Raw genomic sequence first — 56,904 nt, 5'->3', positions numbered from 1 at the left:
CCGACGGGCCGCCGGCGGAGTCCAGTGCCCGGCTGTAGGTGATCGCGGTGTCCGCGGCCTTGTCGAAGATCTTGCCCTTGCCGTCGGCCTGCGCCTTGGCCCGCGCCGAGTTGTACACCTTCTCGAAGACCCGGGGCACGCCCAGGATCATCGTTGGCCGGAAGGCGGCCAGCTCGTCGGTGAGGTGCTTGATGTCGCTGACGTGCCCGAGCTTGATCGGGGCCATCACGGCCGCCACCTCGACCAGCCGGCCGAAGACGTGCGCGAGCGGCAGGAACAGCAGCACCGAGGACTCGCCGGTCCTGAACAGCGGGGCGAGGCGTTCCACCACGTTGCCGCACTCGGCGAAGAAGGCCCGGTGGCTCAGCACACAGCCCTTGGGGCGGCCGGTGGTCCCGGAGGTGTACACGATCGTGGCGGGGGAGTCCGCGACGGCGGTCGCTCCCCGCTCGTCCACCACCTTCTCGGAGATGTTGGCTCCGACGCGCACCAGATGCTCCACCGCACCGGCGTCGATCCGCCAGATGTGCTTGAGGTCGGGGAGCCGGTCGTGCACCGAGGCGACGGCGTCCTCGTGGGTACCGGACTCGACGATGCAGGCGACCGCGCCCGAGTCACCGAGGATCCACTCGACCTGTTCGGCCGAGGACGTCTCGTACACGGGCACGGCGACCGCGCCGGCGCTCCAGATCGCGAAGTCCAGGAGTGTCCACTCGTACCGGGTGGGCGACATCAGGGCGACCCGGTCGCCAGGCCGCACGCCGGACGCGATCAGTCCCTTGGCGGCGGCTCTGACCTCGGAGAAGAAGTCGGTGGCGGTGACGTCCTGCCATTCGCCGCCCGCGTTCTTGCGGGCGATCACCGGAACAGCTGGGTGCTGAGCGGCGTTGCGGCGGATCAGATCCGTCAGGTTGCCGTCCGCGGGGACCTCGTAAAGGGCCGGAAGGCTGAACTCACGCAAGGCTGGTGCTCCTCATCGGCGCGACGGCGCACCCGGAGGGATAGTTGGACGGCCTGGACGTTACCCACCGGTAAAGCTTTCGCGATAGGGGTGCAGTACAGATGTTTTATGCATCACATACCCAGGAGTGCGGCTGAACCGCTCCGCGAACAGTAGTCCAGAGCACCGGTAACCCGCAGGTAACCGGCGATAGGCTGACGGCCATGCGGGTCCATGTAGTGAGCGATGTGCACGGTGCGGCGGAGGCTCTGGCCAGGGCGGGAGACGGTGCGGACGCCCTGATCTGCCTCGGGGACCTCGTCCTCTTCCTGGACTACGCCGATCACTCGCGGGGAATCTTCCCCGACCTCTTCGGCGCGGCGAACGCCTCACGGATGGTCGCGCTGCGGACCGCCAAGCGCTTCGAGGAGGCCCGCGCCCTCGACCGCGAGCTGTGGGAGGGCATCGACCGGCGCGGCGCCATCGAGACCGCCGTACGGAAGCAGTACGCCGAACTCTTCGCGGCCTTTCCCGCGCCGACCTACGCCACCTATGGCAACGTCGACATTCCGGCGCTGTGGTCCGAGTACGCCACCGAGGGCACCACCATCCTGGACGGCGCCACCGCCGAGATCGGCGGCCTGGTCTTCGGCTTCGTCGGCGGCGGTCTGCGGACGGCCATGCGCACCCCGTACGAGATCGACGAGGCCGAGTACGCCGAGAAGGTCGCCGCGCTCGGGCGGGTCGACGTGCTCTGCTCACACATCCCGCCCGCCGTTCCCGAGCTCTGCTACGACACGGTCGCCCGCCGCTTCGAACGCGGCAGCGAGGCGCTGCTCGACGCGATCCGCACCACCCGCCCCCGGTACGCCCTCTTCGGCCACGTCCACCAGCCGCTGGTCCCGCGGATGCGGATCGGCAGGACCGAGTGCGTCAACGTCGGGCACTTCAACGCCACCCGCAGGCCATGGGCCCTGGAGTGGTGAGTGCCGGGGTGACAGTTGTTCGACCGGCAGGCGGTAGCCTGCACCAGCAGACCCAGACATACGGCGCGAAGTCCCGGAGGGGCCACAGCGATGGCGGAACACACCAAGTCGAGCATCACCATCGAGGCGGCCCCGGCCGACGTCATGGGCGTCATCGCGGATTTCAACCGCTACCCCGAGTGGACCGGTGAGGTGAAGGAGGCGGAGATCCTCTCCGCCGACGCCCAGGGCCGCGCGGAGCGGGTCCGGCTGCTGCTGGACGCCGGTGCGATCAAGGACGACCACACGCTCGCCTACCGCTGGGTCGGCGACAGCGAGGTCCACTGGTCGCTGGTCAAGTCCCAGATGCTCCGCACCCTGGACGGCTCGTACGCGGTCGCCCCGCTGGACGGCGGCGCCCGCACCGAAGTCACGTACCAGCTGACGGTCGACGTCAAGATCCCGATGCTCGGCATGATCAAGCGCAAGGCCGAGAAGGTCATCATCGACCGCGCGCTGGCCGGCCTGAAGAAGCGCGTCGAATCCGGTCCGCCCGCCGGCACGCCCGACAGTCCGCCCGACAAGAGCTGAGCGCCGTGCGCACGGTCCTGGTCACCGGCCCCGGCGGAGCCGGCCGCACCACGGCGGCCGCCGCCACCGCGGTGAGCGCGGCCCGGCAGGGTGCCCGCACCCTGCTGCTGTCCACGGACCGCGGCGCCTCGCCGGCCGCCGTACTCGACGGGGACGGCACCGCCGTGCCCGGTCTGCGCGCCCACCGGATAGACACCCAGGCGACGTTCCGGGCCGACGCCCGGGACGTCCAGTCCCGGCTCGGCTCCCTCCTGGACCTGCTGGGCGCCGAACCGCTGGACCCCGAGGAACTCACCGAACTCCCCGGCGCCGACTCGCTGGCCCTGCTGCGCGCGCTGCGCGAATCGGCCGACGGATCCGCCGGCTGGGACGTGGTCGTCGTCGACCTGCCGGCCACCCCCGCGGCGCTCGCCGCCCTCGCCCTCCCCGAACAGCTGCGCCGCTACCTGCGACGGCTCGTCCCCGCCCAGCGCCAGGCGGCCAGGGCGCTGCGCCCGGTGCTCGCCCAGCTCGCGGGCGTGCCGATGCCGGCCCAGTGGGCGTACGAGGCCGCCGAGCGCATCGACCGCGAACTCGCCGCGGCCCAGGCCGTGATCGAGGCCGCCGGCACGACCGTACGGCTGGTCGTCGAGCCCGGCGCGGCCGGGGCCGAGGCGGTCAGGACCGCCAGGACCGGACTGGCGCTCTTCGGGCACCGGCTGGAGGCCGTGGTCGCCAACCGGCTGCTGCCGGACCACTCGCCCGACCCCTGGCTCGCCGAGCTGTCCGGCGTCCAGCACAAGGAACTCGCCGCGCTGCGCTCCGAATTGGCCGGAACCGGTACGGCCGTCCATGAACTGCCGCACCTGGGACGGGAACCGCGCGGCACCGACGACCTCAGCGCGCTCGGCGCCGTACCGCCGGATCCCGAGGCGGAGCCGGGCGGGCGCGCGGCCGAGCCGTGGAGCGTGACGGACCAGCCCGGCGCCGAGGACCGTTTCCGCTGGCGGCTGCCGCTGCCCGGGGCCACCCGTGAGGGTCTCGGACTGGTCCGCAGGGGTGACGAACTCGTGGTCGACGCGGAAGGTTTCCGCCGGATCCTCCCGCTGCCCTCCGCGCTGCGGCGCTGCACCGTCGACGGCGCCGCACTGCGCGACGGGGCCCTGGAGGTCCGGTTCGCACCGGATCCCGACCTCTGGCCGCGCTGAACGCAGTGCGTCCATTCGGGTACCTTCGGTAGAACAACCCCGGAGCGCCGCGAGGGAGACCGTCATGAGCGAGACCACCGACCGGCCCGACGCCGACGCGTGGGCCAAGGCCAGCGCGGAGGACACCGCCGCAGAGCACGCCCGGCGGCGTGAGCAGGCAGGACAGGGCGTCGGCAGCGCCACGGAAGAGCTGCGACGGCTCGCCGAGGCGGTCACCGAGAAGCTCGCCGAATTCCGCAGCCCGGCGGTGACACTCGCCGCCCAGACCGTGATCTCGCAGGTCAAGTCGGTCGTCGAGCCCATCCGCGAGCGCAACCCCGAGGTCTTCGAGCATCTGTCCTCGGCCGGCGTCGAGCTGCTCGCCGCCTACCGCTCGGTCGTCGCGGGACACGAAACCCGGTGGACCGCCAAGGACACCGCCGCCGGACACCGCGCTTCCGAGACACCGCCCGACTCATCCACCGGCTCATCCAGTGAGCACATCGACCTCGACTGACCTCCCCTCCGGTACGGTTGGCTGAAGCGGGGATCGACCGAAAACTGAGGGACACATGGGACTCACCATCGGCGTCGACATCGGCGGCACAAAGATCGCGGCCGGCGTAGTCGATGAGGACGGCTCGATTCTTGAGACGTGCAAGGTGCCGACCCCGGCGACCCCCGAGGCAGTCGTGGACGCCATCGCGGACGCGGTGCGCAAGGTCAGCACCGGCCATGAGGTCGACGCGGTCGGCATCGGCGCGGCCGGCTACGTGGACGACAAGCGTGCCACCGTGCTCTTCGCCCCGAACATCAACTGGCGGCACGAAGCGCTCAAGGACAAGGTCGAGCAGCGCGTCGGCCTCTCCGTCATCGTCGAGAACGACGCGAACGCGGCGGCGTGGGGCGAATACCGGTTCGGCGCGGGCCAGGGTCACGACGACGTCGTGTGCATCACCCTCGGCACCGGCCTCGGCGGCGGCATCATCATCGGCGGCAAGCTGCACCGCGGCCGGTTCGGTGTGGCGGGCGAGTTCGGCCACGTACGGATGGTGCCGGACGGACTGCTGTGCGGCTGCGGCAGCCAGGGCTGCTGGGAGCAGTACGCCTCCGGGCGCGCTCTCGTCCGCTACGCGAAGCAGCGCGCCGCGGCCACCCCGGAGAACGCGGAACTGCTGCTCTCCCTCGGCGACGGCGACCCCGACACCATCGAGGGCAAGCACGTCAGCGAGGCCGCGCGGGGCGGTGACCCGGTAGCGATCGACTCGTTCCGTGAGCTGGCCCGCTGGGCGGGCGCGGGCCTGGCCGACCTGGCCTCGCTCTTCGACCCGTCGGCGTTCATCGTCGGCGGCGGGGTCTCGGACGAGGGCGAGCTGGTGCTCGACCCGATCCGCAAGTCCTTCCGCCGCTGGCTGGTGGGCGGCCAGTACCGACCGCATGCCCAGGTGCTCGCCGCGCAGCTCGGCGGCAAGGCAGGACTGGTCGGCGCCGCCGACCTGGCCCGTCAGGGCTGACGACCGTGCTCGCGGACCTGCCGCCCTCGACCACCGAGCCGGGTGACTCGGCGGTGGTCCGCGTGCTCAGTTACAACATCCGCTCCATGCGGGACGACAGGGGGGCGCTCGCCCGGGTCATCCAGGCCTGCGCCCCCGACCTCGTCCTGCTCCAGGAAGCGCCGCGCTTCTTCCGCTGGCGCAAGGCCGCCGCCTGGCTCGCCCATGAGACCGGCCTGGTCACCGTCACCGGCGGCGCCACCGCCGCGGGGCCGATGATCCTCTCCTCGCTGCGCGCCCATGTCGAGCGCACCGAGGACATCCTGCTGCCGCGTACCCCCGGCCTGCACCAGCGCGGTTTCGCCACCGCCGTCGTACGGATCGGCGGCGCCCGGCTCTCCGTGCTCAGCTGCCATCTCAGCCTCAGCGCGGCGGAACGCGACGGACAGTCCGCGCTGCTGCTGGAACGGCTCGCCGGGATGGGCGAGCCGTATGCCGTGGCCGGCGGCGATCTCAACGACCATCCGGACGGCCGTGCGTTCGGCCGGCTGTCGGCGGAGCTCCAGGACGCCTGGGCCACCAAGCCGTGGGGCGGCGAGTTCACCTCGGTACCGGACCGCCCCTACCAGCGCATCGACGCGATCTTCGCGACGCAGGGCGTCGAGGTGCTGGGGTGCGGGGTGCCGCAGGGTCTTCCCGGTGTCGAACCGGCGGACCTGGTGGCCGCCACCGACCACCTGCCGCTGCTGGCCGCGTTCCGGATCCCGGCGTCGGCCCCTTCGGTCGTCCCCAGCGGCTGAACCGCGCGGGAAACGGCCCGGTCAGACGACCGCGCCGCCACCGGGCAGCTCGTCGTCGTCCTCGCCGGTGCGCAGCCGCGTGACGAGGGTGCAGAAACCGCCGACGAAGCCGCCGACGCCCAGCGTCATGACCCACCAGGTGATCTCCTGCTGGAGCAGGATGAACACGATCAGCAGCAGCGGCCCGCCCAGTACCGCGAGCCAGGCGAACTTGGTCGTGACATCGGCCTGCGGGAGCGGCGGGGGCTCCGGCGGTACGTAGTGGCCCTCGTCCTCGTCCTCATGGGCCGTGTAGTCGCGCGGGCCGTGGATCACCGGGTGGACGACGATGCTGCGGGTCGGCGGGCCGGACCCGTCGTCCGGGTCGCCGTCACCGGCACGGTCGTCGGGCCGGGCGGGCGAGAGGTTCTCGGCATCGGGCCAGGAGGCGGTGCCCGGCTCGGGCTCGTCGTCGAAGCCCGCGACCAGCTCGGCCCAGGCGGCGTCCTCGTCCAGCGGCGGAGGGGCCGCCCCGTCGGCGGTGTCCGCGACGGCCGGCTCGGAGGCGTCGGGAGCGGTCTCGTCGGGAACCTGGTCCTCCTCGCGCTCAGCCACTGGCCGTCACCTCCTTGTCCACCGCGGGCGCCAGGCGCCGGATGAATCCGTAGGACTCCTCGAAGATCTGTTCCGCGTCATGGTCCAGCGTCGCCACGTGGTAGCTCCGCTCCAGCACGATCTCGGTGACGTCGCTGGAGGAGACCTTGCTGAGGACGACCGCGGTGTTCGACGGGTGGACCACATGGTCCACCCGGCTGTGCAGCAGCAGCAACGGCTGCGTGACCTGCGGCAGCCCCGCTCTGACGAGCTTCCAGAAGCGGCTGAGGGAGTACACGGCGTGCAGCGGCGTCCGGTCGTAACCGACCTCCAGGCCGCCCTCCTTGGCGATGTCGCTGGTGATGCCCGGCACCGACGGCACCAGATGGCGCAGCACCGGAACCGCCTTGATCTGGTGGCTGTCGGCCTTGACCGAAGGATTCACCAGAACGATGCCGCTGATCGAGTGGCCGTGCAGCGCGGCGAGCCGCAGCGTCAGGGCGCCGCCCATCGACATGCCGCAGACGAAGACCTGCGAGCAGCGGGCCGTCAGCTCGCGCAGCGCGCGGTCGACCTCGGCGTACCAGTCCTGCCAGCCGGTCTGCTGCATGTCCTGCCAACGGGTGCCGTGGCCCGGCAGCAGCGGCACGGACACGGTCAGGCCGCGGGCAGCCAGATACTCGCCCCAGGGGCGCATGGACTGCGGTGTGCCGGTGAATCCGTGACAGAGCAGGACGCCGATCTCGCCACCGTCGTGGCTGTACGGCTCGGCTCCGGGCATGAGCGGCACCGTGGGACTCCTGTTCGCCGCGGGGAGGGTGGCAGGAGTTCAGCGTACGCGGCCCGCATACCCCCCGGTAAGCCCCGTCGCGTGGACGCGGGGAGTGCCGGGGGTCGAACTGGCGTTAAGGTCTTTGCGTCAGCTACAGGAGGTCCTCGGTTGTTCTACGGCGCGATGAAGCTCGCGATCGGTTCGCCGCTCAAGCTCGCCTTCCGCCCCTGGGTGGAAGGCATCGAGAACATCCCCAAGGAGGGGCCGGCGATCCTTGCCAGCAACCACCTCTCCTTCTCGGACTCCTTCTTCCTCCCCGCGATGCTCGACCGGCCGGTCACCTTCATCGCCAAGGCGGAGTACTTCACGTCCCCGGGCGTCAAGGGGAAGCTGACGGCCGCCTTCTTCAAGGGCGTCGGCCAGCTCCCGGTGGACCGTTCCGGCGCGCGCGGCGCCGGCGAGGCCGCGATCAACAGCGGGATCCAGGTGCTGGAGCGCGGTGAGCTGTTCGGCATCTACCCCGAGGGCACCCGCTCGCCCGACGGCCGGCTCTACCGGGGCAAGCCCGGCGGCCTGGCCCGGGTGGCGCTGGCCTCCGGAGCGCCGGTGATCCCCGTCGCGATGATCGACACCGAGAAGGTGCAGCCGCCCGGCAAGGTGCTGCCCAAGGTCTCGGTGCGTCCCGGCATCCGGATCGGCAAGCCGCTCGACTTCAGCCGCTACCACGGCATGGAGGGCGACCGCTTCATCCTGCGCTCGGTGACCGACGAGGTCATGTACGAGATCATGAAGCTGTCCGGCCAGGAGTACGTGGACATCTACGCCACCGCCGCGAAGCGCCAGATCGCGGAGGAGGCCAAGCGGCAGGCCGAGCTGGAGAAGTCCGAGAGGGCCGAGCGGGAAGCCGCCGAGAAGGCTCTGCAGGACAAGGGCGGGCCGGCCGGGTCCTAGGGCCGGCCGGACGGGCCCCGGGCGGGCCGTCGGGGGAGGGGGAGCGGTGGCGGCGAAGACGATCCGGATGTCCGTCGAGCAGCCGTTGTGGCGTGCGCTGACCGCGTACCGCGTGCTCACCCTCGGCTATGCGCTGGCCCTGTTCTGCGACGCCTACGGGGGGTACCGCCACCCGCTGGTCGGGGCCGGGTACATGGCGGTGCTGACCGTCTGGACGTTCCTCACCCTGGGCCGGGTGCGGTCCGCCGAACGGTGCACCAAGCGCTTCCTCTTCGCCGACCTCACCATCGCGCTGACCGGGATCCTGCTCACCCCGTCGTCGACACGCATCTGCGGATCGTCGAGGGCACCCCGACGCTGCCGTCCATCTGGACGGCGGGATCCGTCCTCGCCTTCGCGATCAAGGGCGGCTGGCGCTGGGCCGCGGTCGCCTCCACGCTCGTCGGCATCGCCAATGTCGTCCAGCGCGGCTTCTTGGCCCGCGACAGCCTGCACAGCGTTCTGCTGGTGTGGGTGGCGAGCATCGCCATCGGCTATGTCGTCGAGGTCGCCCGCGCCAGCGAGCGGACCCTCGCCCGCGCCCTGCAGATCGAGGCGGCCACCCGTGAGCGGGAGCGGCTCGCCCGGGACATCCACGACAACGTGCTCCAGGTGCTCGCCATGGTCCAGCGCCGGGGCAGTGAGGTGGGCGGCGAGGCCGCGGCGCTCGGCCGGATGGCCGGCGAGCAGGAGTCGGCGCTGCGGGCGCTGGTCTCCGACGGCTTCGTCCCCAACCCCCGCCACCCCGAGAACGCCGCCGCGGTCCGCCGCGGCCGGCTGCTCGCGGCGCTCCGCTCGCGCACCGGCGCCGCCGAGGCCGACCAGGAGGCAGCGGACGCGGCACTCGGTCCCTGCGACGTACGGGCGCTGCTCACGCCCTACGGCAGCTCGCAGGTGACGATCTCGGCGCCCGGCACCCCGGTGCTGGTCGACGCGTACGCCGCCGCCGAGCTCGCGGCGGCCGTCGGCGCCGCCCTCGACAACGTCCGCACGCACGCCGGGGAACAGGCCCACGCCTGGATCCTGCTGGAGGACGAGCCCGGCGAGATCCTCGTCAGCGTCCGCGACGACGGCCCCGGCATCCCGGAAGGCCGGCTCGCCGACGCCGAACAGGAGGGCCGGCTCGGCGTCGCCCAGTCCATCCGTGGCCGGCTCCGCGACCTCGGCGGCACCGCCACCCTGGTCACCACCCCCGGCCAGGGCGCCGAGGTCGAACTCCGGCTGCCCAAGAAGCGCCCCACGCCCTGAGCTCCGCATCCCGCCGCGTTTGTAGAGTTGCCCCGGCACGGAGATTCGGCCGGACGAGAGGCAGTCACATGGCGGGGGACACGCAACCCGAGCAGGACCACACCGTGAAGGTGATGGTGGTCGACGACCACCCGATGTGGCGGGACGCGGTCGCCCGGGACCTGTCCGAGGCCGGTTACCAGGTGGTGGCGACGGCAGGGGACGGGCCGGAGGCCGTGCGCCGGGCCAAGGCGGCGATGCCCGAGGTGATCGTGCTGGACCTCAACCTGCCGGGGATGTCCGGAGTGCAGGTGTGCAAGGACGTGGTCGCGGACAATCCCGCGCTGCGGGTGCTGGTGCTGTCGGCGAGCGGCGAGCACGAGGACGTGCTGGAGGCCGTGAAGTCCGGTGCCACCGGCTATCTGCTGAAGTCCGCCGGCCGCGACGAGCTCGTGGAGGCGGTCCGCAGGACGGCGATCGGCGATCCGGTCTTCACCCCGGGGCTGGCCGGGCTGGTCCTCGGCGAGTACCGCCGGCTGGCCTCCGACCCGGCCCCCGCGTCCTCGGACGAGCCCGAGGCGCCCCGGCTGACGGACCGTGAGACGGAGGTGCTGCGCCTGGTCGCGAAGGGCCTGAGCTACAAGCAGATCGCGGAACGGCTCGTCATCTCGCACCGCACCGTGCAGAACCACGTGCAGAACACCCTCGGCAAGCTGCAGCTCCACAACCGGGTGGAACTGGTGCGTTACGCGATCGAGCGCGGCCTCGACGGCGAATGACCCCGTTCGCCCCATCCCGCATGTGACCCAAGTCACGCTAGCGTTGCCCGAGTTGGTTCCCGGTAAGGCAATGCAACGCAGTGCTGGCGAAGGGAAGAGTCCATGCGGGTCGGAGTACTGACCGGTGGTGGTGACTGCCCCGGTCTCAACGCGGTCATCCGGGCGATCGTCCGCAAAGGTGTCCAGGAGTACGACTACGGCTTCCTCGGCTTCAGGGACGGCTGGCGGGGTCCCCTCGAAGGCGACACCGTGCCGCTCGACATCCCCGCCGTGCGGGGCATCCTGCCGCGCGGCGGCACCATCCTCGGTTCCTCGCGCACCAATCCGCTCAAGGTCGAGGACGGTATCCGCCGGGTCAGGGAGAACCTCGCCGACTTCGACGTCGACGCGCTCATCGTGATCGGCGGCGAGGACACCCTGGGGGTGGCCGCGACCCTCTCCGACGAGCACGGCATTCCGTGCGTCGGCGTTCCCAAGACCATCGACAACGACCTGTCCGCCACCGACTACACCTTCGGCTTCGACACGGCGGTCAACATCGCCACCGAGGCGATCGACCGGCTGCACACGACTGCCGAATCGCACATGCGTGTCCTCGTCGTCGAGGTGATGGGCCGGCACGCCGGCTGGATAGCCCTGCACTCGGGGCTGGCCGGCGGGGCCAACGTCATCCTCATTCCGGAACAGCGCTTCGACGTCGAGCAGGTCTGCGGCTGGGTGGAGAGCCGGTTCAAGATCCGTTACGCGCCCATAGTGGTCGTCGCGGAAGGCGCCATGCCCAAGGACGGGGACATGGTGCTGAAGGACGGCACCCTGGACTCGTTCGGCCATGTCCGGCTCTCCGGCGTGGGCGAATGGCTCGCCAAGGAGATCGAGAAGCGCACCGGCAAGGAGGCCCGCACCACGGTGCTCGGGCACGTCCAGCGCGGTGGAACGCCCAGTGCGTTCGACCGCTGGCTGGCCACCCGGTTCGGGCTGCACGCCATCGACGCGGTACGCGACGGGGACTTCGGGAAGATGGTCGCGCTGCGCGGTACGGACATCGTCCGGGTGCCGATCGCGGAGGCCACCGCCCGGATCAAGACCGTCGATCCGAAGCTCTACACGGAGGCCGGGGTCTTCTTTGGCTGAACCTTGAACATCGCGGAAACATTGCTGCTTGCAGCGGACGATCAGTGCGCCTTATTCTCCGTCCACCCGGCTTGTCCGGCCGCTTCGTTTTCCCCCTTTGAGCACATGAGGAGCGCCCGGTATGACGGGTGTGACGAACAGGTGGCGCACACCTGTACTGGCGGTCGCAGGCGGCACCGCATCGGGCAAGTCAACCCTTGCCGAGGCGCTGTCGCTGCACCATCACGAGACCATCGGTCTGATCCACCTCGATGACTTCTACGTGCCCGCGCACGACACCGTGCGCGGGGTGCGCACGGTCAGCGCGAGCGGGTCCGAGGTCCTGGACTGGAACCATCCCGGCTCGATCGACGAGCTCGCGGTGGTCGCGGCGATCGAGGCCGCGGCCACTTCGGGCCGGCACCGGCTGGTCGTCGTCGAGGGCCTGTTCGCCCTCACCCTGCCGTCGGTCGCCGGCCGGGCGACCTGGCGGGTGTACGTCGACACCCCCGACGACATCCGGCTGGCCCGCAAGATCCTCCGCAAGATCGACGTCCAGCGGCAGGACCCGCGGCTGTCGCTGCTGAACTACCTGGAGACCGGGAGGGAGCGGCATGCCGCGCATGTCGCCCCCTCCCGGGCCCTGGCCGACCTGGTGGTCGACGGCACCGCCGACGAGTTCCGGATGATCGCCGAGGTCATGATGCTGGTCGGCCCCGTCCTCGCCGACCCCGTGCTGGACGCCTCGGCGTTCAGCGAGACGGCGTGAGCACGGCCGCCAGCAGCTCCGCCGCGATCGCGGTGCCGTTCAGGGTGAGCACCGACTCGGGGTGGAACTGCACGCCCGCGAACCCCGGCCCGCGCATCGCGTGCACATCGCCGGTGACCGGGTCACGGCTCAGTTCCACCCGGTGGGTGGCGAGCTCCTCGGCGGTCGCGTCGTCGCAGCGCGCCGTGAAGGTGTTGTAGAACCCGACGGTCTCCGGCCGGCCGAAGAAGTCGATGTGCTCCTGGGCGCCCTGGAAGGGGACGTCCTTGCGCACGATGTCCAGCCCCAGCTCCGCCGCGAGCAGCTCCTGGCCCAGGCACACCCCGAGCAGCCCCTGCCGGTGGCCCTTGACCAGGTCGGCGGCGAGGGTGCGCAGGAAGCGCATCTTCGGGTCGGAGGCGTCGGCCGGATTGCCGGGGCCGGGACCGAGCACGACCGGACCGTCGTGGGACAGCGCCGCGTCCCGCAGGCCCGGCTCGTCGTAGCGCCGCACGGTGACGCCCAGTCCGGACGAGCGCAGCACATGCGCGAGCATCGCGGTGAAGGTGTCCTCCGCGTCGATCACCAGCGCGTGCGCCGACAGCGCGAGCCGGTCGGCCGGGGACGGCTCGACCTGCATCCGCAGCCAGAACGGCGCCAGATTCGCCCGCCGGGCGTCCAGCGCGGCCCGCACCCTGATGTCGTCGGCCAGCCGGTACGCGGGTTCGGGCGCGCGCTCCGGGGCCGGCCGCACACCGAGCGCGGTGAGGACCCCGGCCGCCTTGGCGTGCGTCTCGGCGACCTCGCCGCGCGGGTCGGAGTGCCGGACCAGCGTCGCGCCGACCGGCACCTTCAGCTGCCCGCCGGGGTCGATGTCCGCGGTCCTGATCAGGATCGGCGAGTCCAGCGTCCTGGTCCCGGCCGCGTCCCGCCCGATCAGGGCCAGCGCACCCGCGTAGTAGCCGCGCCCTCCCGCCCGTCGCCCACCACCACCCTTGTTCTGAAGCGCTTCGCGCCCACCCTCCTGATCTTCGTACCGCTCGATGACGCGGCAGGCGTTCTGCACCGGCGAGCCGGTGACGGTCGCGGCGAACATCGTCTCGCGCAGCACGTCCCGTACGTCCATCGTGGTGCGGCCGCGCAGCTCGTACTCGGTGTGCGCGAGGTGGGCCATCTCCTTGAGCCGCGGCCCGACCACCACACCGCCGAGGTCGCCGACGGTGCACATCATCTTCAGTTCCTCGTCGACCACCATCGTCAGCTCCTCCACCTCCTTGGGGTCGTGGAGGAAGGCGAGCAGCCCCTCGGGGTCCGGCCCCGTGACGGGATAGCGGTAGGTGCCGCTGATCGGGTTCATCACGACCGTGCCGCCCGCCATCCGCACATGCACCTCGGGGCTGGCGCCCACCAGCGTGCGGTCCGGGGTGTGCACGACATACGTCCAGTACGCGCCGCGCTCACCGCTGAGCAGCTTCCGGAACAGGGCGAGCGCGGAGCCCGGCCCGTAGCCCGCGATCTGCCCCCGGAACGTCCGCCGGATCACGAAGTTGGCGCCCTCGCCGCGGCCGATCTCGTCCTCGATCACCCGCTCCACGATCCCGGCGTAGGTGTCGTCGTCCACGTCGAACGCACCGTCGTCGACCGTCACCTCCTGGTCCGGGAGTGCGGCGAGGACGTCCGCCAACGGCAGCTCGTACGTCTCGTCGGGCCGCAGCACGGCCAGCGGCGTCCCGTCGTCCCGCACGTCGAAGCCGCGTTCGCGGATCTGCCGGAACGGCACCAGCGCGAGCGCGTCCAGCGCCGGGCCGGCACCCGGTGCACCGTCCGGCAGGGTGATGTCCCGCAGCCGGCCGGCCTCGGTGACCGGCCCGAGGAGCACTTCGACGAGGTCGGCGTCGCGGCCAGGGGTGCGGCGGCGGAGCAGGGCGAACGGTGGGCAGCCGGGGGAGAGCAGCCGCTCGACGAGGGCGGTGGCTGTGGTTTCGGTGCCGGGATGCACGGCGGGTCCTTCCGATGATCGGGACAACGGAGGGAGCGGCCGGGAAAACAGAAAAGGCCGCCCCTTGGGCGGCCTTCGCGGTGAGTCGTTACGTACGCGCGATGAGGTGGGCCGCCGGTTGAGCGGGCCACCACCAGTTGGTGTGCTGTTGCGCGAACATGGTCAGAACCCTAACGCACGGTGGACGGCGCCGTGGGGCTCGTCTCATCCAATGGGCGGCGTCGGATTCCGCGTGTCGTCACCCCGTAGTGTGGTCGTGTGACCGTGAACGCTAACCCCGCAGCCGGTGGAAACACCTGGCGATCCCTTCCCGCGGCGCAGCAGCCCGAGTACCCCGACTCCGAGGCGCTGCGCACTGTGCTCGCGGAGCTCGAGTCGTATCCGCCTCTCGTCTTCGCCGGCGAGTGCGATCAGCTGCGTACCCGCCTGGGGGCCGTCGCCCGCGGCGAGGCGTTCCTGCTGCAGGGCGGCGACTGCGCCGAGGCCTTCGACGCCGTGTCCGCGGACCAGATCCGCAACAAGCTCAAGACGCTCCTGCAGATGGGCGCGGTGCTGACGTACGCGGCCTCCGTGCCGGTCGTCAAGGTGGGCCGGATCGCCGGCCAGTACTCCAAGCCGCGCTCCAAGCCGACCGAGACCCGCGACGGCGTGACCCTGCCGACGTACCGCGGTGACTCGGTCAACGGCTTCGCCTTCACCGAGAAGGAGCGGGTCCCGGACCCCGAGCGGCTCAAGCGGATGTACAACGCGTCCGCCTCGACGCTCAACCTGGTGCGGGCCTTCACCACCGGTGGCTACGCGGACCTGCGCCAGGTGCACGCCTGGAACCAGGACTTCGTGAAGTCCTCGCCGTCCGGCCAGCGCTACGAGGCACTGGCCCGCGAGATCGACAACGCGCTGAACTTCATGGCGGCGTGCGGGACCGACCCCGCCGAGTTCCGGACCGTGGAGTTCTACGCGTCGCACGAGGCGCTGCTGCTGGACTACGAGTCGTCGCTGACCCGTGTCGACTCGCGGACCGGCTCGCTGTACGACACGTCGGGCCACATGGTGTGGATCGGCGAGCGCACCCGGCAGCTCGACGGGGCGCACATCGAGTTCGCCTCGAAGATCCGCAACCCGATCGGCATCAAGCTCGGCCCGACGACGACGCCCGAAGAGGCGCTGACGTACATCGACCGGCTGGACCCGGACCGTGAGCCGGGCCGGCTGACGTTCATCGTCCGCATGGGCGCGGACAAGGTCCGCGACAAGCTCCCGACGCTGGTCGAGAAGGTCACGGCCTCGGGCGCGCAGGTGGCGTGGGTGACCGACCCGATGCACGGCAACACCTACGAGGCGGCGTCCGGCCACAAGACGCGGCGCTTCGACGACGTGCTCGACGAGGTCAAGGGCTTCTTCGAGGTCCACAAGGGCCTCGGCACCCACCCGGGCGGCATCCACGTCGAGCTGACCGGTGACGATGTCACCGAGTGCGTGGGCGGCGGCGACGAGATCTTCGTCGACGACCTGCACCAGCGCTACGAGACGGCCTGCGACCCGCGGCTCAACCGCAGCCAGTCGCTGGACCTGGCGTTCCTGGTCGCGGAGATGTACCGGGGCCAGTAGTCCTGGCGGACGGCCGGCAGACGGCACAAGGGGCGCGGATCACACAGATCCGCGCCCCTTGCCGCTTTTCACCTACGGACGCGCCGGGTAAGGTAAGGGTAACCTCAGCCCAGGCGCCCGAGAGGGGTGAACCGCGTGTACGTGTGCTCTTGCTTCGGCATCACCGAGCAGCAGGTCAAGCAGCACGCGGATTCCGGCGCCTGCAGCCCCCGCAAACTCGCCTCGGCCTGCAAGGCCGGCACCGACTGCGGGTCGTGCGTCAAGCGCATCCAGGCACTGCTCGGCCGTACGGCGACGCCGGCGGCCCAGCCGGCTGCCGCGCAGCTGGCCGCAACCGAAGAGCCGATGGCCGAAGCGGCCTGAACTTTCGCCGGGACCGGGCGCCGGGCCCTTACGGCCCGCGTCAGCTCTCCGGTTGCTCGATGAGCTGGGCGATGTAGAGCGGCTCGCCCAGCTTCTCCACCAGTTCGAGCTGGGTGTCGAGGTAGTCGATGTGGTGTTCCTCGTCGGCGAGGATCGACTCGAAGATGTTCGCCGAGGTGATGTCGCCCTTGGTCCGCATGACCTCGATGCCGCGCTTGAGGCGGTCGATGGCCTCGACCTCGACCTGGCGGTCGGCCTGGAACATCTCGGTGACCGTCTGGCCCACCCGCACATGGAACAGCCGCTGGTAGTTCGGCAGGCCGTCGAGGAAGAGGATGCGGTCGGTCAGCAGTTCCGCGTGCTTCATCTCGTCGATGGATTCCGAGCGGGTGTATTTCGCGAGCTTCGTCCAGCCGAAGTTCTCCTGCATCTTCGCGTGCAGGAAGTACTGGTTGATCGCGGTCAGCTCTGCGGTCAGCTGTTCGTTGAGGAACTCGATGACCTCGGGGTCGCCCTGCATGGCAACGCCGTCCTTCCAAAGGGAATCGACAAGATGGCCGCATCTTTGCACTGCGGGCACGGCTGATCCAGTAAGTGCACGCTTACATCCGGTGGGGACCGGCGGTCCCGAATCGGGCGTAGCCCGGTCAGAAGCACTGGGTCCGGTCTGTCACCATGGAGTCATGGGTCAGTCCGAAAGCCGTGCGGGAGAGCTTCCCCCGGGGCAGCGGCTACAACGGGGCTGGCCGGTCACCCACTACGGTCCCGTGCCGCGTTTCAAGCCGGACCGGTGGGAGTTCCGGGTCTTCGGGAACACGGCCGACGGGGACAAACACTGCTGGAACCACGAGGAGTTCTCGGCGCTGCCGTACTCGATCGTGAAGGCCGACTTCCACTGCGTGACGAAGTTCAGCATGGTCGGCATGGAGTGGGGCGGGGTCTCCGCCGCGACGGTACTGCGGCTCGCGCCCCCGGCGCCCGGCGTCACGCACGTCATGGTGTGGGCGGAGTACGGCTTCAGCTCGAATCTCCGGATCGAGGACTTCTCCGACGACAAATCGATATTCGCCACCCACAAGGGCGGCGAACCGCTGACCGCGGAGCACGGTTTCCCGGCCCGGCTGGTGGTCCCGCACCTCTACGCCTGGAAGGGGCCCAAATGGGTCAGGGGCGTGGAGTACATGACCGCCGACCGCCGCGGCTTCTGGGAGGAGCGCGGCTATCACAACGTCGGCAGCCCCTGGTCGGAGCAGCGCTACTCCTACCAGGAGGAGCCGGGGGACGGCCCGGAGCTCTGACCGCCGGTCGCCCGTATACCCCTGTGGGGTACTCCCGTAAGGGGTTATCCGTCCTGCGGACCGTCCCTCAGCGCCTTCAGGAGCGCCACGTCCGCGGCATGGCCCTCGGGCCCGCCCGGTGTCTCGATGATCAGCGGGACCCCGGCGGTGGCGGGGTGGTGGAACAGCTCGCGGAACGGTTCGGCGCCGATGTGGCCGGCCCCGATGTTCTCGTGCCGGTCCTTGTGGGCGCCGCTCACGTCCTTGGAGTCGTTGGCGTGGATCAGCCGCAGCCGCCCCTCGCCGACGGTGTCCACCAGTTCGTCGAGCAGCAGCTTCATCCCGCCGGGCGCCGCCATGTCGTGCCCGGCCGCGAAGGCGTGGCAGGTGTCGAGGCAGACGCCCAGCTTCGGGTGCCGGTCCAGGGCGTCGGCGTACGGGCCCAGGTCCTCGATCAGCGAGCAGAGCGAGGCGCCCTGGCCCGCCGTCGGCTCCAGCAGCAGCCACGGGTCGTCGTCGTGCGTGAGCTCGTCCAGCAGCGGCAGCATGTGCTCCCGCACCTGTGCCAGAGCCGCCGAGCGGGGCCGCCCGCCCGTCGCTGACCCGGTGTGCACCACCACGCCCAGCGCGCCGATCTCCCGGCCCCTGCGCAGCGAGTGGCGCAGCGACTCCACCGACTTCTCGACCGTCGCCGCGGTGTCCGAGCCGAAGTTGATCAGGTACGGGGCGTGGACGTACGCGGGCACCGACCCGGCGGCGCGGCCCGCGCGGAACAGCTCGTCCTGCCGCGGATCGCCGGGCGGGGTGGCCCAGCCGCGCGGGTTGGCCACGAAGACCTGGACGGCCTCGGCCGTCAGCCGCTCGGCGTTGGCCAGCCCGACGGTCGCGAGGCCGCCCGCCACGTGCACATGGCCGCCGACGGGATTGCGGTTCACCGCACCCACACGGTGATCGTGGCGCCCTTGGGCGCCTGCCCGCCCCCCTCCGGCGACTGGCTGAACACGGTGTCGCCGAAGAACGCGTGCATCACCCGGATGTCGAAGCCGGCGTCCTTGAGGAGCTGCTTGGCCTCGCCCGCGCTCCTGCCCTTCACATCCGGCACCGGGAAGAGCTGCTGTCCCTGGGAGATCGTGATCGTGACGGTGTCGCCCTCGCCCGCCTGGGCGCCCTTGCCGGGGGTCTGGAGGGCCACCTTGTCCTTGTCGGCCACGTCCGAGAAGACCTTCTCCGGGGCGAGCACGACGGTGAGTCCGGCGTCCTGCAGCGCCTGCTGGGCGTCGGCGACCGAGTCCCCGATCACGTCGGGGACGTCCACCGCGGCGCCCTTGCTGACGACGATCGACACGACGGCGTCCGGCGAGCGCTTCGTACCGGCCGGCGGGTCCGTGGAGATCACGGCGCCCTTGGGCACGTCCTCCGTGAACTCCTGCGTCACCGTGCCCGGCGTCAGCGCCGCGCCCTTGATCTGCTCCTGCGCCACGGCCAGCGTCTTGCCGGTGACATCGGGAACGTGGACCTCCTGCGGCCCCTTGGACACCGTCAGCGTGACGTCGGCGTTGTTGCGGACGCGCCGGCCCGGTCCGGGATCGGTGGAGATCACCTGGCCGCGGGGGACGGTGAGGCTGAAGGACGTGGTGACCTTCGTGTGCAGCCCCGCGTGGTCGAGCCGCTGCTGGGCGTCCGCCTGCGGCAGCGCCAGGACGGCCGGGACCTTGGTGAACTGGCCGTCGCTGATGTACCAGACGCCGGCCCCGACCCCGAGGATCAGCAGCGCCGCCACGATCACCGCGAGCACACCGCGCCGCGGTCCGCGCCGGGGCGGACGGTGTCCCGCCGGTCCCGACGGTCCCGACGAGCCGGCCGGCACCGGCGGCAGCGGCGGCGGAAGCTGCAGAACGCTCGTGCGGTTGAGCTCCTCCTCGGCCGGCAGGACCGGCCGGGCGATGACGCTGGTCTGCTCCTCGTCGCCGCCCGGCGCGCCGTGCGAGTCCTTCTGCCAGCCGGTGCCCGGAACGGCGTCCTGCGGCTCCTGCGCGTCCCGCACCGCCCGCGGCGGCACCAGGTCCAGCTGCTCCTGGCTCAGCGCCTGACGGGTGGTGTGCAGCTGCGCGAGCAGCTCCACGGCGTCGGCGGGGCGCAGCTGCGGGTCACGCGCGGCGGCCCGGCCGACCAGCGCGTCCAGCACGGGCGCCAGCCCGGGGACGGCCTCGGACGGCGGGGCGATGTCCTCGTTCAGCACATGGAAGATCACCTGCATCGGCGTGCCGCCGGTGTGCGGCTTCCCGCCGGTCAGCATCTCGTACAGCAGCACGCCGCAGGCGTACACGTCGGTGCGCTGGTCTATGGTGCCGTGCTCGATCTGCTCCGGCGCGAGGTACGAGACCGTCCCCAGCACCGAGCCGGTCGTCACGCTGGTGTTGGTGTCGACCGCCCGGACCAGGCCGAAGTCCACGACCTTCACCCGGCCGTCGTCGCCGATCAGGACGTTCTCCGGCTTCACGTCCCGGTGGATGAGCCCGGCCCGGTGCGCGGCGCCGAGCGCGGCCAGCACCGGCTCCAGGATGTCCAGTGCGGCACGTGGCTGCAGGGCGCCGCGCTCGCGCAGTACGTCGCGCAGCGTGCAGCCCGCGATGTACTCCATGGCCAGGTACACGAACGTGCCGTCCGTGCCCTGGTCGTACACGCCGACGACATTCGGGTGCGCCAGCCGGGCCACCGCCTTGGCCTCACGGATGAAGCGGTCGACGAAACCGGCGTCGGCCGCCAGCCCGGGGTGCATCACCTTCAGCGCGAGCACACGGTCGAGGCGGGTGTCCACAGCCCGGTAGACCGTGGCCATACCGCCGACGGCGATGCGCGCCTCGACCCGGTAGCGGCCATCGAGCGTCTGCCCGACGAGGGGGTCCTGCAGGGTCGTATCCACGACACGGAAGTCTACGAGCCGTCGCCGACCCGTCTCGCCGAACACGGCCGTACTGTGTCCCGCCCGTAGCGATCCGGGACGCAACCGTGACCGTCTGCCCCGGTGGGAGCGCTCCAGGCGGCGGACCGGAACCCGGCACGGGACCCGGATCCGCCGGCTGGAGCGGGCCGGGGCTCAGGCCCCGCTGAAGGCGGGCCGCTCGGGATCGAACGCGGCGACGCCCTCGACGGGGGACGACGCGGCGGCGTAGTGCCGGCGGGGGATGCGTCCGGCCCGGAACGCGAGCCGCCCCGCCGCCACCCCGTGCCGCATGGCCCCCGCCATGAGAACCGGCTGCTGGGCGCGGGTCACCGCCGACGCCAGCATGACGGCGGCGCACCCCAGCTCCATGGCGAACGCCACGTCGGACGCGGTGCCGGCCCCGGCGTCGAGGATGACCGGGACGCCCGCCCGCTCGGTGATCAGCTGGAAGTTGTGCGGATTGCGGATGCCGAGCCCGGAGCCGATCGGCGACCCCAGCGGCATGATCGCCGCACAGCCGACGTCCTCCAGCTTGCGGGCCAGCACCGGATCGTCGTTGGTGTAGGGCAGGACGGTGAATCCGTCGTCGACCAGCGTCTCGGCGGCGTCCAGCAGCTCGACGGTGTCGGGCAGCAGGGTGCGCTCGTCGGCGATGACCTCCAGCTTGATCCAGTCGGTGCCCAGCGCCTCGCGGGCCAGCCGCGCGGTGAGGACGGCCTCGCCGGCGGTGAAGCAGCCCGCCGTGTTCGGCAGGACCCGGATGCCGTGCCTGCCCAGCACGGAGAGCACGGAGCCCTTCGTCGCCGGGTCGAGGCGGCGCATCGCCACCGTGGTGAGTTCGGTACCGGAGGCGAGCAGCGCCTGTTCGAGGATCTCCAGGCTGGGCGCACCGCCGGTGCCCATGATCAGCCGGGAGGTGAAGGGGACGCCGGCGATCCGCAGGGTGTCGTCGGCGGCACCGGCCGTGTGCGGGGGGTGCGGCACGGGATCAGCCTCCCTGGACGGCGGTGAGGACCTCGACGCGGTCGCCGTCGGCGAGTGCGGTGGTGGTCCAGCGGCTGCGGGGGACGACGGTCTCGTTGAGAGCGGCGGCGACGCCCGAGGGGGCGGCGGTCAGGGAGGCGACGAGCCGGTCGAGGGTCAGGCCCTCGGTGATCTCGCGGGCCTCACCGTTGACGGAGACGGTCATGCGGGCTGCTCCTGAAGCGTGAAGCGTGCGGGGGAGAAGGGCCGGGCCGACTCGGGCACCGAACCCGTCGTGAGCAGCTCGGCCATGATGTCGCCGGTCACCGGGGTCAGCAGCACACCGTTGCGGTGGTGGCCGGTGGCCAGCAGCAGACCGGGCAGCGCGCTGCGGCCGAGCAGCGGGGCGTTGTCGGGGGAGCCGGGGCGCAGCCCCGCGAGGGTCTCGACCAGCGGCAGTTCGGTGAGCCCCGGCACCAGCTCGTGGGCGTCGCGCAGCAGTTCGTAGACGCCGCCCGCGGTGACCGTGGTGTCCCAGCCGAGTTCCTCGCTGGTCGCGCCCACGACGAGCTCGCCGTTCTCGCGCGGCACGAGATAGACATGGCCGCCGCGCACCACGGCCCGCACCGTGCGGGAGAGGAACGGCGCGTAGCCGGGCGGGATGCGCAGCCGCAGGATCTGCCCCTTGACCGGGCGGACCGGCGGCAGGGCGTGCTCGGGGATGCCCGGCAGAACGCCGCTGCGGCTGCCCGCCGCGAGCACGGTCTGCTCGGCGGCGAGCACGGTGCCGTCGTCCAGCACCGCGCCGGTGGCGTGGTCCCTGACGGTCTCGATCCGGGTCACGGAGTTCCGGTGCAGTGCCACACCCGCGAGTTCGGCCGCGCGCAGCAGCGCGGCGGCCAGCCGGCGCGGATCGACCTGGTGGTCGCCGTCGACGCGCAGGCCGCCCCGCACACCGGGCGCCAGCATCGGCTCCAGCCGGCGGCACTCCCGGCCGGACAGCCACTCGGACCGCAGCCCCAGCGACGTCTGGAAGGTGTGCAGTTCACGCAGGTCGGCGCGGTCGTCGGCGTCCAGGGCGACGGCGAGCGTGCCGCACCGCCGGTAGCCGAGGCCCAGCCCGGTGGCGTCCTCCAGCTCGGCGGCGAAGGACGGATAGCGGCGGGCCGACGCGAGGTTGAGGTCGAGCAGCGTCTGCTCGCCGTACTGCAGCTCGGTGACGGCCGCCAGCATGCCGGCCGCGACGTGTGCGGCGCCGCCGCCCGGCGCCGGGTCGGCGACCGCGGTGCGCAGCCCGCGCTGCGCGGCGCGCCAGGCCGTGACGAGTCCGATGATTCCGCCGCCCACGACCAGGACGTCGTAGCGGTGGCGAGATGGATGCATGAGTGTCCCGCTCCTCCCTTCGCCGGCATGACCCGGATCAGGTTCGTACGGTCGGCGGCCGGTCAGCCGCCCTCTCAGCCCGGTACGTCCGGGCTCCCGCGAGTGCGTTAGCCCCGCCACCCTAGTACGCGGGCCCGAGCAGCGGTAAGGGAGCACGGGGTGGGCGAGAGGGGAGCGCGAGACAGGGGGATCGGATTTCGCACTGGTGGCCTGCCGGTAATCATCGGGGCGTTACGGTGATCGTGTGAGCCAGCCAAGCGCCGAGCGCGCAGTGATCGTCGGGGCCGGGATGGCCGGAGTGCAGACCGCTGTGTCGTTGCGGGAACAGGGGTGGCGCGGCGACATCACGCTGCTCGGCGCCGAACCGCACGCACCGTACGACCGCCCGCCGCTGTCCAAGTCCGTACTCCTCGGCACGGCCGAGGGCTCGCCCTTCGACGTGGACTTCAACGGCCTCGGCGTCGAGTTGCTGCTCGGCCGGCACGTGAGCGCGCTGCGCCCCGAGGAACGGCACGTGGTCACCGACGAGGGAACGGTCCGGTACGACCGGCTGGTGCTCGCCACCGGCGCCCATCCGGTGGCACTGCCCGGCAGCGAGGGCATCCCGGGCGTCTTCATGCTGCGCACCCTGGACGACGCCGCCGAGCTGCGGCCGGTGCTCGACGAGAAGCGCGATGTCGTCGTGGTCGGGGCGGGCTGGATCGGCGCCGAGTTCGCCACGGCGGCCCGCCAGGCGGGCTGCGCGGTGACCGTCGTCGAGGCGGCCGACCGGCCGCTGGCCGGAGTCCTGCCGGGCTCGGTCACCGACCACATGCGCGGCTGGTACGCGGACGCGGGCGCCGAACTGATCACCGGGACCGCGGTCGCGGCCGTCGAACCCGGCGCGGTGCTGCTCGCCGACGGGAGGCGGCTGCGGGCCGGGGCCGTCGTCGTCGGCATCGGCGCCCGGCCGGCCACCGGCTGGCTGGCGGGCTCCGGCGTCGCGCTGGGACCCGACCGCTCGGTGCTGGCGGACGACCGGCTGCGGACCTCCGTCGCCGATGTCTTCGCGGTGGGGGACTGCGCGTCCTTCCCGTCCGGGCGCTTCGGCGAGCGGCTGCTCGTCCACCACTGGGACAACGCGGTCCAGGGGCCGCGCGCCGCCGCCGCCAACGTGCTGGGCGGCGACGAGGTGTACGACCCGGTCCCGTACTTCTGGTCCGAGCAGTTCGGCCGTTTCGTGCAGTACGCGGGGCACCACTCCGCCACCGACACCATGCTGCTGCGCGGCGACCTGACGGGGCCCGCCTGGTCCGTCTGCTGGCTGCGGGACGGGGTGCTCGCGGCGCTGCTCGCCGTCGGCCGCCCGCGCGACCTCGCGCAGGGCCGCAAACTCATCGAACGCGGCGCCCACCTCGACCCGGGCCTCGTCGCCGACCCCGCGGTCCCGCTCAAGACCGCGGTACAGCCCACTCCGGGCAACAGCCCCGCCGGCGTGTAGCGGCCAAAAGCGGGTCTGCGCGGCAATTGTGGTCAAACCGTCAGGCCCGGCGGCGGCGAACCGGTACGCGGGTGCCCGTCGGGGATGGCACGCTTGTCCCGTGACCGAGATCGACGCAAAGATTGATGCCCTCGTACCTTCCTGGCTGAACCTCCCCGAGGTCGCCGAGCGACTGGGTGTGCCCATCACCCGGGTCCGCCCGATGATCAAGGAGAAGCTGTTCCTGGCGATCCGCCGCGGTGAGAACCGGGTCCTGATGGTCCCCGCCGACTTCATCGGCGAGGGAAGCATCGTCAAGGGCCTGCCCGGCCTGCTGACGGTCCTCAAGGACAACGGCTTCAGCGACGAAGAGGCGCTGGAGTGGCTGTTCGCCGCGGACCCGACGCTGCCCGGCACGCCCATCCAGGCGCTGAAGGAGAACCGCGGGACCGAGGTGAAGCGCCGCGCCCAGGCGCTCGCCCTGTAGAGCCGTCCGCCCGGGCCCGTGAGGGCAGCAGGACCCGCCGTACCGAGGGGGAGCGCACCATGACCACGCCGAACACCGTCCGTGGGCGGTTCGCCGACGCCCGGCTGTACCTGTGCACCGACGCCAGGACCGGCCCGGGCGACCTCGCCGCGTTCGCGGACGCGGTGCTGGGCTCGGACGTCGACGTCATCCAGCTGCGCGCCAAGGGGATCGAGGCCCGCGACGAGCTGGACGCGCTCGCGGTCCTGGCCGACGCGTGCCGCCGGCACGGAAAGCTGCTCGCGGTGAACGACCGGGCGGATGTCGCCCACGCGTCGGGCGCGGACGTGCTGCACCTGGGCCAGGGCGACCTGCCGGTATCCGCCGCCCGGGCGATCCTCGGCGAGGACGTGGTCATCGGACGGTCCTGCCACGCGGAGTCCGAGGCGGCGGCCGCCGCCGTGGAGCCCGGCGCGGACTACTTCTGCACCGGACCGGTCTGGCCCACCCCGACCAAGCCCGGCCGGCACGCGCCCGGCCTGGACCTGGTGCGGTACGCGGCCTCGCTGGAGGCAGCCCGGCCCTGGTTCGCGATCGGCGGGATCGACCTGACCAACGTCGAGCAGGTGCTGGAGGCCGGGGCCCGGCGGATCGTCGTCGTCCGGGCGATCACCGAGGCCGACGACCCGGCCGCGGCGGCGGCCGCACTGGCGAAGATCGTCACCTCGTACGACGGCTGAGCGGTCCCCCCGCTGCGCGCCCGCGACCGCCCGGTCACGCTCTGACCGATCGTGATCGGCCACCGGGTGTCCGACAGGCGTCCACCCCGTACCCCGCGCGTCACCAGCGCGTGTCCAAAGGATGGACGAGGGTGGGGCGCAAGCGGATAAATCGCCCGTCCTGGTTACGGGCGGTCGCGAGGCGCGGATACCCTTCGGGTATGGCCCTTGGGACAGCTTCCACCCGGACCGATCACGCGGTCACCATTCGTGAACTTCTCGCGTCCGGCGAGCGGTCGTATTCGTTCGAGTTCGCCGCGCCGAAGACCGAGAAGGGCGAGCGGACGCTCTGGAACGCCATCCGCCGCATCGAGGCGGTAGGGCCGACCTTCGTGTCCGTGACCTATGGGGCCGGCGGATCGTCCCGCGAGGGCACCGTCCGCGCCACCGACCGGATCGTCTCCGACACCACCCTGACCCCGGTCGCGCACCTGACGGCGGTCAACCACTCGATCGCCGAGCTGCGCAACATCATCGGGCAGTACGCCGACGCCGGGATCCGGAACATCCTCGCGGTGCGCGGTGACCCGCCCGGCGACCCGCTCGGCGAATGGGTCAAGCACCCCGAGGGCCTGCTGTACGCCGCCGACCTGGTCCGGCTGATCAAGGAGTCCGGCGACTTCTGCGTCGGCGTCGCGGCGTTCACCGAGATGCACCCGCGCTCCACCGACTGGGAGTCCGACACCCGGAACTTCGTCGACAAGTGCCGCGCCGGGGCCGACTTCGCGATCACCCAGATGTTCTTCGACGCGGACGACTACTTCCGGCTGCGTGACCGGGTGGCCGCCGCAGGCTGCACGACCCCGATCATTCCCGAGGTCATGCCGGTCACCAATGTGCGGCAGATCGAGCGCTTCGCTCAGCTGGGCAACGCGCCTTTCCCGCCGGAGCTGGCGGACCGTATCCTCGCGGTGAAGGACGATCCGGCGGCGGTGCGGGCGATCGGCATCGAGTTCACGACCGAGATGTGCCGGCGCCTGATGGCCGAGGACATCCCCGGACTCCACTTCATTACTCTTAACCACTCCACGGCGTCGCTGGAAATCTACGAGAATCTCGGTCTGCACCAGAGGTCGTGACCGCTCGTAAGGTGAGGAAGTGCGGACATGGGCTACACGCTGCTCTACATCGCGTTCGGCGTGGTCGCGCTGTGGCTGCTCGGTGAGGTGCTGCTGCAGTACAAGGCGCGGCTGCGCTGGCGGCTGCTCGCGTTCGCGGGTTTCCTGGGTGTGGTCGGCGGGGTCTCGCTCCGCAACGCGATCGTCATCGCGGTCGGCGCGATCGCGTTCGGCACCGGCCAGACGTTCGTGACGATGTCCTACCGGCAGGGCTTCTCCACCGGCTGGGCGCTCGGCGGCAGCCCCGGCTCCAGCCGCCGCCGCAAGGGCACCCGCGGTGCGGGCGCCGGGGCGGGCGAACCCGTCCTCGAGGTCAGCCCGGTCGAAGAGGTGGCCGAGGGACCCGAGTTGGCGACGGTCTACCAGGCGATGCCGGTGCTCGACGATACCGGCGAGTACGGGATCTACGACGGCCAGTCGTCCTACACCCCCGACCCGTACACCAGCGGTGGCTACGAGGGCTACGGCGCCCAGGGCTACGAGGGCTGGGGCGGTGGCGGCGAGCAGCAGCCGCAGCCCGCGGCGGCGGACGCCTACGCGTGGGGCGGCCAGCAGGACTACGACCCCGCCTACGCGGCTCCGTACCAGGACCCGGGCCAGCAGCAGTACACCCCGCAGTACGACCACGAGTTCGGCTACGAAACGCCGCCCGGCGGTGTCTGGGTCCCGCAGCAGCAGTCCGCCGAGCCGCAGTACGACCCGCAGCAGCAGGCGTACATCCCGCAGCAGCCCCAGCAACCGCAGTACGAGCAGTCGCAGTACGCGGATCCGTACGACCCCTACCGCTACTAGGACCGCTGTGAGGTCGTGACCGGACCTGGGGCGGGCTAGGGTCTGACAAATGGCGGCGTCCGCCCGGAGGGCGGGGCCCGGGGCGTCTGGTGCGTGTGATCGCAAGGCGGAGGGTCGTCCTCGTACCGGGGTACGTGGATGAGCCCGACAACTGGGGGCACCTCCCAGCGGTAGCTGGGGGAGGGATTTGTCAGACACGGCCTAGCGGCTGCCGCCCGGGCCGCCCGCGATCAGGTCGGCGACGATCGCGCCCGACATGCCGGCGTGCGCCAGGCCGCCGCCGGGGTGGGACCAGCCGCCCACGGAGTACAGCCCGGGGACGGCGGAGCGGTTGGCCGGGTGGAGGTGCAGACCGCCCGCGCCCGCCAGGGCGGGGCCGGGCACCGCGCCGCCCGGGGCGCCGGTCTCCCGCTCGGTGTCGGCGGGGGTGCGCACCGCCCGCCACAACTCCCGCTCGCGCAGACCGGGAACGGCCGCCTCGGCGGCCTTCACCACACGCTCGGCGAAGTCCGCGGCGGCGCCCGGCGCCGTCCAGTCCATCCCGCCGGCCGTCGTCGCCACGGTGACCTGGAGGGTCACCGCCTCGTGCGACGCGTCGGGGACCGTCGACGGGTCGTCGGGACGCAGCACCGTCACGGTCGGGGAGTCGCAGGGCCCGGCGCCGGAGAAGACGGACTCCCACTCCGCGCGGCCGTCCGCCGCGTGCACCACGGTGCGGTGCGCGGTGCCCGCCGGCCGGGATCCGCGCAGCGCCAGGCACACCACGAACCTGCCGGGCATGCTTCCCGCCGCCCGGGGGCCGGACTCGCCGGGCGTGGGCAGCGGTGCCCCCGAGACCACCGTGTCGGCGTCGATCCGCTGCCCGTCGGCGAGGTCGAGACCGCAGGCCCGGCCGTCCGCCGCGGTCCTGACACCGACGACCCCGGCGCCGAAGTGGAACTCGACCTTGCGCGCCAGACACCGCTCGTACACCGCGTCGGCGAGGGCCCGCATACCGCCGCTCACGTACCAGGCGCCGAAGGTCTGCTCCATGTACGGCAGCACGGTGGCGCTCGCCGGGACGGTGCGCGGGTCGAAGCCGTACGCGACGGCGTAGCTCGTCAGCAGGGCGGCCGCCCGCGGGTCGGCCAGCTCGCGTTCCGCGACGGAGGCGAGGGTCGGGGCGCCGCGGCGGAACAGCCCGCGCCGCACGGCGGGGTACGGGTCGCGGCCCAGCGGGGTGGTGTCGGCCGCCAGGGCGTCCTCCAGGAGCGGGCGGCGGGTGGCCTCCCAGACCTCGCGGGCCCGGCCGGTCACCTCGCTCCAGCGCTCGCCGGCGCCCGCGCCGAACGCGCCGTCCAGCGCGCTGATGACGCCGGCGCGGGTGGCGTTGGGCAGCGACACGTCCGTGCCGTCCGGGAAGAGATGGCGGCTCGCCGGATCGACCTGCGTCAGGCCGACGCGGCTCTCCAGCGGCTCCTTGCCGGTCTTGACGAACAGATCGCGGTAGACGGCGGGCAGTTGGAGCAGACCGGGGCCGGTGTCGAAGGTGAAGCCGTCCCTGGCGAACCTTCCGACGGCTCCGCCGTACGTCGCCGAGCGCTCGTAGACCGCCACCCGGTGGCCGCCGACGGCCAGCCGGGCCGCCGTCGCCATTGCCCCCATACCCGCGCCGATTACCGCGATCCGTGCCATGTCAGGGACTGTATCGGGCGGCACCGACAGCGCCGTCCCGCAGGTCGTCTCAGGTCGGCGCGGCCAGCCGCTTCTCCGCGCGCCGGGCCTTCCAGCGGCGCAGGAAGCGGCGGATCCGGGAGAACAGGAAGACGACCGTGATGATGCCGAGCACCAGTAGCGTGCCCGCGATGATCGCGGCGGCGAGCGGGTGGAAGAGCGCGAAGACGATGATCGCGGAGACGCCGAGGTCCTCGGCGAGGCTGAGGACGATGTTGCTGGCCGGTTCCGGCGAGGTGTTGACCGCTATCCGCGTACCGGCCTTGACGAGATGGCTGGCGAGCGCCGTGGAGCCGCCCACCGCGGCGGCGGCCAGCTCCGGCAGCGAGCCGTTCTGCCCGGCGAGCAGCGCCGCGACCACCGCGCCGGCGACCGGGCGGATGACGGTGTGCACCACGTCCCACGCCGAGTCCACGAACGGGATCTTGTCGGCGACCGCCTCGCACAGGAACAGCACCCCGGCCACGATCAGCACATCGGGCCGCTCCAGGGACGCGGGTACCTCGTCGGTGACCCCGGTCGCCCCCATCAGGCCGAGCAGGAACACCACGGCGTAGGCGTTGATCCCGCTCGCCCAGCCGCTGGTGAACACGAGCGGAAGTACCGACATGATCCGGATCGTAGCGAACCGTCCACAGGGGGCGGGGGCGAAACCACGCAGTTATGAGTACCGGTACCTAGACGAAGACTTGAGTAGGAGCGCGGATGGGCGGCGGCCCCCGTTCGGGGGAAGGTAGGGGCAGGGACGGGCGCGGCGCCGGTACCGCCGACACGGGGCGGCGGAGCAGGGGCGGCCCGGACGTAACGGGGGTGTACGGGTAGCGCTGTTCTGGCACGGTCCGAAGGGGGATCGGGACGTGCCAGAACAGCGCTCACTCAGGTCCGCTCAGCCATCCCGATCCCGTCATGTCCGCCGGGAGTCGCCGCTGACCCGGCCCTGCAGCAGCCGGGACAGGGCGGAGTGCACGTCGTCGATGCTGCGGTGCGACTGGAACGCCTGCCAGTCCAGGGCGGCGACCAGCACCATCCCGAAGAGCGCGGACGCGGTGAGCGGGACGTCGATCTCGTCGCTGAGCTCCCCGTTGTCCACCGCCTCGCGCAGCACCTTCTCCACCACCGCGACCGCCTCCCGGCGGACCATCATCAGCGTGTCCTGCCAGGCGCGGTTGGTCCGCCACAACTCGGCGACGTACAGCTGGGTGAAGGACGGGTAGCGGGCGATGAACGCCAGCCCGGCCCGGATCTGCGCGTCCAGCGCGTCGACCCGGGTGCCGCCGCGCGCGGCCACCTCGTCCGCCGCGTCCCGCAGCGAGACGGTGAGCAGCCCGACACCGTGCTGGAGCAGCTGCTCGAACAACTCGTTCTTGCTGGCGAAGTTGTAGTAGACGGTGCCCTTGGCGACGCCGGCCCGCTCGGCGATCTCCTCCACCGTGGTGGCGGAGAAGCCCTGCTCGGCGATGAGTGTGACGGCGGCCTCGTAGAGCTTCTGCCGCGTGGCCTGACGACGTGCGGTGGTCATGGCGTCGATTGTCCCTGCCCGGGGCGGCCCCGTCTCACAGGGTCAGCTCCGGGTGCAGCCGGTCCACGGTCCACACCTGCTTGGCGCGGGCCGTCAGGGTGGTGAGCGCCAGCGCGGCGCCGGTGAAGGCCAGGAGCACCAGGCAGGCCCGCCAGACCGGCCAGAGCCCGCCGCCGGTGATCAGGTGGCGGAGCCCCTCGACGACGTAGCTCATGGGCAGGAACGGGTGGATGGCACCGAAGAAGCCGGGGCTGGTCTGCACCGGATAGGTGCCGCCCGCCGAGGTCAGCTGCAGCATCAGCATCGCCAGGGTGAGCACCCGTCCCGCCGGGCCGAACCGGGCGCCCAGGAACTGGATGATGGCGGCGAAGCAGGCCGCGGCCAGCAGCAGGAAGCCGATCGTGCCGGCGGCGCGGGCCATCTGCAGCCCGACCACCCAGTGCAGCACCGACATCAGCGCCAGCACCTGTGCCACCCCGACCGCGGCCACCGGCAGCCAGCCGGCCAGCGCTATCCGCCAGGACGCGGCCCCGGCGGCGAGCGCCCGGCGGTTCATCGGCTGGAAGAGCATGTAGCCGACCATCGCGCCGACCCACAGGGAGAGCGGGATGAAGTACGGGGCGAGCCCCTCCCCGTAGTTGGACGCCTGGTGCAGGGACTGCGAGGCGAGCTGTACGGGGTCGGCCATCACCGCGGTGCGCGCGTCGCGCTCCTGGGCGTCGTAGTCCGGGATCTTGTCGACGCCCTCGTGCAGACCGGTGGCGAGCTGCCCGCTGCCGGTGGTGAGCTGCGTCAGACCGGTGGTGAGCCGGTTGCTGCCGGTGGCGAGCTGGTACATGCCGCCGCTGAGGGTGTCGGCGCCCTGGGAGAGGGTGCCGATGCCCTTGTCGAGGGTGCGGGCGCCGCCGGCCGCCGTGTGGGCGCCGGAGGCGACCTGGTGGGCCCCGGTGTTGAGCCGGTCGATGTCCTTCACGGCACCGTTGATGTCCGAGGACAGATGCGGTGCGGCGCTGGCGAGTTCCTGGGCGTAGTCGTGCAGCTTGCCGAGGTCGGTGGCGAGCTGGTCGAACGACGCGGGCCCGCTGACCTGCGCGTTGAGCCGCTCGGCCAGTGTCGCGGCCTCGGCCGCCTTGTCGGCGGCGCGCTTCAGCGCGACGCAGTCTCCGGTGGCCGGGGCGGCGGCGCACTGCTTCGTGTACTGCTGCCGTACGAGGTCGGCGGCGGTCCTGGACGCCTTGGCGGCGTCCGGCGCCAGCACGGCGATCGTGTCCAGATGGTCCTTGATCGCCTGCGATCCGTCGGCGACGATCCGGGAGGCCTCGCCGATCTCCCGGGTGTGGGCCTTCACGAACGCGATCTTGTCGGAGGCGCCGTTCACCGCGTCCACGAGCCGCTGGGTACCGGACGCGACCTGGCCCGCGCCGGAGTCGAGCGTGGTGAGACCGGTGGCCAGCTCGCCGCTGCCCTTCCTGGCGTCCTTGAGACCCGCGGCGAGCCGGCCCGCGCCCTGCTCGGCCTTGCGGATGCCGGAGCCGAGCTCCTTGGAGCCCTGCTCGGCGCTGCCGGCGCCGCCGGCCACGTCGGACGCGCCCTGGGCGGCCTGCTGCGTCTTGTCGTGCAGATCGGCGAACGACACGAAGATCCGGTCGTAGAAGCCGCGTGACGCACCGGCCGAGGTGGCGGCCCTGACCTGCGAGAACACACTGCGGGAGATCTGTCCGACGATGTAGTTGTTGGAGTCGTTGGTGCGCACCTGCAGGGCGCCGGTCTCCGGGTGGCTGCCCGAGCTGGACGCGATCCGCTCGCTGAAGTCGGCGGGGATGGTGAGCGTCAGGTAGTACGAGCCGTTCTCCAGGCCCTTCGTGGCGTCGGCGGAGTCCGTCTCCTGCCAGTCGAAGGTGGCCGTGTCGTGCAGCTTGGCGGCGAGTTCGTCGCCCGCCGCGATCTTCTTGCCGCCGGCGGTCGCGCCGCGGTCGGCGTTCACCAGGGCGACGGGGATCTTGTCGAGCCGCCCGTACGGGTCCCAGAAGGACCATAGGTACAGGGCGCCGTAGAGCAGCGGCAGCAGCAGGAGGGCGGCCATGGCCGCCCTCGGCAGCCGGCCCCGGCCGAACTTCTTCAGCTCAAGCGCGGCGAGCTTCGGTGTACGCATCGACGGCCCCCTCTTCGGTCTCTTCGGTCGCATCGGCGGTCAGGTCGGCGGTCGCGTCGGCGGTGGTGCCCTGCGCGGCGGTGCTGGCGGCCCGGGTGGGGACCACGAGCGCGTCCTCCGGCGCCCTGGTGCAGACGCCGAGGACGGTGGTGCCCGCGTCGGCCACCGAGCGCAGCATCGACCAGGCCAGCTCGCGGTCGGTGTCGCCGAGCTTGTGGTCGACGTCGTCGATCCCCAGCACCCGCGGCCGCGGCAGCAGTGCGAGGGCGACGCCCAGCCGCAGTGCCTCCAGCCGTTCCAGATCGCGTACGGCCGTCCGCTCGCCCTTGACCAGCGAGTCCAGCTCGAGTCCCGCGGCCTTCAGAGCCGCCGCCACATCGGCGCGGTCGCGTGCGGCGCGGGAGGCGAACCTGCGCTGCAGCAGCACCCTCTCGCGCAGGTGCTCGGCGACGGTGAGGGCCGGTTCGAGGGCGGAGATGCCGTCGACGGGACCGAGAGCACTGATCCGGCGCACGGCGGGCATGCGCTGGGGGAGCGGGTGTCCGTGGACCTCCGCGTGCCCTTCGGTGGCCTTCATGCGTCCGGTGAGCGCCAGCATCAGGCAGGTGCGGCCGGTGCCCGACGGGCCCTCGACGGCGATCAGCGTGCCGGCGGGCGCGCTGAACGACACATCCCCGAACACCCGCCCACGCGGGCCGCGCAGCCCGTACCCCTCCGCGGTGATCACGAGTCACTCTCCTCTTTTGAACTGACTGGTCAGTACAAAAGATAAGTATGCAGCATCGCGGGGAGGGACCCGCCGTGGGGGGTGGCGAACACCTGTGCTAGGGGCATATCCGCAGGTCAAGGCCGATTGTCAGTGGTGTGCCCCACTATGTGTCGTACGAAGACAGGAGGCTCGTCATGGCTGCTCACGTAAGCGACATCCATCCCGTGCTGCGCCGTGCGGCGGCTCCGCCCGCCGCGCTCGACCTGCTCACCCAGGCCCACCTCGGACTCGACGAGGCGGCCGTCCTGGAAACCCCCAACGAGCGCTACGCCACCGCCCACCTCGCCGCCCTGCGGACCGCGGCGGCGGTGCTGGCCGTGCGGGGCCGTCCCGAGCCGGGCCCCAGACGGCGACAGCGGATACGCAGCGCCTGGGAGGTGCTGCCCGAAGTCGCGCCGGAGCTCAGCGAGTGGAGCGCCATGTTCGAGTACGGCGCCCGCCGCCGGGCCCGCGCAGAAGCCGGCATAGAAGGCGCCGCCACCTGGCGGGACGCGGACGATCTGCTGCGCGCCGCCGGGATGTTCCTGCGCCTGGTGGAACGGATGCTGGTGCTCCAGCCCACCCTGCCCGCGGAACTGCGCGACGGCCTGCCCCCGACCCGGCCCCCGAACCTGCCCCCGGCCCTGCCGCAGCAGAAGGCCAATTGACCGGCCGCCGGGTACCGCACGGATAGAGTGGGGGCGCTCGTTCAAGCCTGTCGTCCGCGAGGAGCCGCCCGCCATGTCCCGTGAAGGAGTGGTGGATCCGATCCGCCCCCGAGCGTCCCTTCGTACCGCTGTGGTCTGGGAGGTCCTGCGCGACGCACTGGAGCGGCAGGCCAAGGCAGGCGGCCGCGACGCCGAAGAGCCGCTGGACGTGCTCGACACCGGGGGCGGCACCGGAAACTTCGCGGTGCCCGTGGCGCGCCTCGGCCACCGGGTCACCGTCGTGGACCCGAGCCCGGACGCGCTCTTCGCGCTGGAGCGCCGGGCCGCCGAGGCCGGGGTGACCGACCGGGTCCGCGGCGTCCAGGGCGACACCCACGGCCTGCTCGACGTCGTCGAGCCCGGCAGCTATGACGTCGTGCTGTGCCACGGCGTCCTGGAGTACGTCGACGACCCGGGCGAGGGCGTGCGCAACGCCGTCGGCGCGCTCCGCCCGGCCGGGGCCCTGAGCCTGCTGGCGGCCGGCCGCGGTGGCGCCGTGCTGGCCCGTGCCATCGCCGGCCACTTCACCGAAGCCCAGCACGCCATAGGGGACCCGGACGGCCGCTGGGGCGACGGGGACTCGCTCCCGCGCCGCTTCACCGCCGAGCAGCTCACCCACCTGGTCTCCGACGCGGGCCTGCGGGTCGGCGCGGTGCACGGCGTCCGGGTCTTCGCCGACCTGGTCCCGGGAGTGCTGGTGGACACCGAGCCGGGCGCCCTGGAAGCGCTGCTCAAGCTGGAACTGGCCGCCGCGGAGCAGCCCGCGTTCCACTCGATCGCCACTCAACTGCACGTGCTCGCCGACCGCGGCTGACCCGGCCACCGGCCACAGCACCAGGAGTAGTCGGTCACAGGCCGCCCGGTCAGCCGTTCAGGACCGTATGCTGGCATGACGTAACGGCGGACGGGGAATGAAGCCCCCGTCGGATTGGCGTAGTGGGGCGGGTTTCACGGGGGCGAATCCCTGCCTATCCTTGAATAAGGGTCGGACCGGTCGCCCCCGCGACCGACGAGTAGGAGGACTCCGTGCCGCTCTCGGAGCACGAGCAGCGCATGCTCGAGCAGATGGAGCGAGCGCTGTACGCCGAAGATCCCAAGTTCGCGTCGGCGCTTGAGGGAAGCGGGCTGCGCACCTATACCCGGCGGCGCGTCTACCAAGCGGTAGCGGGCTTCCTGGTGGGTATCGCGCTGCTGATGGCTGGAATGATCAAGCAGCAGCCCTGGATCAGTGTGGTCGGTTTCCTCGTCATGCTGGCTTGTGCCGTGCTCGCGGTCACGGGCTGGCGGAAGGCCGGCAAACCCGGTGAGCAGCAGCCCGCCGCAACCACCGGCCGAGGCCACCCCCGTCGCAGGGGCAAGGTCATGGACCGGATCGAAGAACGCTGGCAGCGCCGCAGGGACGGGCAGGACAGCTAGGGCCTGCCCGGCCGCCGCCCAGGCAGAGGGTTCTCAACAGTTTCCCGACGTACGACGAGGGGCGCGGAACCGGAAACCGGATCCGCGCCCCTCGTCATGCCCCGTCTAGGACGCCTGCCGTGAAGGGCGCCGGACCGCGTCGGCGGCCCGCCGGACGGCCGCGGACCAGCGCCGCGTCAGCACCGACCACTGCTCCGACAGCCGCCAGATCACCCGTGCGGCCGAACGCGGCAGGAGAACCGCGCGCAGCCGTCCACGCCGCCCGGCCGTCCGGTGCAGCCCGGCCCGTACCTGGTGCACATCCGCCGCGAGCCCGGCCACCGGCCGTGGCCTGGGCGAGTACAGCACCTGCTCCACGGCCGCCGCGACCTGTCCGGCGGCCCGCGCCGCCGCCTCGTCGAGCTCACCCTCCCGCACCAGCCGGGCGGTGGCCCGGCGCGGTGTCTCGGAGTCGTCGGGCAGGATCCCGTAGTCCCACGCGGTGTCGACGAGCTCCCGCCAGGCCGCGAGCGTCCTGGCGCCCTCCGCCAGGCCGTGACCGCCGCCGAGCCGCCGGGACCGCTCACGGCGGCGCCACAGCAGCGGCAGCAGGGGCACACCGAGCACCACCAGCGCCAGCAGGGCGAGGCCCGCCAGCCGGCCGGCGCTGATCCCGGTGTCGGTCGGTCCGCTGCCCGTGTCCTGGCCGACCGGGGTGCAGTCGCCCAGCGCCTTGTCCTTGACCGAGCAGCTCGCCGAGGCCGAGGCGCCGACGCTCGGTGCCGCCGATTTGCCGGGCTCCGGGACGACCGGACCGCCGCCGGGGCTCGTCGGCTGGTCCACCGTGTAGCTGGGGGCGGTGCCGCGGGACGGCGTGGGCTCGAAACGGGTCCAGCCGACACCCTCGAAGTACAGCTCGGGCCAGGCGTGCGCGTCCTGCAGTCCGACCGACACGCTGCCGTCGGACCGCGGCCCGTTGCCCGGCGCGAAGCCGACCGCGACCCGGGCCGGGATGTGCAGGGTGCGGGCCATCGCCGCCATGGTGAAGGCGAAGTGGACGCAGAACCCCTGCTTGTCCCGGAGGAAGTTGGCGATCGCGTCGACCCCGGTGCCCGACCGGACCTGCGTGCTGTACCGGAAGTCCCCGGAGTGGAAGTACTTCTGCAGGGCCACGGCCTGCTCGTACGGGTTCGCCGCACCGCGCGTCACCTCCAGCGCGGTCCTGCTCACCACCTCCGGCAGGGTGTCCGGGATCTGGGTGTACTCCTGCTTGAACGCGGCCGCCGGATCGGGTGCCGTGGCCAGCTGCGCCGCCGTCGGCTGCACCAGCAGGCTTTTGACCTTGTACTTCACGCCCTTGGTCGTCTGCTTGCGGTCACCGACGACCGTGCGCCCCTCCTTGTCGAACCGCCAGCGACCGTCGACCGTCAGCTTCTCGACGGGATAGGGGAGCGGCAGCCAGCTCTGCGCGTAGTCACCGTCGGCGGCGACCGAGGTGACGACCTCGGTGGTCTTCACCTCGGGGCCCAGCCCGGCCGGCGCCGGGAACACCTCGGGGATCGCGGTCACCGGGCGTTCCGAGGAACGCCACTGCGTGCCGTCGAACTTGTCGAGCGCGACGATGCGCAGATACATGTCCGTCGTGCTGGGCGCGTTCGTGCGATACGTCAGGACCTCGCGGTTGGTCGGCTGGTTGAGGCTGTCCTGCAGCGCCACCACCGGGTTGACCGACGAGGAGTTGGCACCGCCGAAGCCGGGGCCCGTGCCGGTGCCCGACGGGTCGAGCAGCCCGCTGCCCAGCGAGGGCAGCACGGCGGGGGCGATCAGCGCGATGCCCAGGGCCATCGCCCCGATCCGGCGGCCGGTGCGGACCGGTGCCACGACCGAGCCCTCGGACCGGGTCCCCGAAGCACCCGCCCAGCCGGTGGACGGCGGGCCGCCGCCGAAGACCCGGCCCCAGCGCGACAGCCGGTCCCGGCCCTCGGCGAGGAGCAGCAGCAGATAGCCGGCCGCCGCGATCAGGAACCACAGCCAGCGGCTGCCGCTGCCCGCGAGACCGGAGGCGACGGAGTACAGCGCGAGCAGCGGCAGCCCGGCGGGGGCGGCGCTGCCGTACGTCACCGCCAGCGCGTCCACGGCCAGCGCGATCACCAGCACACCGGCGACCAGCAGCAGCCGGATGCCGGGGGTCACGGGCGCGGGGATGGCGAACTGGCTGACGTCCCGCAGGCCGTCGCTGAGCCGGTCGCCGAGCCCCACGAACGCCTTGGGGCCGGGCAGGATGCCGCCCACGGCCTGCTTCGAGACGAACATCATGGTCAGTATCAGCAGGCTGACCAGGGCCTGCGCCAGGACGGTCAGCGGCCTGGCCAGCGGTACCCGCCGGGCCAGCGCGCCGACGCAGGACTGGAGCGTGACGAGGAAGGCCGCCTGGAGGATCCAGCCGGTCGGGGTGGCCAGCGGCAGCAGGGAGCAGGCCGCCATGATCGACGCCGCCGCGGCGCAGACCGTCAGCCGTGCGCGTCCGCTCATGAGCTCGCTCCCGCCTCTTCACGCGAGCGGTACCGGTCCGCCAGCTGCCACAGCGAGGGCAGTCCCTCGCCCGGCGGCACCGGCAGGACCGTCCAGCCGGCCTCGCGCAGCATCCGTACGGCCCGCCGGGCACCGGCGTCCACAGCCGTGCCCGGACCGTCCTCGCCGTCGGCGGCGGAGGCGGTGGGGCCGGCTCCGGGCGGCGGTGTGTCGGGGTACGGGTCCACGGCGTCGCGGGACGCCCATGCCGAACTGTCCAGGACGAACGCCACCGCGCCGCCGGCCCGCTGGCGCATCCGTCCCACGATCGTCGCCTGCTCCTCGTCGAGGTCCCCGAGGAAGGCCACCAGCAGTCCCTCGCTGCCGGCCCGCAGCACGTCGTGGGCCCGGGAGAAGCCGCCGCCGTCCGAGTGCTCGACCACCGCGAGGGTGTCGAGCAGCACTCCGGCGGTGTCGGAGGAGTCGCCGCCGAAGCCGCCCTCGGGACCCGGGACGCTGCTGCCGGTGTCGGTCAGCAGCCGCACCGAGTAGCCGCGCTCCAGCATGTGCGTCGAGACCGAGGCCGCTCCGGACACCGCCCATTCGAAGGCGGAGTCGGGTCCCGCGCCGTAGAAGGCGAGCCGCCGGGTGTCCACCAGCACGGTGCAGCGCGCCTTGTGCGGCTGCTCCTCGCGGCGCACCATCAGCTCGCCGTACTTCGCGGTGGAGCGCCAGTGCACCCGCCGCAGATCGTCGCCGTGCCGGTAGCCGCGCGGGATCGCGTCGTCCTCGCCGGCCAGCGACAGCGAGCGGGTGCGGCTGTCGCCGTAGCCGGACGCCTCGCCCGCGAGCCGGACCGCGGGCAGCGGCTCCACCCGGGGCACCACGGTCAGGGTGTCGAACGCGCTGAACGACCGGGTCAGCTCGCACATGCCGAAGGGGTCCGTCAGCCGCAGCTGCAGCGGCCCCAGCGGATAGCGCCCGCGCAGGTCGGAGCGGACCCGGTAGGAGACCTCGCGGTGACCGCCCGGCTCCACCCGGTCCAGCACGAAGCGCGGCCGCGGCCCGAGCACGTACGGCACCCGGTCCTGCAGCATCAGCAGCCCGGTGGGGATGCGGGAGACGTTGTCGACCCGCAGGTGCACCCGCGCCTCGGACATCGCGGGCACCCGCGACGGCGCGAGCCGCCGGCTGCCCGCCACCCGGTAGCGGGTGCGGTACAGGACCGCGACGCAGACCAGCGGCAGCACCGCCAGCAGCAGCCCGACCCGCAGCAGGTCCGGCTGCCCCAGCACATACGCGCAGACGGCCGCCGCGACCCCGGCCGCGAAGAAGGACCGTCCGCGCGTGGTCAGCCCCGACAGCGCCGTACGGAAACCTCCCGCGGCCTGCGGGTCGGCGGACATCACAAGCCCCGGACGCCGGGCGGCTGGGCGCTCTGCGCCTGACGCCATTGCTGTGCGGACGCCGCCGTGGCCGGGGAGGCGGACGGGTCCGGGACGGGTGTGCGCTGCAGGATCTCCGCGACGACCTGCTCGGGCGTCCGCCGGTTCAGCTGGGCCTGCGCGGTCGGCAGCAGCCGGTGCGCCAGGACCGCGGGGGCGAGCGTCTGCACGTCGTCCGGCAGGACGAAGTCCCGGCCGTCCAGCGCCGCCGAGGCGCGGGCCGCCCGCACCAGGTGCAGGGTCGCGCGCGGCGAGGCGCCGAGCCGCAGGTCGGGGTGGTGGCGGGTGGCACCGACCAGGGCGACGGCGTAGCGCCGCACGGGGTCCGACACATGCACCGTCCGCACCGCTTCGATCAGCTTCACGATCTCCTGGGCGTGCGCCACCGGCTGCAGATCGTCCAGCGGCGGCGTACCGCCGTGCACGTCGAGCATCTGCAGTTCGGCCTCCGGGCTCGGGTAGCCGATCGACACCCGGGCCATGAAGCGGTCGCGCTGCGCCTCGGGCAGCGGATAGGTGCCCTCCATCTCCACCGGGTTCTGGGTGGCGATGACCATGAACGGGTTGGGCAGCTCGTACGTGGTGCCGTCGACGGTGACCTGCCGCTCCTCCATCGACTCCAGCAGCGCCGACTGGGTCTTCGGCGAGGCCCGGTTGATCTCGTCCCCCACCACGATCTGCGCGAAGATCGCCCCCGGCTTGAACTCGAAGTCCCGCCGCTGCTGGTCGAAGACGCTCACTCCGGTGATGTCGGAGGGCAGCAGGTCGGGCGTGAACTGGATCCGCCGCACCGAGCAGTCGATGGACCGCGCGAGCGCCTTGGCCAGCATCGTCTTCCCGACCCCCGGCACATCCTCGATCAGGAGGTGCCCCTCGGCCAGCATCACGGTCAGCGAAAGCCGTACGACCTCGGGCTTGCCCTCGATCACGTTCTCCACCGACCGGCGCACCCGCTCCGCCGTCGTGGTCAGATCGCTGAGGCTGGCTCGCGCGTCATAGGTCGTCACCCGGTTCTCCTCGGCCTGTTCATTGGGGCGCGGCCATCCACGGACCGGCCCCTCCCCGAATGCGGTGCACCACGCGCCCCTGACGGGCGAGGGGGTGCCGCACGATGCATTGTTCCCTTGAACAGCGCCCCGCGTCACTCGCCTGCCGTTACTTGGCCGTGATTTCCCGCATCAGACCGGTGTGGACGTCGAACACAAAACCGCGTACATCGTCCGTGTACGCCAGGAACGGGGACGTTCGCACCCGCGCCATCGACTGGCGTACGTCCTGGTCGATGTCGGTGAACGCCTCGACCGACCAGGTCGGACGCTGGCCGACCTCGTGCTCCAGTTCGGTCCTGAAGTCCTCGGTGATGCTCTGCAGGCCGCAGCCGGTGTGGTGGATCAGGACCACCGAGCGGGTGCCGAGAGCCCGCTGGCTGATGGTCAGCGAGCGGATGGTGTCATCGGTGACCACACCGCCCGCGTTGCGGATGGTGTGGCAGTCGCCGAGGTCGAGGCCGAGTGCGGCGTGCAGGTCGAGGCGGGCGTCCATGCACGCGACGACGGCGACGCCCAGGACCGGCCGGGCGTCCATGCCGGGGTCGTGGAAGGCGACGGCGTAGCGCTCGTTGGCACCCACGAGCCGGTCGATGACGGAGGCGGGCTCGGCGATGGGCTCGGAGCCGGGTCCGGATGGCTGCGCTGCGGATATCGACATGTGAATGACGTTAGAGGGCGCGGACCGGTCCCACCTGCTGTAGGGGCGGGAAAAAGTCGGTCAATTGCCCGCTGTGTGAGGTAACCCACAGGCGCCGGGGCCCTCACCCCTGGGGGTGAGGCGCGCGGGCCGTGGCGTGCGTTGACCGTGGGGCTTAGTGGAGTAAAGTGGCGCGAAATGGGGTCCCGCCGCAGGTAGGGGCAGGTCCCGTTCTTGACAGGGGTCCCGGTTGCCGGACGGGGATCCCGTCCGGATACCGACAGGGCCCCGGCGGGGCCCGGCTGCGGGAGGTGTGGTGTTCCTCGGAACGTACGCGCCGCGACTCGACGACAAGAGCCGCCTCGTCCTGCCCGCGAAGTTCCGGGAGCAGCTCGCCCAGGGCCTGGTGATCACCAAGGGCCAGGAGCGCTGCCTGTACGTATGGCCGCTGCGCGGATTCCAGGCCGTCACCGAGGAACTGCGCCGGGCGCCCCTGACGTCCAAGCCCGCGAGGGACTACATGCGGGTGCTGTTCGCCGGAGCCACCGACGAGGTGCCCGACAAGCAGGGCCGGATCACCGTCCCGCAGCCGCTGCGGGAGTACGCCGGGCTGGACCGCGACTGTGCGGTCATCGGCGCCAACACCCGGGTCGAGGTGTGGTCCGCCCAGGCCTGGGACCGCTACCTGGCGGCGCAGGAAGACACCTTTTCGGCCCTGTCCGAGGAGGTTCCGACCGGATTACTGTGACCCCGGCCCCTCCTCGCGGCGTCACCACGGTGTACGTATGGCCCGGCCTCCTCCCGCTCTCCGGCTCCACTGGCACTACTTCCCCGGCGCCAGAGGGCCACTTCCCTCCCGAGCGGGCGGGGACCAGGCCATATGTCGAAGCAGTCGAAGAAGTCGCAGTCGAAGAAGTCGAAGAACCGAGAAGGGTCCCATGAGCGCCGTCCCCGCCCCGCAGTCCGAGCCGCATGGCGCCCCCGCGGACCCCACCACCGAGCCCGCCGCCACCACGGAGGGTGCTGAGCCCACCGGGGCCGCCCCCGCGAAGCACGTGCCGGTGATGCTGCGCCGCTGCCTGGACCTGCTGGCTCCCGCGCTGGCCGAACCGGGCGCCGTGGTCGTGGACGCGACGCTGGGACTCGGCGGCCACAGCGAGGCGCTGCTGACCACGTTCCCGTCGGCCCGGCTGGTCGCCATCGACCGCGACCCCGCCGCGCTCAAGCTCTCCGCCGAGCGCCTGGCGCCGTTCGGCGACCGGGCCACGCTGGTGCACGCGGTCTACGACGAGCTGGCGGACGTCCTGGCCCGGCTCGGCATCCCCAGGGTCCAGGGCGTGCTGTTCGACCTCGGCGTCTCGTCCATGCAGCTGGACGAGGCGGACCGCGGCTTCGCCTACGCGCAGGACGCCCCGCTCGACATGCGGATGGACCAGACGACCGGCATCGGTGCCGCCGAGGTGCTCAACACCTATCCGCCGGGCGACCTGGTGCGGATCCTGCGCACCTACGGCGAGGAGAAGTACGCCCGCAAGATCGTCGACGCGGTCGTCAAGCAGCGGGTGAAGGAACCGTTCACCAACAGCGCGCGGCTGGTCGACCTCATCCGCGAGGTGCTCCCGCAGGCGGCCAAGCGCACCGGCGGCAACCCCGCCAAGCGCACCTTCCAGGCGCTGCGCATCGAGGTCAACGCCGAGCTCGCGGCGGTCGAGGGCGCGATCCCCGCGGCGATCGGCGCCCTCGCGGTCGGCGGCCGGATCGCCGTGCTGTCGTACCAGTCGCTGGAGGACCGCATCGTCAAGCAGGCGTTCGCGGCGGGCGCGGCCAACACCGCGCCGCCCGGCCTGCCCGTGGTGCCCGAGCAGTACCAGCCCCGGCTGAAGCTGCTCACCCGCGGCGCGGAACTGCCGACCGAGGAGGAGATCGCGGAGAACAAGCGCGCCGCCCCGGCCCGGCTGCGCGGCGCGGAACGGATCCGCGAGGAGGCCCTGTGAGGGCGGCCCGGTCGGCCACGGCGGCCCGCGCGCCGTTCGTGCTGCTGGTGGTGGCGCTGCTGGCCGGCGGCCTCATCTCGCTGCTCCTGCTGAACGGGGCCGTGAACCAGGACTCCTTCGAGCTGAACCGGCTGCAGAGGGACACCACCACGTACACCGACGAGGAGCAGGCGCTCCAGCAGGACGTGGACCGGTACAAGGCGCCCGACGCGCTCGACCGCCGCGCCCGTGAGCTGGGCATGGTGCCCGGCGGCAACCCCGCCTTCCTGAACCCGGACGGCACGGTGCGCGGCGACCCCACCGAGGCCGAGGCCGCGCCGACCGCGGCACCCGTCCGCACCCAGGCGCCGCCGACCACGGCCCCCACGACGAACGCCCCCACCACGAACGCCCCCACCACGAACGGCACCTCCACCACGAAGCCGTCCGGCGGCGGGTCCCCGCGGACCCCCCACGGCTCCCAGACTTCCCAGACCACGGGCAGGTGACCTCGTGACCAGTCCCCGCATCCTGCGCACCGCTCCGGGGGACGGTGCGCATGAGTGAGCCGAGGCGCCCGCAGCGCGGGCGGCTGCCGGGCCCCGGCGGGCCCCGGAAGGCCGGGGCGCCGGGCGCGGCCGGACAGGGCTCACAGCGGTCGCAGGACGCCAGGAGGCCGGGCCGTCCCGCCCCGGGCGCCGCCCGCCGGCCCGCCGCCCGCCGCCCGCGCCCGCCCCGCCCGCCGGCCCCGCTGCGGCTGGGCCGCCCCAAGCCCCGGCTGCGGCTCGTCAGCGTCGCGCTGACGCTGGTGATGCTCGCGTTCGTCGTCCGGCTGCTGCAGGTGCAGGCCGTCGACGCGCCCGCGTACGCGGCCAAGGCCGCCGTCAACCGCTGGGTCTCGCACACCGTCGCCGCCGACCGGGGGACCATCACCGACCGGTCGGGCACCGACCTGGCGACGACCGTCGACGCGTACGACATCACCGCGGACCCGTTCCTGTTCACCTCCGCCCAGACGAAGACCACGGACGCGCCCGCGCAGGCGGCCGAGCTCCTCGCGCCGATCGTCGGCGGCGACGCCAGGACCATCGCCAGGAAGCTCGCCACCCCGAACTCCCGCTACCAGGTCATCGCCAGACAGCAGTCCCCGCAGGTCTGGAACCAGATCAAGGACCTCAAGCGGGCGCTGAACGACAAGGCCGCCAAGACCAAGGGCGGCGTCAACGTACTGGCCGGGGTCTTCAGCGATCCGCACACCAAGCGGGTCTATCCCGGCGGCGACCTCGCGGCCGGAGTGATCGGCTTCGTCAACGGCGAGGGCGCCGGCGGCGGCGGTCTCGAGGCGATGCTCAACCAGGAGCTCGCGGGCGAGGCCGGCAGGATCCGCTACGCCCAGTCCAGCGGCCGCCAGGTGCCGACCGCCGGAGTCCAGGAGCACCCCGCCGTGCCCGGCTCCGACGTGCAGCTGACCATCGACCGCGACATCCAGTGGGCGGCGCAGAGCGCCATCACCGCACAGGTGCAGAAATCCCGGGCGGACCGCGGCTACGTCATCGTCCAGGACACCCGCACCGGCGAGATCCTCGCGATGGCCAACGCCCCCGGCTACGACCCGAACGACCTCACGCACGCCAGCGCCAACGCGCTCGGCAACGCGGCCGTCCAGGACGCCTACGAGCCCGGCAGCGTCAGCAAGCTGATGTCGATGGCCGCGGTCCTGGACCAGGGCGTCGCGACCCCGGAGACCCACGTCACGGTCCCCGGCACCCTGCCGCGCGCCGACCGGATCTTCCACGACGACGTGGACCACGGCACCTGGTCGCTGACCCTCAACGGGGTGCTCGCCAAGTCCAGCAACATCGGCACGATCCTGGCGACCGGCCAGCTCGGCAAGACCCAGGCGCAGGCGAACGCGGTGCTCTACTCGTATCTGAAGAAGTTCGGGATCGGCGATCCCACCGGGCTCGGCTTCCCCGGCGAGACCCGCGGGATCCTGGCCAAGCCGCAGAACTGGAACGCCTCCCAGCAGTACACGATCCCGTTCGGCCAGGGACTGTCGCTCAACGCCCTGCAGGCCACCTCGGTCTACTCGACGGTCGCCAACGGCGGCGTCCGCGTGGAGCCCACCCTGATCCGCGGCATCACCGGTCCCGACGGCCGCTTCGTACCGTCCGAGGCGCCCAAGACGTCCCGGGTGGTCAGCGAGAAGACCGCCAAGACGCTGGCGACCATGCTGGAGTCCGTGGTCGGCGACGAACAGGGCACCGGGAACAAGGCGCAGATCGCCGGATACCGGGTCGCGGGCAAGACCGGCACGGCCAACCGGGTGGACCCGGTCACCGGCCGGTACAAGGGGTACACGGCCTCGTTCCTGGGTTTCGCACCCGCCGACAACCCCCGGGTCACCGTCTCCTGCGTCATCCAGAACCCGACCAGCGGCAGCTACTTCGGCGGCCAGATCTGCGGCCCGGTCTTCAAGCAGGTCATGGAATTCGCCCTCAAATCCCTGCAGGCCGCGCCCTCCGGCACGGAGGCACCGCACCTGCCCGTCGAGTTCGACCCATCGAAGAGGTGACAACGATCACATCCGACGGCGACCGACCCGGCCGGGACCGGGGGTCTTTTGGCCCCGACCGGGGCCAGCCCGGTAACCTCACCGCCGTGCCAAAAGCTGATCAGTCCCCCCTCAAGCAGCCGGGCGCGCCCCGCCCGTCCGCAGTCCGACCCAAAGCGCTGGCGGAGCTGGCCGCGCGGCTCGGTGCGGAGCCGCCCGCGGACGGCGCCCCCGCCACCGGCATCACCCACGACTCCCGGGCGGTCCGCCCCGGCGACGTCTACGCGGCGCTGCCCGGCGCCCGCTTCCACGGCGCCGACTTCGCCGCCCAGGCGGCGGACCTGGGCGCCGTCGCGATCCTCACCGACCCGGCGGGCACCGAGCGCGCGGCGGCCACCGGTCTGCCGGTCCTGACCGTCGACGACCCACGCGCCCGGATGGGCGCGCTGGCCGCCTGGATCTACGACGAACCGGGCGAGGACCTGCTGCAGATCGGCATCACCGGAACGTCGGGCAAGACCACCACCGCCTATCTCGTCGAGGGCGGCCTGCGGGCCGTGCACGGCAGGAGCACCGGCCTCATCGGCACCGTCGAGTCGCGGATCGGCGACGAGCGGATCAAGAGCGAGCGCACCACTCCCGAGGCCACCGACCTCCAGGCGCTGTTCGCCGTCATGCACGAGCGGGGCGTCCGGTCGGTCGTCATGGAGGTCTCCAGCCACGCGCTGGTGCTCGGCCGGGTGGACGGCGCCGTCTTCGACGTGGCGGTCTTCAACAACCTCAGTCCCGAGCACATGGAATTCCACACGGACATGGAGGACTACTTCCAGGCGAAGGCGCGGCTGTTCACACCGCAGCGCAGCCGGGTCGGCGTCGTCAATCTGGACGACGCGTACGGCCGCCGGCTCGTCGCCGAGGCCGGGGTCCCCATCACCACGTTCTCCGCCGAGGGGGACCTGGACGCCGACTGGCGCGCCACGGACGTCGAGACCGGCCCGCTGGGCAGCACCTTCACCGTCACCGGGCCCAAGGGCGAGACGGCACGGGCCGCCGCCCCGCTGCCCGGCCCGTTCAACGTCGCCAACACCCTCGCCGCGATCACCGCGCTGGTCATCGCCGGAATGGACCCGCAGACCGCCGCGGACGGCGTCGCCGCCGTCCCCGGGGTGCCCGGCCGGCTGGAGGGCGTCGACGCGGGCCAGCCGTATCTCGCGGTCGTGGACTACGCCCACAAGACCGACGCCGTCGAGTCCGTGCTGCGCGCCCTGCGCAAGACCACCGAGGGCCGCATCCACGCCGTGCTCGGCTGCGGCGGCGACCGCGACCAGCACAAGCGCGGCCCGATGGGCGCCGCCTGCGCGCGGCTCGCGGACACCGCCGTACTGACGTCCGACAACCCGCGCTCCGAGGACCCGCTCGCGATCCTCGCCGCGATGCTGAACGGAGCAGCCGAAGTACCCGCCCACGAACGCGGGCACGTCATCGTCGAGCCCGACCGGGCCGCCGCCATCGCCATCGCGGTGGCCCGGGCCGAGCCCGGCGACATCGTGCTGGTCGCGGGCAAGGGCCATGAACAGGGCCAGGACATCGCCGGAGTGGTACGCCCCTTCGACGACCGGGAAGTACTGCGCGCCGCCATCGAGAAGGACCAGGAACAGCTGTGATCCCACTCACCCTCGCCGAGGTCGCCGACGCGGTCGGCGGGAGCATGCACGACATACCGGAACCAGGGACGCGCGTGACGGGCCCCGTGGTCATCGACTCCCGTGAGGTGGTGCCCGGCGCGCTGTTCGCCGCCTTCGCCGGCGAGCGTGTGGACGGCCACGACTACGCGGTGGGCGCCGTGAAGGACGGAGCGGTGGCGGTACTCGCCTCCCGCCCCGTCGGCGTGCCCGCGATCGTCGTCGACGACGTCGTGGCCGCGCTCGGCGCCCTCGCCCGGACCGTCATCGCCCGGCTCGGCGCGACCACCGTCGCCCTCACCGGTTCGGCCGGCAAGACCAGCACCAAGGACCTGATGGCCCAACTGCTGGAACGGCACGCTCCCACGGTGTGGACACCCGGCTCGCTGAACAACGAGATCGGGCTGCCGCTCACCGCGCTGCGCGCCGACGAGTCCACCCAGCACCTGGTGCTGGAGATGGGCGCCCGCGGCATCGGCCACATCCGGTATCTGACGGAGCTGACCCCGCCGCGGATCGGCGTCGTCCTGAACGTCGGGGCCGCGCACATCGGTGAGTTCGGCGGCCGCGATCAAACGGCCATCGCGAAGGGCGAACTCGTCGAGTCGCTGCCCGCCGCGGAACAGGGCGGAGTGGCGGTCCTCAACGCCGACGATCCGCTGGTGCGCGCGATGTCCTCGCGCACCTCGGCCCGCGTCGTGCTCTTCGGCGAAGGGGCCGAAGCCGAGGTCCGCGGGGAGAATGTCCGGCTCAACGACCGAGGTCAGGCGCTCTTCACACTCCGCACACCCACCGGGTGCGCCGAAGTGACCTTGCGCCTGTACGGTGAGCACCACGTGTCGAACGCGCTCGCCGCGGCCGCCGTCGCCGGTGAACTGGGCATGCCCGTCGAGGAGATCGCCACCGCGCTCTCCGCCGCGGGAACCCTTTCGCACTGGCGTATGGAGGTCACCGAGCGGCCCGACGGCGTGACGGTCGTCAACGACGCCTACAACGCGAACCCCGACTCCATGAGAGCCGCTCTGCGCGCGCTCGCCGCCATGGGGCGCGGGCGCCGTACGTGGGCGGTGCTCGGCGAGATGGCCGAACTCGGTGGGGAGTCCCTCACCGAGCACGACGCGGTCGGGCGACTGGTCGTCCGGCTCAACGTCAGCAAGCTCGTGGCCGTGGGCGGCTTGGAAGCCGCCTGGTTGGATATGGGCGCCAAGAACGAGGGTTCGTGGGGTGAGGAGTCGGTGCACGTGTCCGACGCGGAGACGGCGATCGACCTGCTGCGCAGCGCATTGCGCCCGGGGGACGTCGTGCTGGTGAAGGCATCTAGGTCGGTCGGACTGGAGCGCGTGGCGCTGGCGCTGCTCGACGGCACCGAAGGTGAGGTCGCCGCGCGATGAAGCAGATTCTCGTATCCGGTGTGCTCGGTCTCTTCCTGTCGCTGATCGGCACTCCGCTGCTGATCCGGCTGCTGGCCCGCAAGGGTTACGGGCAGATGATCCGTGACGACGGTCCGAAGGCGCACCACAGCAAGCGCGGCACTCCGACGATGGGCGGCATCTCGTTCATCCTGGCGACCCTGGTCGCCTATGCCGCGACCAAGGTCATCACCAGCGAGCGGCCGACCATGTCCGGTCTGCTGGTGCTGTTCCTGACCGCGGGACTCGGTCTGGTCGGCTTCCTGGACGACTACATCAAGATCGTCAAGCAGCGGAGCCTGGGCCTGCGGGCCAAGGCGAAGCTGGGCGGCCAGCTCATCGTCGGCATCGCGTTCGCGGTCCTGGCGCTGAACTTCTCCGACTCGCGCGGCCAGACCCCGGCCTCCACCAAGCTGTCCTTCACCCAGGACTTCGGCTGGACGATAGGTCCAGTGATCTTCGTCATCTGGGCGCTGTTCATGATCCTGGCGATGTCCAACGGTGTGAACCTCACCGACGGCCTCGACGGTCTGGCCACCGGCGCGTCCGTGATGGTCTTCGCCGCCTACACCGTCATCGGCGTCTGGCAGTACGGCCAGTGGTGCGGCGCCCCGCTCAGCGCCAACGGCGCCTGTTACGAGGTCAGGGACCCACTCGACCTCGCGGTCGTCGCCGCGGCCCTGATGGGCGCGTGCTTCGGCTTCCTGTGGTGGAACACCTCACCGGCCAAGATCTTCATGGGCGACACCGGCTCGCTGGCCCTCGGCGGCGCGCTCGCCGGCCTGGCGATCTGCTCGCGCACCGAGATGCTGCTCGCGATCCTCGGCGGCCTGTTCGTCCTCATCACGCTCTCCGTCGTCATCCAGGTCGGCTCCTTCCGGCTCACCGGCAAGCGGGTCTTCCGGATGGCGCCACTCCAGCACCACTTCGAACTCAAGGGCTGGAGCGAAGTCCTGGTCGTGGTCCGCTTCTGGATCATCCAGGGCATGTGCATGGCCATCGGCCTCGGCCTGTTCTACGCCGGCTGGGTGGCCGCCTCGTGACAGCGCCGCACCCGGTGGCAACAGAACTGGCGGGCGTCCGCGTCACCGTCGCGGGCCTGGGCGTCTCCGGCGTCCCGGCCGCACGGGCGCTGCACGCCCTGGGCGCCGTCGTCACCGTCGTGAACAGCGGCGACGGCGAGCGGGAGCGGGCCGAGGCCGAGGGGCTGCGGGAGCTGGGCGTCACCGTGCGCCTCGGCGACGGCGACACCCTCCCCGAAGGCACCGGGCTCGTCGTCACCGCACCGGGCTGGAAGCCCACGAGCCCGCTCTTCGCGGCCGCCGAGGCGGCCGGTGTCGAGGTGTGGGGCGATGTGGAGCTGGCCTGGCGGCTGCGTGGCGGGGCCGACAAGAATCCAGCGCCGTGGCTGGCGGTCACCGGCACCAACGGCAAGACCACCACCGTCCAGATGCTCGCCGCCATCCTCAAGGCCGCCGGCCTGCGGACCGCCGCCGTCGGCAACATCGGCGTCTCGGTCCTGGACGCCGTGCTCGGCGAGGAGAAGTACGACGTCCTGGCCGTCGAGCTGTCCAGCTACCAGCTGCACTGGGCGCCCAGCGTCAGGCCGCACTCCGCGGTGGTGCTGAACCTGGCGCCCGACCACCTGGACTGGCACGGCTCCATGGCGGCGTACGCCGCCGACAAGGGCCGGATCTACGAGGGCAACCAGGTCGCCTGCGTGTACAACACCGCGGACCCGGCGACCGAGGCACTGGTCCGCGAGGCCGACGTCGAGGAGGGCGCCCGCGCGATCGGCTTCACCCTCGGCAGCCCGGGCCCGTCCCAGTTCGGCGTCGTGGACGGCATCCTGCTCGACCGCGCCTTCGTCGAGGGACGGCACAAGAACGCCCAGGAGCTCGCGGAAGTCTCCGACGTCCAGCCGCCCGCCCCGCACAACATCGCCAACGCGCTGGCCGCCGCGGCGCTGGCTCGCGCCTTCGGCGTCGAACCGGCCGCCGTACGCGACGGGCTGCGCGCCTTCCGGCCCGACGCCCACCGCATCGCCCTCGTGGAGACCGTCGACGACGTCGCCTACGTGGACGACTCCAAGGCCACCAACACGCACGCCGCCGAGGCCTCGCTGGCCGCCTACGAGTCCATCGTGTGGATCGCCGGCGGCCTCGCCAAGGGCGCCACGTTCGACGAGTTGGTCCGCAGGTCCGCCCCGCGGCTGCGCGGCGCGGTGCTGATGGGCGCCGACCGCGCGCTGATCCGCGAAGCGCTCGCGCGACACGCCCCCGAGGTCCCGGTCACCGACCTGGAACGGACCGACACTGGGGCGATGGCCGCGGCGGTGGAGGCGGCGAGGGAGCTCTCCCGGCCGGGTGACACGGTTCTGCTGGCACCGGCCTGCGCCTCCATGGACATGTTCACCAACTACGGCAAGCGTGGCGAGGCATTCGCCGAGGCCGTGCGGGCCCTGGTACCCGAGAGCGCGGGACACGACAAGTAGCCGGGCGTCCCCGCGCCGCTGACGACCCCCAGGTCGTGAACCCCCGGCGCCGCACCACTGGAGGGGACGCATGACGGCCGACCGTTCCGCCGCCCGCGGCGTGGAGCGCCGTTCCCGGGAAGGGGCAGCCCGCGTGCTGCCCGCCAAGCGCGTCGCTGCGGGCCCCGCCAGGCCCGCCGCACCCGCTCCGGCACGCAAGGAGACCAGGACCCGGCGGTCCGGCCCCCTGGGGGGCCCACGCAGGCTCCACGACCGCCTCCAGGCGGCCTGGGACCGGCCGCTCACCGCGTATTACCTGATCCTCGGCGGAAGCCTGCTCATCACCGTTCTCGGGCTGGTGATGGTCTACTCCGCGTCGATGATCCAGGCGCTGCGCTACGGCTACCCCTCCACGTACTACTTCCGCAAGCAGTTGCTGGCCGCCGCCATCGGCACCGTGCTGCTGATCTCCGCGGCGCGGATGCCCGTCAAGCTGCACCGCGCGCTGGCGTATCCGCTGCTGCTCGGCGCCGTTTTCCTGATGTGCCTGGTCCAGGTGCCGGGAATAGGGGAAACGGTCAACGGCAATACCAACTGGATCTCTCTCGGCGGGCCTTTCCAGCTGCAGCCCAGCGAATTCGGCAAGCTCGCACTCGTCCTGTGGGGCGCCGACCTGCTGGCCCGCAAGAGCGACAAGAACCTGCTCATCCAGTGGAAGCACCTGCTGGTGCCCCTGGTGCCCGTGACATTCATGGTGCTCGGCCTGATCATGCTCGGCGGCGACATGGGCACCACGATCATCCTCACCGCGATTCTCTTCGGCCTGCTCTGGCTGGCCGGTGCGCCCACCCGGTTGTTCGTGGGAGTGCTTTCCGGCGCGGCCTTCCTCGCGTTCCTGGCCATCAAGACCAGCCCCAACCGGATGTCACGGCTCGGCTGCATCGCGGCGAGCGATCCGGGCACCAACGACCAGTGCTGGCAGGCCGTGCACGGGATCTACGCCCTCGCATCCGGTGGCTGGTTCGGTTCCGGACTGGGCGCGAGTATGGAAAAATGGGGCGAACTGCCCGAGCCGCACACCGACTTCATCTTCGCCGTCACCGGGGAGGAACTGGGTCTCGCGGGGACGCTGTCGGTTCTCGCCCTCTTCGCGGCCCTAGGCTATGCGGGTATCCGCGTGGCCGGTCGTACGGAGGACCCCTTCGTCAGGTTCGCAGCGGGTGGCGTGACAACCTGGATCACGGCTCAGGCCGTGATCAACATTGGTGCGGTGCTCGGCCTGCTGCCGATCGCCGGAGTCCCGCTTCCGCTGTTCTCCTACGGAGGTTCGGCCCTCCTGCCGACGATGTTCGCGATCGGGTTGCTCATCTCCTTCGCAAGGAGTGAGCCCGGGGCGCGAGCGGCACTGGCCGTGCGCGGACCCGGGGTGATGTCACGGACGATGAGACGGTTCGTCAAAGGACGGCCGTCCGGGAAGCGGTGAATTTCGGTGCATGTCGTACTCGCCGGTGGGGGGACCGCCGGCCACATCGAGCCTGCGCTCGCGCTCGCCGATGCCCTGCGCAGGCAGGACCCGACCGTAGGAATCACAGCGCTCGGCACGGAGAAGGGCCTGGAGACCAGGCTCGTCCCGGAGCGCGGTTATGAACTGGCGCTGATCCCGGCCGTTCCGCTGCCACGCCGCCCCACGCCCGAACTGATCACCGTCCCCGGACGGCTGCGCGGCACCATCAAGGCCGCGGAGCAGATCCTGGAACGCACCAAGGCCGATGTGGTCGTCGGGTTCGGCGGCTACGTCGCGCTGCCCGGCTATCTCGCCGCCAAGCGGCTCGGTGTGCCGATCGTCGTCCACGAGGCCAACGCCCGCCCCGGCCTCGCCAACAAGATCGGCTCGCGCTACGCCCACGGCGTGGCCGTCAGCAGCCCGGACAGCAAGCTGCGCAACGCCCGTTACATCGGCATCCCGCTGCGCCGGACGATCGCCACCCTCGACCGGGCCGCCGTGCGCGCCGAGGCGCGGGCCTATTTCGGCCTCGACCAGAACCTTCCGACGCTGCTGGTCTCCGGAGGCTCCCAGGGGGCCCGCCGGCTGAACGAGGTGATCGCCACGGTCGCCCCGCGACTGCAGCAGTCGGGCGTCCAGATCCTGCACGCCGTCGGCCCGAAGAACGAACTTCCGGTCGCCGACAACATGCCCGGAATGCCGCCCTACCGCCCGGTTCCGTACATCGACCGGATGGATCTCGCCTACGCGGCCGCCGACATGATGCTCTGCCGGGCCGGCGCGATGACCGTCGCCGAGCTGTCCGCGGTCGGCCTGCCGGCCGCCTACGTCCCGCTGCCGATCGGCAACGGCGAACAGCGCCTCAACGCCCAGCCGCTGGTCAAGGCGGGCGGCGGGCTGCTGGTGGACGACGCGGAGGTGACCCCGGACTGGGTCATCGGCAACGTCCTCCCGGTGCTCACCGATCCGCACCGGCTGTACGAGATGTCCCGGCACGCCGCCGAGTTCGGCCGCCCCGACGCCGACGACCTGCTGGTCGGCATGGTGTACGAGGCGATCGCCGCCCGCCGGGCAGGATAGGAGCCCCCCGGCGGGCTTGGACAGCAAGCCCGCCCAGGGGCGTCCCCGGTCAGCTTCCGGGGGCGGCCAGGGCGCAGGAAGGGGCGAACGCATGGCCGGACCGACCACCGCCGAACGCGGCGAGAAGGCGGAGCCGACCGCCCCCGCGCGTCGCACGCCCGCCCGCCGCAGGCGCGCGCGCCGCGCCGTGCTGATCCTGCTCGTCCTCGTCACCGTGCTGACCGCCGCCGGGACATGGCTGGTCTACGGCTCGTCCTGGCTGCGCGCGCGGCACGTCACGGTCAGCGGCACCAAGGTGCTCACCGCCGACGAGGTGCGCGCCGCCGCGGCCGTACCGCTCGGGGGCCCGCTCGCCTCGATCGACACCGGCGCCGTCGAACGTCGGCTGCTCGCCGCCCTGCCGCGGATCGCCGAGGTGACCGTCGAACGGGACTGGCCGCACGGCATCGGTCTGAAAGTGACCGAGAGAACGCCTTCCGCGGTACTGAAGAGCGGCGAAAAGTTCATCGAAGTGGACGCGGAAGGCGTACGTTTCGCCACCGTCGTCACCGCGCCGGCCGGTGCGCCTCTCGTGGAATTGACTCCGGATCAGTCTCCGAGCCTTCTCCACTTCGGAACAAAGAGCCTGCTGCGGGCGGCCGTCGAAGTCTCCGCGAGTCTCCCCGATTCCGTCCGCAAGGATGCCCGTGTCATCAGGATGCGGTCCTATGACAGCGTCATCGTCGAACTGTCCGGCGGCCGGACCGTGGTGTGGGGGAGCTCCGAAGAGGGTGCGCAGAAGGCGTCGGTGCTGATCGCTCTGATGAAGGCCGCGAAAAACGCGAACAGATTCGATGTAAGCGCTCCCAGCGCCCCTGCGGCATCGGGAAGTTGACGACGGGTATCCCGGTTCGCCCCCTGGTTCGCCCGACCGGGCCGTGATCACATAGGGTCAAAAGAAAAACGGGAGGTTCGGCGTGTTCGTTGAACGCACACCGCTTGTCGACTTAGTGTCCTGTCCCAAGGAACGCATGGGACAGGCATACTGGTAACCCTAAACCTCAGCGTTAGGGTTCGGGGCAGCACCGGCGAACGTACCGACCGTCCCACAGGCATACGTAACTCGAGGCGAGAGGCCTTCGACGTGGCAGCACCGCAGAACTACCTCGCAGTCATCAAGGTCGTCGGAATCGGCGGCGGTGGCGTCAATGCCATCAACCGGATGATCGAGGTCGGTCTCAAGGGCGTCGAGTTCATCGCGATCAACACCGATGCGCAGGCCCTCCTGATGAGCGACGCCGACGTCAAGCTCGACGTCGGCCGCGAACTCACCCGCGGCCTCGGCGCCGGCGCGAACCCCGATGTCGGCCGCAAGGCCGCCGAGGACCACCGCGAAGAGATCGAAGAAGTGCTCAAGGGCGCCGACATGGTCTTCGTCACCGCGGGCGAGGGCGGCGGCACCGGCACCGGTGGCGCACCCGTGGTCGCCAACATCGCCCGTTCGCTGGGCGCCCTGACGATCGGTGTGGTCACCCGGCCCTTCACCTTCGAGGGACGCCGCCGCGCCAACCAGGCGGAGGACGGCATCGCCGGTCTCCGCGACAATGTCGACACTCTCATCGTCATCCCCAACGACCGGCTGCTGTCCATCTCGGACCGCCAGGTCAGCGTGCTCGACGCGTTCCGGTCCGCGGACCAGGTGCTGCTGTCCGGCGTGCAGGGGATCACCGATCTGATCACCACCCCGGGTCTCATCAACCTGGACTTCGCCGATGTGAAGTCCGTGATGTCTGAAGCGGGTTCCGCCCTGATGGGCATCGGTTCGGCCCGTGGCGACGACCGCGCGGTCGCGGCCGCGGAGATGGCCATCTCCTCGCCGCTGCTCGAAGCGTCCATCGACGGTGCCCGCGGCGTGCTGCTCTCCATCTCCGGCGGCTCCGACCTCGGCCTGTTCGAGATCAACGAGTCGGCTCAGCTGGTGAGCGAGGCCGCGCACCCCGAGGCCAACATCATCTTCGGCGCGGTCATCGACGACGCGCTCGGCGACGAGGTCCGGGTCACCGTCATCGCGGCCGGCTTCGACGGCGGCCAGCCGCCGCCCAAGGGCAGCCGCGACAAGGTGCTCGGCGCGTACGGCGCCCGCGAGGAGGCCCCCGCGACCGGCCCCGCCCGGGTCGGCAACCAGGCCGAGGCCCCGCGCCCGACCTCCTACAGCGGCCTCGGCAGTGTGCCGGTCCGCGCCGAGGAGCCGGAGCCCGTCGGCCCCTCCAATGAAGTACCGGCGACTCCCGTTGCCCCGCCGCACGTGCCGCCGGCCCGTCCGTACCAGGACTCCGCGGCGGAAGAGCTGGACGTACCCGATTTCCTGAAGTGAGCTTCCCTCAGTTCCTCGGGTGAAGTGACCTTCTTGTCCTCTTGTTCGTGAAGTGGCCGGGTTCGGCCCCTCGGTGAACGGCGCGCATTTCGTCCCTCCTCAGGAAGGGGCGCGATGAGCGCCGTTCGCTGTGTATCCGCCCAACTCGCCCGATTCGAGACGGCTACGGGTGAGATATCCCATGTTCGTACCATCGGATCGACTGAAGGAACGTGAGCGAGGCAGTGACGGATCGCAAGGCCCAACTGGCCGCGAATCTGGCCCGGGTCGAGGAGCGCATCACCGCCGCGTGCGACGCGGCGGGCCGCGACCGCAAGGACGTGACGCTCGTGGTGGTCACCAAGACCTACCCCGCGAGCGATGTGCGTTTTCTCTCGGAACTCGGCGTTCAGCAGGTCGCGGAGAACCGCGACCAGGACGCCGCCCCGAAGGCGGCCGAGTGCGCGGATCTGCCGCTGACCTGGCACTTCGTGGGCCAGTTGCAGACCAATAAAGTCCGTTCCGTGGTCGGTTACGCCGATGTCGTGCACTCCGTCGACCGGCTCCGGCTGGTCGGCGCGCTGTCCACCGCGGCGGTCGCCCGCGGCCGCGAGGTGGGCTGTCTGGTCCAGGTGGCCCTTGACGCCGAGTCAGGGACCCAGGGCAGCAGGGGCGGAGTCGCGCCCGACGTCGTCGGCGGCCTCGCCGACGCGATC

At 71.9% G+C, this 56,904-nt stretch carries 53 protein-coding genes, 1 pseudogene and 1 riboswitch (2 of these 55 running past the window's edge); of the genes and pseudogenes, 35 read left to right on the top strand and 19 right to left on the bottom strand.

From position 1 onward, the window contains the following. Positions 1-961, bottom strand: partial view of an AMP-dependent synthetase/ligase gene (locus tag LNW72_RS12510; protein ID WP_250975466.1) — the 5' portion only. Its footprint begins 836 nt before the window's first position; only the first 961 of its 1,797 coding nucleotides appear in the window; it begins with the start codon at positions 959-961; its stop codon lies beyond the left edge, outside the window. A 203-nt stretch (positions 962-1,164) separates the two neighbouring features. On the opposite strand from LNW72_RS12510, the gene LNW72_RS12505 reads away from it, so the two are divergent. The 6 genes from LNW72_RS12505 (at position 1,165) to LNW72_RS12480 (ending at position 5,955) form a co-directional block, all read left to right on the top strand. Further along, on the top strand, positions 1,165-1,926 hold the full coding sequence (locus tag LNW72_RS12505; protein WP_250975465.1) for a metallophosphoesterase: 762 nt from the start codon (positions 1,165-1,167) through the stop codon (positions 1,924-1,926). A 90-nt stretch (positions 1,927-2,016) separates the two neighbouring features. Next, positions 2,017-2,496: an SRPBCC family protein gene (locus LNW72_RS12500; protein WP_250975464.1), complete on the top strand. Its 480-nt coding sequence runs from the start codon at positions 2,017-2,019 to the stop codon at positions 2,494-2,496. Between the two features lie 5 nt (positions 2,497-2,501). After that, positions 2,502-3,683 carry an ArsA family ATPase gene (locus tag LNW72_RS12495; protein ID WP_250975463.1) on the top strand — a complete coding sequence of 394 codons (1,182 nt, stop codon included), beginning with the start codon at positions 2,502-2,504 and terminating at the stop codon, positions 3,681-3,683. A 64-nt stretch (positions 3,684-3,747) separates the two neighbouring features. Beyond that, entirely contained in the window at positions 3,748-4,179 is a 432-nt protein-coding gene (locus tag LNW72_RS12490; protein WP_250975462.1) for a DUF5304 domain-containing protein, read from the top strand. A 55-nt stretch (positions 4,180-4,234) separates the two neighbouring features. Continuing rightward, positions 4,235-5,176 carry an ROK family glucokinase gene (locus LNW72_RS12485; protein WP_250975461.1) on the top strand — a complete coding sequence of 314 codons (942 nt, stop codon included), beginning with the start codon at positions 4,235-4,237 and terminating at the stop codon, positions 5,174-5,176. Between the two features lie 5 nt (positions 5,177-5,181). Continuing rightward, on the top strand, positions 5,182-5,955 hold the full coding sequence (locus LNW72_RS12480) for an endonuclease/exonuclease/phosphatase family protein (RefSeq protein ID WP_374117227.1): 774 nt from the start codon (positions 5,182-5,184) through the stop codon (positions 5,953-5,955). 21 nt (positions 5,956-5,976) lie between these two features. On the opposite strand, the gene LNW72_RS12475 is transcribed toward LNW72_RS12480, so the two are convergent. Further along, on the bottom strand, positions 5,977-6,549 hold the full coding sequence (locus tag LNW72_RS12475; protein WP_250975460.1) for a hypothetical protein: 573 nt from the start codon (positions 6,547-6,549) through the stop codon (positions 5,977-5,979). After that, positions 6,542-7,318: an alpha/beta fold hydrolase gene (locus LNW72_RS12470; protein WP_250975459.1), complete on the bottom strand. Its 777-nt coding sequence runs from the start codon at positions 7,316-7,318 to the stop codon at positions 6,542-6,544. The genes LNW72_RS12475 and LNW72_RS12470 overlap by 8 nt, the downstream gene beginning before the upstream one ends. A 150-nt stretch (positions 7,319-7,468) precedes the next feature. On the opposite strand from LNW72_RS12470, the gene LNW72_RS12465 reads away from it, so the two are divergent. From LNW72_RS12465 to LNW72_RS12430, 5 genes and pseudogenes are all read left to right on the top strand, one after another. Continuing rightward, positions 7,469-8,251 carry a lysophospholipid acyltransferase family protein gene (locus tag LNW72_RS12465; protein ID WP_250975458.1) on the top strand — a complete coding sequence of 261 codons (783 nt, stop codon included), beginning with the start codon at positions 7,469-7,471 and terminating at the stop codon, positions 8,249-8,251. 67 nt (positions 8,252-8,318) lie between these two features. Beyond that, positions 8,319-9,538 (top strand): annotated as a pseudogene (gene macS / locus LNW72_RS41170) (MacS family sensor histidine kinase). A 68-nt stretch (positions 9,539-9,606) separates the two neighbouring features. Further along, complete coding sequence (locus LNW72_RS12440; protein WP_250975457.1) at positions 9,607-10,296, top strand: response regulator transcription factor; 690 nt, start codon at positions 9,607-9,609, stop codon at positions 10,294-10,296. A 102-nt stretch (positions 10,297-10,398) separates the two neighbouring features. Continuing rightward, positions 10,399-11,427 (top strand): 6-phosphofructokinase, encoded by a 1,029-nt coding sequence (locus LNW72_RS12435; RefSeq protein WP_250975456.1) that lies wholly within the window; start codon positions 10,399-10,401, stop codon positions 11,425-11,427. Positions 11,428-11,548: 121 nt separating this feature from the next. Then, the gene (locus tag LNW72_RS12430; protein ID WP_250975455.1) at positions 11,549-12,175 is read left to right on the top strand and encodes a hypothetical protein; all 627 of its coding nucleotides are present in this window, start codon (positions 11,549-11,551) and stop codon (positions 12,173-12,175) included. On the opposite strand, the gene LNW72_RS12425 is transcribed toward LNW72_RS12430, so the two are convergent. Then, entirely contained in the window at positions 12,159-14,153 is a 1,995-nt protein-coding gene (locus LNW72_RS12425) for an anthranilate synthase family protein (protein WP_250975454.1), read from the bottom strand. The genes LNW72_RS12430 and LNW72_RS12425 overlap by 17 nt on opposite strands. Before the next feature lie 258 nt (positions 14,154-14,411). On the opposite strand from LNW72_RS12425, the gene LNW72_RS12420 reads away from it, so the two are divergent. Continuing rightward, on the top strand, positions 14,412-15,761 hold the full coding sequence (locus LNW72_RS12420) for a class II 3-deoxy-7-phosphoheptulonate synthase (RefSeq protein ID WP_250975453.1): 1,350 nt from the start codon (positions 14,412-14,414) through the stop codon (positions 15,759-15,761). A gap of 126 nt (positions 15,762-15,887) precedes the next feature. Continuing rightward, positions 15,888-16,124 (top strand): (2Fe-2S)-binding protein, encoded by a 237-nt coding sequence (locus LNW72_RS12415; RefSeq protein WP_250975452.1) that lies wholly within the window; start codon positions 15,888-15,890, stop codon positions 16,122-16,124. A 40-nt stretch (positions 16,125-16,164) separates the two neighbouring features. On the opposite strand, the gene bfr is transcribed toward LNW72_RS12415, so the two are convergent. Then, positions 16,165-16,644 (bottom strand): bacterioferritin, encoded by a 480-nt coding sequence (bfr, locus tag LNW72_RS12410; protein WP_250975451.1) that lies wholly within the window; start codon positions 16,642-16,644, stop codon positions 16,165-16,167. 163 nt (positions 16,645-16,807) lie between these two features. On the opposite strand from bfr, the gene LNW72_RS12405 reads away from it, so the two are divergent. Beyond that, positions 16,808-17,422, top strand: coding sequence for a sulfite oxidase-like oxidoreductase (locus tag LNW72_RS12405; protein WP_164296255.1), 615 nt, complete (start codon positions 16,808-16,810; stop codon positions 17,420-17,422). Between the two features lie 44 nt (positions 17,423-17,466). On the opposite strand, the gene LNW72_RS12400 is transcribed toward LNW72_RS12405, so the two are convergent. The 5 genes from LNW72_RS12400 to thiO all read right to left on the bottom strand — a co-directional run bounded on the left by LNW72_RS12400 (position 17,467) and on the right by thiO (position 22,691). Further along, complete coding sequence (locus tag LNW72_RS12400) at positions 17,467-18,345, bottom strand: deoxyribonuclease IV (RefSeq protein ID WP_250975450.1); 879 nt, start codon at positions 18,343-18,345, stop codon at positions 17,467-17,469. Next, positions 18,333-20,324 carry a Stk1 family PASTA domain-containing Ser/Thr kinase gene (gene pknB / locus LNW72_RS12395; RefSeq protein WP_250975449.1) on the bottom strand — a complete coding sequence of 664 codons (1,992 nt, stop codon included), beginning with the start codon at positions 20,322-20,324 and terminating at the stop codon, positions 18,333-18,335. The genes LNW72_RS12400 and pknB overlap by 13 nt, the downstream gene beginning before the upstream one ends. Before the next feature lie 174 nt (positions 20,325-20,498). After that, a complete protein-coding gene (locus tag LNW72_RS12390) occupies positions 20,499-21,329 on the bottom strand; it encodes a thiazole synthase (RefSeq protein WP_374117226.1) in 831 nt (276 codons plus the stop codon). Positions 21,330-21,333: 4 nt separating this feature from the next. Further along, a complete protein-coding gene (thiS, locus tag LNW72_RS12385) occupies positions 21,334-21,534 on the bottom strand; it encodes a sulfur carrier protein ThiS (protein ID WP_138356164.1) in 201 nt (66 codons plus the stop codon). Next, positions 21,531-22,691 (bottom strand): glycine oxidase ThiO, encoded by a 1,161-nt coding sequence (thiO, locus tag LNW72_RS12380; RefSeq protein ID WP_250975448.1) that lies wholly within the window; start codon positions 22,689-22,691, stop codon positions 21,531-21,533. Before thiO ends, thiS begins: the two co-directional genes overlap by 4 nt. Continuing rightward, positions 22,688-22,801, bottom strand: a riboswitch (TPP riboswitch). (Overlaps the previous gene by 4 nt.) A gap of 179 nt (positions 22,802-22,980) precedes the next feature. On the opposite strand from thiO, the gene LNW72_RS12375 reads away from it, so the two are divergent. The 5 genes from LNW72_RS12375 to LNW72_RS12355 all read left to right on the top strand — a co-directional run bounded on the left by LNW72_RS12375 (position 22,981) and on the right by LNW72_RS12355 (position 27,305). Continuing rightward, complete coding sequence (locus LNW72_RS12375) at positions 22,981-24,171, top strand: FAD-dependent oxidoreductase (RefSeq protein WP_250980127.1); 1,191 nt, start codon at positions 22,981-22,983, stop codon at positions 24,169-24,171. Positions 24,172-24,271: 100 nt separating this feature from the next. Then, positions 24,272-24,637, top strand: a complete 366-nt coding sequence (locus LNW72_RS12370; RefSeq protein WP_250975447.1) for an Rv2175c family DNA-binding protein — start codon at positions 24,272-24,274, stop codon at positions 24,635-24,637. 59 nt (positions 24,638-24,696) lie between these two features. Further along, positions 24,697-25,356, top strand: a complete 660-nt coding sequence (gene thiE / locus LNW72_RS12365) for a thiamine phosphate synthase (RefSeq protein WP_250975446.1) — start codon at positions 24,697-24,699, stop codon at positions 25,354-25,356. 200 nt (positions 25,357-25,556) lie between these two features. Continuing rightward, complete coding sequence (gene metF / locus LNW72_RS12360; RefSeq protein ID WP_250975445.1) at positions 25,557-26,474, top strand: methylenetetrahydrofolate reductase [NAD(P)H]; 918 nt, start codon at positions 25,557-25,559, stop codon at positions 26,472-26,474. Between the two features lie 27 nt (positions 26,475-26,501). After that, positions 26,502-27,305 (top strand): hypothetical protein, encoded by an 804-nt coding sequence (locus tag LNW72_RS12355; protein WP_250975444.1) that lies wholly within the window; start codon positions 26,502-26,504, stop codon positions 27,303-27,305. Positions 27,306-27,506: 201 nt separating this feature from the next. Here the strand turns inward: LNW72_RS12355 and LNW72_RS12350 are convergent, their stop codons facing one another. From LNW72_RS12350 to LNW72_RS12330, 5 genes are all read right to left on the bottom strand, one after another. Continuing rightward, positions 27,507-28,979 carry an NAD(P)/FAD-dependent oxidoreductase gene (locus LNW72_RS12350; protein WP_250975443.1) on the bottom strand — a complete coding sequence of 491 codons (1,473 nt, stop codon included), beginning with the start codon at positions 28,977-28,979 and terminating at the stop codon, positions 27,507-27,509. A gap of 49 nt (positions 28,980-29,028) precedes the next feature. Next, the gene (locus tag LNW72_RS12345) at positions 29,029-29,628 is read right to left on the bottom strand and encodes a DUF4126 domain-containing protein (RefSeq protein ID WP_250975442.1); all 600 of its coding nucleotides are present in this window, start codon (positions 29,626-29,628) and stop codon (positions 29,029-29,031) included. Between the two features lie 294 nt (positions 29,629-29,922). Further along, a complete protein-coding gene (locus LNW72_RS12340; protein ID WP_285369529.1) occupies positions 29,923-30,537 on the bottom strand; it encodes a TetR family transcriptional regulator in 615 nt (204 codons plus the stop codon). 34 nt (positions 30,538-30,571) lie between these two features. Continuing rightward, positions 30,572-32,689 carry a YhgE/Pip domain-containing protein gene (locus tag LNW72_RS12335; RefSeq protein WP_250975441.1) on the bottom strand — a complete coding sequence of 706 codons (2,118 nt, stop codon included), beginning with the start codon at positions 32,687-32,689 and terminating at the stop codon, positions 30,572-30,574. Next, positions 32,661-33,416 (bottom strand): ATP-binding cassette domain-containing protein, encoded by a 756-nt coding sequence (locus tag LNW72_RS12330; protein WP_250975440.1) that lies wholly within the window; start codon positions 33,414-33,416, stop codon positions 32,661-32,663. The genes LNW72_RS12335 and LNW72_RS12330 overlap by 29 nt, the downstream gene beginning before the upstream one ends. A gap of 176 nt (positions 33,417-33,592) precedes the next feature. Between LNW72_RS12330 and LNW72_RS12325 the strand changes: the two genes are divergently transcribed. The 3 genes from LNW72_RS12325 (at position 33,593) to LNW72_RS12315 (ending at position 35,560) form a co-directional block, all read left to right on the top strand. Continuing rightward, a complete protein-coding gene (locus tag LNW72_RS12325) occupies positions 33,593-34,105 on the top strand; it encodes an SAV_6107 family HEPN domain-containing protein (protein WP_250975439.1) in 513 nt (170 codons plus the stop codon). An 88-nt stretch (positions 34,106-34,193) separates the two neighbouring features. Beyond that, positions 34,194-34,958, top strand: coding sequence for a methyltransferase (locus tag LNW72_RS12320; protein ID WP_250980125.1), 765 nt, complete (start codon positions 34,194-34,196; stop codon positions 34,956-34,958). Between the two features lie 212 nt (positions 34,959-35,170). Next, positions 35,171-35,560 (top strand): DUF3040 domain-containing protein, encoded by a 390-nt coding sequence (locus LNW72_RS12315; protein ID WP_250975438.1) that lies wholly within the window; start codon positions 35,171-35,173, stop codon positions 35,558-35,560. A gap of 105 nt (positions 35,561-35,665) precedes the next feature. Here LNW72_RS12315 and LNW72_RS12310 read toward each other — a convergent pair whose 3' ends face one another. The 4 genes from LNW72_RS12310 to LNW72_RS12295 form a co-directional block, all read right to left on the bottom strand. Further along, complete coding sequence (locus LNW72_RS12310) at positions 35,666-38,071, bottom strand: DUF3488 and transglutaminase-like domain-containing protein (RefSeq protein ID WP_250975437.1); 2,406 nt, start codon at positions 38,069-38,071, stop codon at positions 35,666-35,668. After that, entirely contained in the window at positions 38,068-39,504 is a 1,437-nt protein-coding gene (locus tag LNW72_RS12305) for a DUF58 domain-containing protein (protein ID WP_374117225.1), read from the bottom strand. Before LNW72_RS12305 ends, LNW72_RS12310 begins: the two co-directional genes overlap by 4 nt. Next, a complete protein-coding gene (locus LNW72_RS12300) occupies positions 39,456-40,502 on the bottom strand; it encodes a MoxR family ATPase (RefSeq protein WP_250975435.1) in 1,047 nt (348 codons plus the stop codon). The genes LNW72_RS12305 and LNW72_RS12300 overlap by 49 nt, the downstream gene beginning before the upstream one ends. A 148-nt stretch (positions 40,503-40,650) precedes the next feature. Then, entirely contained in the window at positions 40,651-41,202 is a 552-nt protein-coding gene (locus LNW72_RS12295) for a carbonic anhydrase (RefSeq protein ID WP_250975434.1), read from the bottom strand. A gap of 295 nt (positions 41,203-41,497) precedes the next feature. On the opposite strand from LNW72_RS12295, the gene mraZ reads away from it, so the two are divergent. The 13 genes from mraZ to LNW72_RS12230 form a co-directional block, all read left to right on the top strand. Next, positions 41,498-41,929: a division/cell wall cluster transcriptional repressor MraZ gene (mraZ, locus tag LNW72_RS12290; protein ID WP_138356148.1), complete on the top strand. Its 432-nt coding sequence runs from the start codon at positions 41,498-41,500 to the stop codon at positions 41,927-41,929. Between the two features lie 316 nt (positions 41,930-42,245). Then, a complete protein-coding gene (gene rsmH / locus LNW72_RS12285) occupies positions 42,246-43,175 on the top strand; it encodes a 16S rRNA (cytosine(1402)-N(4))-methyltransferase RsmH (protein ID WP_250980124.1) in 930 nt (309 codons plus the stop codon). Next, positions 43,172-43,663 carry a hypothetical protein gene (locus LNW72_RS12280; RefSeq protein WP_250975433.1) on the top strand — a complete coding sequence of 164 codons (492 nt, stop codon included), beginning with the start codon at positions 43,172-43,174 and terminating at the stop codon, positions 43,661-43,663. Before rsmH ends, LNW72_RS12280 begins: the two co-directional genes overlap by 4 nt. A gap of 50 nt (positions 43,664-43,713) precedes the next feature. Next, on the top strand, positions 43,714-45,729 hold the full coding sequence (locus LNW72_RS12275; RefSeq protein WP_250975432.1) for a penicillin-binding protein 2: 2,016 nt from the start codon (positions 43,714-43,716) through the stop codon (positions 45,727-45,729). Further along, the gene (locus tag LNW72_RS12270) at positions 45,726-47,372 is read left to right on the top strand and encodes a UDP-N-acetylmuramoyl-L-alanyl-D-glutamate--2,6-diaminopimelate ligase (RefSeq protein ID WP_250975431.1); all 1,647 of its coding nucleotides are present in this window, start codon (positions 45,726-45,728) and stop codon (positions 47,370-47,372) included. The genes LNW72_RS12275 and LNW72_RS12270 overlap by 4 nt, the downstream gene beginning before the upstream one ends. Then, the gene (gene murF / locus LNW72_RS12265) at positions 47,369-48,781 is read left to right on the top strand and encodes a UDP-N-acetylmuramoyl-tripeptide--D-alanyl-D-alanine ligase (protein WP_250975430.1); all 1,413 of its coding nucleotides are present in this window, start codon (positions 47,369-47,371) and stop codon (positions 48,779-48,781) included. Before LNW72_RS12270 ends, murF begins: the two co-directional genes overlap by 4 nt. Then, positions 48,778-49,842, top strand: a complete 1,065-nt coding sequence (gene mraY, locus LNW72_RS12260) for a phospho-N-acetylmuramoyl-pentapeptide-transferase (protein WP_138356957.1) — start codon at positions 48,778-48,780, stop codon at positions 49,840-49,842. The genes murF and mraY overlap by 4 nt, the downstream gene beginning before the upstream one ends. Before the next feature lie 14 nt (positions 49,843-49,856). Further along, positions 49,857-51,293, top strand: a complete 1,437-nt coding sequence (gene murD / locus LNW72_RS12255) for a UDP-N-acetylmuramoyl-L-alanine--D-glutamate ligase (protein ID WP_250980123.1) — start codon at positions 49,857-49,859, stop codon at positions 51,291-51,293. Between the two features lie 70 nt (positions 51,294-51,363). After that, positions 51,364-52,755, top strand: coding sequence for a putative lipid II flippase FtsW (gene ftsW, locus LNW72_RS12250; protein ID WP_250975429.1), 1,392 nt, complete (start codon positions 51,364-51,366; stop codon positions 52,753-52,755). A gap of 6 nt (positions 52,756-52,761) precedes the next feature. Continuing rightward, the gene (gene murG, locus LNW72_RS12245) at positions 52,762-53,856 is read left to right on the top strand and encodes an undecaprenyldiphospho-muramoylpentapeptide beta-N-acetylglucosaminyltransferase (RefSeq protein WP_250975428.1); all 1,095 of its coding nucleotides are present in this window, start codon (positions 52,762-52,764) and stop codon (positions 53,854-53,856) included. Between the two features lie 91 nt (positions 53,857-53,947). Continuing rightward, positions 53,948-54,730, top strand: a complete 783-nt coding sequence (locus tag LNW72_RS12240) for an FtsQ-type POTRA domain-containing protein (protein WP_250975427.1) — start codon at positions 53,948-53,950, stop codon at positions 54,728-54,730. A gap of 249 nt (positions 54,731-54,979) precedes the next feature. Continuing rightward, positions 54,980-56,209: a cell division protein FtsZ gene (ftsZ, locus tag LNW72_RS12235; RefSeq protein WP_250975426.1), complete on the top strand. Its 1,230-nt coding sequence runs from the start codon at positions 54,980-54,982 to the stop codon at positions 56,207-56,209. A gap of 224 nt (positions 56,210-56,433) precedes the next feature. Further along, positions 56,434-56,904, top strand: partial view of a YggS family pyridoxal phosphate-dependent enzyme gene (locus tag LNW72_RS12230; protein WP_250975425.1) — the 5' portion only. It continues 249 nt past the right edge of the window; the window shows 471 of its 720 coding nt (coding positions 1-471); the start codon lies at positions 56,434-56,436; the stop codon falls past the right edge of the window.

This window comes from Streptomyces sp. RKAG293 (assembly GCF_023701745.1).
In the GTDB taxonomy this organism is placed as follows: Bacteria; Actinomycetota; Actinomycetes; order Streptomycetales; family Streptomycetaceae; genus Actinacidiphila.
Note: the sequence above shows the minus strand (reverse complement) of the source record. Positions and strands in the feature narration are given on the sequence as shown.

What these genes read in the sequence shown, in the direction of transcription:
- LNW72_RS12345 (WP_250975442.1), bottom strand. Translation starts at nt 29,628, where the DNA reads ATGTCGGTACTTCCGCTCGTGTTCACCAGCGGCTGGGCGAGCGGGATC.
- thiO (WP_250975448.1), bottom strand. Translation starts at nt 22,691, where the DNA reads ATGCATCCATCTCGCCACCGCTACGACGTCCTGGTCGTGGGCGGCGGA.
- LNW72_RS12440 (WP_250975457.1), top strand. Translation starts at nt 9,607, where the DNA reads ATGGCGGGGGACACGCAACCCGAGCAGGACCACACCGTGAAGGTGATG.
- bfr (WP_250975451.1), bottom strand. Translation starts at nt 16,644, where the DNA reads ATGCAGGGCGACCCCGAGGTCATCGAGTTCCTCAACGAACAGCTGACC.
- metF (WP_250975445.1), top strand. Translation starts at nt 25,557, where the DNA reads ATGGCCCTTGGGACAGCTTCCACCCGGACCGATCACGCGGTCACCATT.
- LNW72_RS12310 (WP_250975437.1), bottom strand. Translation starts at nt 38,071, where the DNA reads ATGAGCGGACGCGCACGGCTGACGGTCTGCGCCGCGGCGGCGTCGATC.
- rsmH (WP_250980124.1), top strand. Translation starts at nt 42,246, where the DNA reads ATGCTGCGCCGCTGCCTGGACCTGCTGGCTCCCGCGCTGGCCGAACCG.
- LNW72_RS12430 (WP_250975455.1), top strand. Translation starts at nt 11,549, where the DNA reads ATGACGGGTGTGACGAACAGGTGGCGCACACCTGTACTGGCGGTCGCA.
- LNW72_RS12335 (WP_250975441.1), bottom strand. Translation starts at nt 32,689, where the DNA reads ATGCGTACACCGAAGCTCGCCGCGCTTGAGCTGAAGAAGTTCGGCCGG.
- thiS (WP_138356164.1), bottom strand. Translation starts at nt 21,534, where the DNA reads ATGACCGTCTCCGTCAACGGTGAGGCCCGCGAGATCACCGAGGGCCTG.
- LNW72_RS12485 (WP_250975461.1), top strand. Translation starts at nt 4,235, where the DNA reads ATGGGACTCACCATCGGCGTCGACATCGGCGGCACAAAGATCGCGGCC.
- LNW72_RS12350 (WP_250975443.1), bottom strand. Translation starts at nt 28,979, where the DNA reads ATGGCACGGATCGCGGTAATCGGCGCGGGTATGGGGGCAATGGCGACG.
- thiE (WP_250975446.1), top strand. Translation starts at nt 24,697, where the DNA reads ATGACCACGCCGAACACCGTCCGTGGGCGGTTCGCCGACGCCCGGCTG.
- mraY (WP_138356957.1), top strand. Translation starts at nt 48,778, where the DNA reads ATGAAGCAGATTCTCGTATCCGGTGTGCTCGGTCTCTTCCTGTCGCTG.
- LNW72_RS12490 (WP_250975462.1), top strand. Translation starts at nt 3,748, where the DNA reads ATGAGCGAGACCACCGACCGGCCCGACGCCGACGCGTGGGCCAAGGCC.
- LNW72_RS12240 (WP_250975427.1), top strand. Translation starts at nt 53,948, where the DNA reads ATGGCCGGACCGACCACCGCCGAACGCGGCGAGAAGGCGGAGCCGACC.
- LNW72_RS12405 (WP_164296255.1), top strand. Translation starts at nt 16,808, where the DNA reads ATGGGTCAGTCCGAAAGCCGTGCGGGAGAGCTTCCCCCGGGGCAGCGG.
- LNW72_RS12275 (WP_250975432.1), top strand. Translation starts at nt 43,714, where the DNA reads ATGAGTGAGCCGAGGCGCCCGCAGCGCGGGCGGCTGCCGGGCCCCGGC.
- LNW72_RS12375 (WP_250980127.1), top strand. Translation starts at nt 22,981, where the DNA reads ATGGCCGGAGTGCAGACCGCTGTGTCGTTGCGGGAACAGGGGTGGCGC.
- LNW72_RS12295 (WP_250975434.1), bottom strand. Translation starts at nt 41,202, where the DNA reads ATGTCGATATCCGCAGCGCAGCCATCCGGACCCGGCTCCGAGCCCATC.
- LNW72_RS12355 (WP_250975444.1), top strand. Translation starts at nt 26,502, where the DNA reads ATGGGCTACACGCTGCTCTACATCGCGTTCGGCGTGGTCGCGCTGTGG.
- LNW72_RS12305 (WP_374117225.1), bottom strand. Translation starts at nt 39,504, where the DNA reads ATGGCGTCAGGCGCAGAGCGCCCAGCCGCCCGGCGTCCGGGGCTTGTG.
- LNW72_RS12325 (WP_250975439.1), top strand. Translation starts at nt 33,593, where the DNA reads ATGGCTGCTCACGTAAGCGACATCCATCCCGTGCTGCGCCGTGCGGCG.
- ftsW (WP_250975429.1), top strand. Translation starts at nt 51,364, where the DNA reads ATGACGGCCGACCGTTCCGCCGCCCGCGGCGTGGAGCGCCGTTCCCGG.
- LNW72_RS12500 (WP_250975464.1), top strand. Translation starts at nt 2,017, where the DNA reads ATGGCGGAACACACCAAGTCGAGCATCACCATCGAGGCGGCCCCGGCC.
- LNW72_RS12435 (WP_250975456.1), top strand. Translation starts at nt 10,399, where the DNA reads ATGCGGGTCGGAGTACTGACCGGTGGTGGTGACTGCCCCGGTCTCAAC.
- LNW72_RS12505 (WP_250975465.1), top strand. Translation starts at nt 1,165, where the DNA reads ATGCGGGTCCATGTAGTGAGCGATGTGCACGGTGCGGCGGAGGCTCTG.
- LNW72_RS12340 (WP_285369529.1), bottom strand. Translation starts at nt 30,537, where the DNA reads ATGACCACCGCACGTCGTCAGGCCACGCGGCAGAAGCTCTACGAGGCC.